General features: G+C 37.4%; 54 protein-coding genes (2 of these 54 only partly in view). 22 read left to right on the top strand and 32 right to left on the bottom strand.

Translation table 11 applies throughout. From position 1 onward, the window contains the following. Positions 1-1683, top strand: the 3' portion of a protein-coding gene (locus tag EG346_RS04975) for a GH92 family glycosyl hydrolase (protein ID WP_123877174.1). 588 nt of this gene lie to the left of the window's left edge; only the last 1683 of its 2271 coding nucleotides appear in the window; its start codon lies beyond the left edge, outside the window; its stop codon occupies positions 1681-1683. Between the two features lie 49 nt (positions 1684-1732). Beyond that, on the top strand, positions 1733-2230 hold the full coding sequence (locus EG346_RS04970) for a cupin domain-containing protein (RefSeq protein WP_123877173.1): 498 nt from the start codon (positions 1733-1735) through the stop codon (positions 2228-2230). Positions 2231-2298: 68 nt separating this feature from the next. Here EG346_RS04970 and EG346_RS04965 read toward each other — a convergent pair whose 3' ends face one another. The 4 genes from EG346_RS04965 to EG346_RS04945 form a co-directional block, all read right to left on the bottom strand. Then, positions 2299-4986 (bottom strand): TonB-dependent receptor domain-containing protein, encoded by a 2688-nt coding sequence (locus EG346_RS04965; RefSeq protein ID WP_123877172.1) that lies wholly within the window; start codon positions 4984-4986, stop codon positions 2299-2301. 449 nt (positions 4987-5435) lie between these two features. After that, positions 5436-6092, bottom strand: coding sequence for a hypothetical protein (locus tag EG346_RS04955; protein ID WP_123877170.1), 657 nt, complete (start codon positions 6090-6092; stop codon positions 5436-5438). 79 nt (positions 6093-6171) lie between these two features. Continuing rightward, on the bottom strand, positions 6172-6858 hold the full coding sequence (locus tag EG346_RS04950; protein ID WP_034700772.1) for a response regulator transcription factor: 687 nt from the start codon (positions 6856-6858) through the stop codon (positions 6172-6174). 162 nt (positions 6859-7020) lie between these two features. Next, entirely contained in the window at positions 7021-8568 is a 1548-nt protein-coding gene (locus EG346_RS04945) for a sensor histidine kinase (protein WP_073330577.1), read from the bottom strand. Positions 8569-8768: 200 nt separating this feature from the next. On the opposite strand from EG346_RS04945, the gene EG346_RS04940 reads away from it, so the two are divergent. Next, on the top strand, positions 8769-9254 hold the full coding sequence (locus EG346_RS04940; RefSeq protein ID WP_123877169.1) for an SRPBCC family protein: 486 nt from the start codon (positions 8769-8771) through the stop codon (positions 9252-9254). Between the two features lie 93 nt (positions 9255-9347). Here the strand turns inward: EG346_RS04940 and EG346_RS04935 are convergent, their stop codons facing one another. From EG346_RS04935 to EG346_RS04915, 5 genes are all read right to left on the bottom strand, one after another. Beyond that, positions 9348-9686, bottom strand: coding sequence for a hypothetical protein (locus EG346_RS04935; RefSeq protein ID WP_073330573.1), 339 nt, complete (start codon positions 9684-9686; stop codon positions 9348-9350). After that, positions 9673-9867, bottom strand: a complete 195-nt coding sequence (locus EG346_RS04930; protein ID WP_123877168.1) for a hypothetical protein — start codon at positions 9865-9867, stop codon at positions 9673-9675. The genes EG346_RS04935 and EG346_RS04930 overlap by 14 nt, the downstream gene beginning before the upstream one ends. Before the next feature lie 34 nt (positions 9868-9901). Continuing rightward, positions 9902-11944, bottom strand: coding sequence for a S9 family peptidase (locus EG346_RS04925; protein WP_073330566.1), 2043 nt, complete (start codon positions 11942-11944; stop codon positions 9902-9904). Positions 11945-12119: 175 nt separating this feature from the next. Further along, positions 12120-12860 carry a uroporphyrinogen-III synthase gene (locus EG346_RS04920; RefSeq protein ID WP_073330563.1) on the bottom strand — a complete coding sequence of 247 codons (741 nt, stop codon included), beginning with the start codon at positions 12858-12860 and terminating at the stop codon, positions 12120-12122. 12 nt (positions 12861-12872) lie between these two features. Beyond that, positions 12873-13541 carry a DUF4271 domain-containing protein gene (locus EG346_RS04915; protein ID WP_123877167.1) on the bottom strand — a complete coding sequence of 223 codons (669 nt, stop codon included), beginning with the start codon at positions 13539-13541 and terminating at the stop codon, positions 12873-12875. A gap of 76 nt (positions 13542-13617) precedes the next feature. On the opposite strand from EG346_RS04915, the gene EG346_RS04910 reads away from it, so the two are divergent. The 4 genes from EG346_RS04910 to EG346_RS04895 all read left to right on the top strand — a co-directional run bounded on the left by EG346_RS04910 (position 13618) and on the right by EG346_RS04895 (position 17023). Beyond that, the gene (locus EG346_RS04910) at positions 13618-14334 is read left to right on the top strand and encodes a polyprenol monophosphomannose synthase (protein WP_123877166.1); all 717 of its coding nucleotides are present in this window, start codon (positions 13618-13620) and stop codon (positions 14332-14334) included. Beyond that, the gene (locus tag EG346_RS04905; RefSeq protein WP_228426602.1) at positions 14307-14699 is read left to right on the top strand and encodes a DUF4296 domain-containing protein; all 393 of its coding nucleotides are present in this window, start codon (positions 14307-14309) and stop codon (positions 14697-14699) included. The genes EG346_RS04910 and EG346_RS04905 overlap by 28 nt, the downstream gene beginning before the upstream one ends. Positions 14700-14767: 68 nt before the next feature. After that, a complete protein-coding gene (gene tgt / locus EG346_RS04900; RefSeq protein WP_073330557.1) occupies positions 14768-15898 on the top strand; it encodes a tRNA guanosine(34) transglycosylase Tgt in 1131 nt (376 codons plus the stop codon). Between the two features lie 15 nt (positions 15899-15913). After that, positions 15914-17023, top strand: coding sequence for an LptF/LptG family permease (locus EG346_RS04895; protein WP_123882570.1), 1110 nt, complete (start codon positions 15914-15916; stop codon positions 17021-17023). On the opposite strand, the gene EG346_RS04890 is transcribed toward EG346_RS04895, so the two are convergent. Continuing rightward, a complete protein-coding gene (locus EG346_RS04890; protein ID WP_123877165.1) occupies positions 17017-17733 on the bottom strand; it encodes a biotin--[acetyl-CoA-carboxylase] ligase in 717 nt (238 codons plus the stop codon). The genes EG346_RS04895 and EG346_RS04890 overlap by 7 nt on opposite strands. A gap of 85 nt (positions 17734-17818) precedes the next feature. On the opposite strand from EG346_RS04890, the gene rsfS reads away from it, so the two are divergent. From rsfS to EG346_RS04845, 9 genes are all read left to right on the top strand, one after another. Next, positions 17819-18181, top strand: a complete 363-nt coding sequence (rsfS, locus tag EG346_RS04885) for a ribosome silencing factor (RefSeq protein ID WP_034700760.1) — start codon at positions 17819-17821, stop codon at positions 18179-18181. A 22-nt stretch (positions 18182-18203) separates the two neighbouring features. Continuing rightward, the gene (ftsH, locus tag EG346_RS04880; RefSeq protein WP_123877164.1) at positions 18204-20219 is read left to right on the top strand and encodes an ATP-dependent zinc metalloprotease FtsH; all 2016 of its coding nucleotides are present in this window, start codon (positions 18204-18206) and stop codon (positions 20217-20219) included. 134 nt (positions 20220-20353) lie between these two features. After that, the gene (locus EG346_RS04875) at positions 20354-20935 is read left to right on the top strand and encodes an LUD domain-containing protein (protein WP_073330548.1); all 582 of its coding nucleotides are present in this window, start codon (positions 20354-20356) and stop codon (positions 20933-20935) included. Positions 20936-20959: 24 nt separating this feature from the next. Further along, positions 20960-21832: a phosphatidate cytidylyltransferase gene (locus tag EG346_RS04870; RefSeq protein WP_123877163.1), complete on the top strand. Its 873-nt coding sequence runs from the start codon at positions 20960-20962 to the stop codon at positions 21830-21832. Between the two features lie 4 nt (positions 21833-21836). After that, complete coding sequence (locus EG346_RS04865; protein WP_073330542.1) at positions 21837-22490, top strand: phosphatidylserine decarboxylase family protein; 654 nt, start codon at positions 21837-21839, stop codon at positions 22488-22490. Positions 22491-23003: 513 nt separating this feature from the next. Beyond that, entirely contained in the window at positions 23004-23996 is a 993-nt protein-coding gene (locus EG346_RS04860) for a helix-turn-helix transcriptional regulator (RefSeq protein WP_073330539.1), read from the top strand. Between the two features lie 91 nt (positions 23997-24087). Beyond that, on the top strand, positions 24088-24489 hold the full coding sequence (locus EG346_RS04855) for a transposase (RefSeq protein WP_317041429.1): 402 nt from the start codon (positions 24088-24090) through the stop codon (positions 24487-24489). A gap of 3 nt (positions 24490-24492) precedes the next feature. Further along, positions 24493-24810: a transposase gene (locus tag EG346_RS04850; protein ID WP_073330533.1), complete on the top strand. Its 318-nt coding sequence runs from the start codon at positions 24493-24495 to the stop codon at positions 24808-24810. 232 nt (positions 24811-25042) lie between these two features. Then, positions 25043-26845, top strand: a complete 1803-nt coding sequence (locus EG346_RS04845) for a phage tail-like protein (RefSeq protein WP_073330531.1) — start codon at positions 25043-25045, stop codon at positions 26843-26845. 53 nt (positions 26846-26898) lie between these two features. Here EG346_RS04845 and EG346_RS04840 read toward each other — a convergent pair whose 3' ends face one another. The 4 genes from EG346_RS04840 to EG346_RS04825 all read right to left on the bottom strand — a co-directional run bounded on the left by EG346_RS04840 (position 26899) and on the right by EG346_RS04825 (position 30857). Continuing rightward, positions 26899-27246 carry a DUF1801 domain-containing protein gene (locus EG346_RS04840; RefSeq protein WP_073330528.1) on the bottom strand — a complete coding sequence of 116 codons (348 nt, stop codon included), beginning with the start codon at positions 27244-27246 and terminating at the stop codon, positions 26899-26901. Between the two features lie 25 nt (positions 27247-27271). After that, on the bottom strand, positions 27272-29104 hold the full coding sequence (locus EG346_RS04835) for an ABC transporter ATP-binding protein (protein WP_123877162.1): 1833 nt from the start codon (positions 29102-29104) through the stop codon (positions 27272-27274). 189 nt (positions 29105-29293) lie between these two features. After that, positions 29294-30214, bottom strand: a complete 921-nt coding sequence (locus EG346_RS04830; protein ID WP_123877161.1) for a M28 family peptidase — start codon at positions 30212-30214, stop codon at positions 29294-29296. 253 nt (positions 30215-30467) lie between these two features. After that, positions 30468-30857, bottom strand: a complete 390-nt coding sequence (locus EG346_RS04825; RefSeq protein ID WP_073171317.1) for a DUF4293 domain-containing protein — start codon at positions 30855-30857, stop codon at positions 30468-30470. Between the two features lie 145 nt (positions 30858-31002). Here EG346_RS04825 and rho point away from each other — a divergent pair, with 145 nt between their 5' ends. Next, complete coding sequence (rho, locus tag EG346_RS04820; protein ID WP_123877160.1) at positions 31003-32868, top strand: transcription termination factor Rho; 1866 nt, start codon at positions 31003-31005, stop codon at positions 32866-32868. Positions 32869-33195: 327 nt separating this feature from the next. Beyond that, entirely contained in the window at positions 33196-33792 is a 597-nt protein-coding gene (locus EG346_RS04815) for a superoxide dismutase (RefSeq protein WP_073330519.1), read from the top strand. 153 nt (positions 33793-33945) lie between these two features. Here the strand turns inward: EG346_RS04815 and EG346_RS04810 are convergent, their stop codons facing one another. After that, a complete protein-coding gene (locus EG346_RS04810; protein ID WP_123877159.1) occupies positions 33946-34365 on the bottom strand; it encodes a DUF6146 family protein in 420 nt (139 codons plus the stop codon). Positions 34366-34420: 55 nt separating this feature from the next. Then, positions 34421-35608: an endonuclease/exonuclease/phosphatase family protein gene (locus EG346_RS04805; RefSeq protein ID WP_073330513.1), complete on the bottom strand. Its 1188-nt coding sequence runs from the start codon at positions 35606-35608 to the stop codon at positions 34421-34423. A 246-nt stretch (positions 35609-35854) separates the two neighbouring features. Here EG346_RS04805 and EG346_RS04800 point away from each other — a divergent pair, with 246 nt between their 5' ends. Together EG346_RS04800 and EG346_RS04795 are read left to right on the top strand one after the other, a co-directional pair. Further along, a complete protein-coding gene (locus EG346_RS04800) occupies positions 35855-38731 on the top strand; it encodes a carboxypeptidase-like regulatory domain-containing protein (RefSeq protein WP_073330507.1) in 2877 nt (958 codons plus the stop codon). Between the two features lie 20 nt (positions 38732-38751). Next, positions 38752-40149, top strand: coding sequence for a M949_1556 family lipoprotein (locus EG346_RS04795; RefSeq protein ID WP_123877158.1), 1398 nt, complete (start codon positions 38752-38754; stop codon positions 40147-40149). Between the two features lie 156 nt (positions 40150-40305). On the opposite strand, the gene EG346_RS04790 is transcribed toward EG346_RS04795, so the two are convergent. The 6 genes from EG346_RS04790 to EG346_RS04765 all read right to left on the bottom strand — a co-directional run bounded on the left by EG346_RS04790 (position 40306) and on the right by EG346_RS04765 (position 44431). Beyond that, on the bottom strand, positions 40306-40743 hold the full coding sequence (locus EG346_RS04790; protein WP_123877157.1) for a hypothetical protein: 438 nt from the start codon (positions 40741-40743) through the stop codon (positions 40306-40308). A 126-nt stretch (positions 40744-40869) separates the two neighbouring features. Continuing rightward, complete coding sequence (locus EG346_RS04785) at positions 40870-41340, bottom strand: DUF6702 family protein (protein ID WP_228426600.1); 471 nt, start codon at positions 41338-41340, stop codon at positions 40870-40872. A gap of 58 nt (positions 41341-41398) precedes the next feature. Beyond that, the gene (locus tag EG346_RS04780; RefSeq protein WP_083563964.1) at positions 41399-42151 is read right to left on the bottom strand and encodes an LOG family protein; all 753 of its coding nucleotides are present in this window, start codon (positions 42149-42151) and stop codon (positions 41399-41401) included. An 8-nt stretch (positions 42152-42159) separates the two neighbouring features. After that, positions 42160-42873, bottom strand: a complete 714-nt coding sequence (locus EG346_RS04775; RefSeq protein ID WP_123877155.1) for a nucleotidyltransferase family protein — start codon at positions 42871-42873, stop codon at positions 42160-42162. Between the two features lie 106 nt (positions 42874-42979). Continuing rightward, on the bottom strand, positions 42980-43387 hold the full coding sequence (locus EG346_RS04770) for a RapZ C-terminal domain-containing protein (protein WP_073330491.1): 408 nt from the start codon (positions 43385-43387) through the stop codon (positions 42980-42982). Between the two features lie 24 nt (positions 43388-43411). Next, positions 43412-44431 carry an aminoglycoside phosphotransferase family protein gene (locus EG346_RS04765; protein ID WP_123877154.1) on the bottom strand — a complete coding sequence of 340 codons (1020 nt, stop codon included), beginning with the start codon at positions 44429-44431 and terminating at the stop codon, positions 43412-43414. A 277-nt stretch (positions 44432-44708) separates the two neighbouring features. On the opposite strand from EG346_RS04765, the gene xrtF reads away from it, so the two are divergent. Then, the gene (gene xrtF / locus EG346_RS04760) at positions 44709-45239 is read left to right on the top strand and encodes an exosortase family protein XrtF (protein ID WP_073330481.1); all 531 of its coding nucleotides are present in this window, start codon (positions 44709-44711) and stop codon (positions 45237-45239) included. Then, positions 45226-45672 carry an exosortase F system-associated membrane protein gene (locus tag EG346_RS04755; RefSeq protein WP_073330479.1) on the top strand — a complete coding sequence of 149 codons (447 nt, stop codon included), beginning with the start codon at positions 45226-45228 and terminating at the stop codon, positions 45670-45672. The genes xrtF and EG346_RS04755 overlap by 14 nt, the downstream gene beginning before the upstream one ends. 24 nt (positions 45673-45696) lie before the next feature. Here EG346_RS04755 and EG346_RS04750 read toward each other — a convergent pair whose 3' ends face one another. The 10 genes from EG346_RS04750 to EG346_RS25045 all read right to left on the bottom strand — a co-directional run. Further along, positions 45697-46698: a cation diffusion facilitator family transporter gene (locus tag EG346_RS04750; RefSeq protein WP_123877153.1), complete on the bottom strand. Its 1002-nt coding sequence runs from the start codon at positions 46696-46698 to the stop codon at positions 45697-45699. Between the two features lie 53 nt (positions 46699-46751). Beyond that, positions 46752-47744: an aspartate-semialdehyde dehydrogenase gene (locus EG346_RS04745; protein WP_073330473.1), complete on the bottom strand. Its 993-nt coding sequence runs from the start codon at positions 47742-47744 to the stop codon at positions 46752-46754. 75 nt (positions 47745-47819) lie between these two features. After that, complete coding sequence (locus EG346_RS04740) at positions 47820-48251, bottom strand: hypothetical protein (RefSeq protein ID WP_123877152.1); 432 nt, start codon at positions 48249-48251, stop codon at positions 47820-47822. A 94-nt stretch (positions 48252-48345) separates the two neighbouring features. After that, positions 48346-50958, bottom strand: a complete 2613-nt coding sequence (locus EG346_RS04735) for a TonB-dependent receptor (RefSeq protein ID WP_073330468.1) — start codon at positions 50956-50958, stop codon at positions 48346-48348. A 209-nt stretch (positions 50959-51167) separates the two neighbouring features. Continuing rightward, positions 51168-52028, bottom strand: coding sequence for a carboxylating nicotinate-nucleotide diphosphorylase (gene nadC, locus EG346_RS04730; RefSeq protein WP_123877151.1), 861 nt, complete (start codon positions 52026-52028; stop codon positions 51168-51170). 10 nt (positions 52029-52038) lie between these two features. After that, positions 52039-52680, bottom strand: a complete 642-nt coding sequence (locus EG346_RS04725) for a hypothetical protein (RefSeq protein ID WP_073330465.1) — start codon at positions 52678-52680, stop codon at positions 52039-52041. 19 nt (positions 52681-52699) lie between these two features. Further along, on the bottom strand, positions 52700-54271 hold the full coding sequence (gene nadB / locus EG346_RS04720; RefSeq protein ID WP_073330463.1) for an L-aspartate oxidase: 1572 nt from the start codon (positions 54269-54271) through the stop codon (positions 52700-52702). Between the two features lie 29 nt (positions 54272-54300). Then, the gene (locus EG346_RS04715) at positions 54301-54927 is read right to left on the bottom strand and encodes an NAD(P)H-dependent oxidoreductase (RefSeq protein ID WP_123877150.1); all 627 of its coding nucleotides are present in this window, start codon (positions 54925-54927) and stop codon (positions 54301-54303) included. A gap of 129 nt (positions 54928-55056) precedes the next feature. Next, positions 55057-57318 (bottom strand): FIDD domain-containing protein, encoded by a 2262-nt coding sequence (locus tag EG346_RS04710; RefSeq protein WP_123877149.1) that lies wholly within the window; start codon positions 57316-57318, stop codon positions 55057-55059. Between the two features lie 248 nt (positions 57319-57566). Further along, positions 57567-57671: the 3' end of a T9SS type B sorting domain-containing protein gene (locus EG346_RS25045; protein WP_228429374.1), read on the bottom strand. It continues 435 nt past the right edge of the window; 105 of the gene's 540 nt are visible here — the last part of the coding sequence; its start codon lies beyond the right edge, outside the window — the gene reads right to left on this strand; it ends in the stop codon at positions 57567-57569.

Raw genomic sequence — 57671 nt, 5'->3', positions numbered from 1 at the left:
TTCAAGAATTATTTTGTCATCCAGTTTGATAAAGATTTTGATTTAACAACGACCTGGAAAGACAGCGTTTTTGTGAAGAATCAGTTAGAAATCACAAGCGATCACGCCGGGGCAATTGTTGGATTTAAACTAAGAAATAAAGAAAGCGTTTATGCAAGAACAGCTTCTTCATTCATCAGTTTCGAACAGGCAGAGCTCAATCTGAAAAGAGAAATTGGAGGCAGGAATTTTGAACAGGTAAAAACAGATGCTAAAAATATCTGGAATAAAACACTGGGAAGAATTGAAGTAAAAGGAGGAACCGATCAGCAGATGAGAACCTTTTATTCCTCTCTGTACAGGACATTGTTTTTCCCTCAGAAATTATACGAAATCGATGCTGATAACAAAGTAAAACACTGGAGTCCTTACAACGGGAAAATTCTGGATGGAAAAATGTTTGCAGGAACAGGTTTCTGGGATACTTTCAGAGCTTTATATCCTTTCCTGAATCTTGTCTATCCAAGCATCAATGTAGAAATGCAGGAAGGTTTGGCCAATTCATTCAAGGAGGGAGGATTTTTGCCGGAGTGGAGCAGTCCGGGGTATTCTGATATTATGATCGGGAATAATTCCGCTTCAGTAGTAGCCGATGCTTATATCAAAGGGCTTCGCGGATATGATGTGGAAACGCTTTGGCAAGCCGTGAAACATGGAGCCAATAATGAAGGCCCGATTGATGCGGTTGGACGTAGAGGAGTAGAATATTACAACACTTTGGGCTACGTTCCTTACGATGTTAAAATCAATGAGAATACCGCCAGAACCCTGGAATATGCGTACGACGATTTCGCCATTTATCAGTTAGGAAAAGCATTGGGAAAACCAGCTTCGGAAATTGATATTTATAAAAAAAGAGCCAGCAATTATAAAAATGTATTCGATCCGGAAACAGGTCTGATGCGGGGTAAAAACAAAGACGGAAAATTTCAGTCGCCATTCAATCCTTTTAAATGGGGCGATGCCTTTACAGAAGGGAACAGCTGGCATTATACCTGGTCTGTTTTCCAGGATATCGATGGTTTGTCTAAATTAATGGGTGGCAAAAAGAAATTCGAAGCCAAACTGGATGAGGTGTTCGCACTTCCTCCGGTTTTTGACGACAGCTATTATGGAAGTGTGATCCACGAGATAAGAGAAATGCAGATCATGAATATGGGACAGTATGCCCACGGAAACCAGCCTATTCAGCATATGATCTATTTGTATAATTATGCAGGAGCACCTTACAAAACGCAATATTGGACAAGACACGTAATGGATAAGCTGTATTATGCAACTCCGGACGGTTATTGCGGGGATGAAGATAACGGGCAAACTTCCGCCTGGTATGTATTCTCGGCTTTAGGCTTTTATCCGGTGACATCAGCCACAGACCAATATGTTTTGGGAGCACCGCTTTTCAAAGAAGCAGTCATTCATCTTGAAAACGGGAAGAATATTGAAATAAAAGCACCGGCTAACAGTGCTGATAATTTATATGTTAAATCATTAAACGTAAACCTTCGGTCTTATTCAAAAAACTGGCTTAGCCACAAAGAATTGATGAATGGAGCCGTGTTGGAATTCCAGATGGACAATAAGCCAAACAAAGAAAGAGGCTCGCAGGAAAAAGATTTTCCGTATTCGATGTCCAAGGAATAGTCATTAACAAACTTTATATTTGAAAATAATTTTAGAACACGAATAAATTATGAGTGCAGAGAAAACAGAAATATTCGATAAGGTAGCAAAAATGCTGGAAAATCAGGGTTTTACTATTGCGGCAAAAGATGAGACAAGACCTTGGGGTGGCTTTTTCGTGATCGATGAAAATCAAGCTCAGGATTTTGCCAATCAATATTTTGACGGAATTGATGTAGAAAGTCTAAAAATAGGCGGAAAGCTGAGTCCTAAGATCCTTGTGGTTGCCCCGGATGCCCGTTTAAGCTGGCAATACCATCACCGCAGAGCAGAAATCTGGCAGGTAGTGGAAGGAATTGTTGGGATCAAAACAAGCAATACGGATGAAGAAGGAGAATTGAAAGAATACCATCCAACAGACCAGATCAAACTTCAGCAGGGCGAAAGACACAGGCTGATTGGACTTGACGGGTGGGGTGTAGTAGCTGAAATCTGGCAGCACACCGATGCTTCCAACCCTTCGGACGAAGATGATATTGTAAGAGTACAGGACGATTTCGGAAGATAATCATCCCTGATATAAAAAGTAAAAACAGCATCGATTTGATGCTGTTTTTGTTTTATGTAGAATATTATTTAAAAAGTTACGTCAAGCCCCACATAGAAATTAGCCTTCATAATAGGTGCATACACCATCCCGCCATCAAAATAATTTCCGAAAGGATTCCTGAAATCAACAATGGCATTTTTCTGATAATAAGACGTAAGATTTTCACCGCCTACATATGCTCTGAGCTTTTTATTGAAATTTCTTGAGATCTGTGCATTCAGCACCGCATAAGAATCAGAATATACAGGCAACTGAAATTCAGCGGGGTTGCCTGAGGTATCAGGAAGTCTTTGCTTTCCGACCCAATTTATCGTTGTGTCAAAACTCCAGAATCCTCCTTTATCATTTTTATTGGTTGCATAAGCCAGATTCACAAAGCCTCTGTGCTTGGCCATGAAAGGAATTTCTCTTCTGCCGTCAAAATAATCAGCCTGAACATCATAATATTTATAAGCCAATCTCACATCAAAATTCTTAAAAGGGGTAAAATCCCACTGCGTCTGAAAAGAGTTTGCAAAAGATTTTCCTTCTAAATTATAAAAAGTAAGCTGCTGTGGAGATCGGTCAAGATCAACAAGAACCTGATCCTGGAAATCTGTTCTGAAAAAATCAGCGACAATTGAAGATTTTCTTCCGAAAAGTTTGAATTCCTGTTGTAAGCTGACCCCATAGTTCCATGCGATTTCAGGTTTTAATCCGTAGATATTTCCCCCGTTTTGCAGGATCTGTATACTTCTGTTCGAAGCGAAATACTGTTGGTTTTCTGCAAAAACATTAGCCGTTCTGAATCCTCTGCCTGCAGAAAGTCTTACAATCGTCTGAGGCGTAAAATCATACTTAAAATTAACTCTCGGAGTGAACTGGGTTCCTGCAAGGTTATGGAAATCGGCTCTGGCTCCCGCTACCAAAGTATATTTTAATCCCGTCAACGTATATTCTGCAAAAATTCCCGGAACGATTTCATTTCTCTTCATGTCGTCCTTTAAATACGTTTCCTCGTAGCCATCATACAAAAAGCTCGCTCCGGCCTTATACTTATGATTCGTATTCCCGATGATGCTTTCAAAGATTAAATTGGAATAATACGTATGCTGTTTCCCAGAATAATTTCTCAGTCCAAAGAAGCTGTCCTGCTGATGATACACATATTGGTTCATCCATCCTAAACTCTGGTAAGGTTTTCCTTTAAAAACATATCCCGTTTTATTCCAAACCTGGAATCTTGAAATATCAATTCCTACACCATAAGCGCCCTGTTTGTCCTGACCTAAATTTTTGTCAAAACCGATCTGGCCGGCTGTTCTTTCATCTCTTAGAAAATTGATGCCGAAATGAGAACCGAATCCGGATTTTTCCAGATCATTATAATTAAGGAGATAAGCTGCATTGATTTGTGTTCCTTTCGGTCTGTCCAGAAAAGTATCATCATTCATATCCGTATCTCCAAAAGTTCCGTTTCCATGGAGTAGAAAGGTCTGAGACCATTTCTCATTGATAGAAGAGACGCTGGTAATATTGGCTTCCGCTCTTCCATTGAAATCAGCGAAAATGTTTAATGAAGTTTCAGGTTCTTTAGCATTTTTCAAAAGTTCAGTATTGATCTGCCCTGTGATACTTTCATAGCCATTCGTTACCGTACTTCCGCCTTTCGTCAGCTGAATACTTTCGATCCATCTTCCGGGGATGAAATTTAATCCATACGCTGAAGCGAGACCTCTGATTTCAGGAAGAAGTTCCTTGGTTAAACTGGTGTATTTTTGATCCAGACCGAGCATTTTCAGTTGTTTGGTTCCTGTAACTGCATTGCTGAAAGAAACGTCTACTGTTGCATTGGTTTCAAAACTTTCCGAAAGGTTACAGCAAGCGGCTTTTAATAATTCCTTCTTATCAATATTAAAAACAAGGCCTGCTTCCTTTTTGCTTAATGCTGTCGCTGCTTTTGAGCCTGTAATCAATACTCCTTCAATCTTTTTTTCGGAAGATTCGTGGCTTTCGGGAGAGGCAGATGCCTGGTGATCTTTATGGTCTACTGCTATTGTTCCCTCCTCGAAATGAACATTTGGATTGGCTTCCCCGAAAGGAATATCCCTGTCATACAGACAACATCCCGGAAGATTTTTGTATACTGAATCAGACGTTTTATATTGTTCATTGTCATGACCGGCATCGGCAATAGCTTTCAATACCTTATCTGATGAGGTTTTTGAAGCGTCAAACTTTAAGATTACCGTTTGCTTTTCTGCACTCCATTCTGCTGAATCTGCGCCGGCTGCTCTGGCTGCTTTTTCGATTCTGGCTTTGCATGAGGCACAATTGCCTTTTACGTAAAACTCATTTTCTTTTTTAGCTTGATGCTGATGAGCTTCAGCAGGAGCAGATTGAAGGTCTCTTTCATAATGACAACATCCCGGAAGGCCGTTATAAGCAGCCTCAGAAGATTTGAATTTTTCGTTGTCGTGCCCGGCATCAGCTACTTTTTGTAAGATGTCATCTGTAGAAACTTTGTGGTCGGTTTCCAGCGTTAAAGTCTGAAGGTCGGTAGAATACACGGCAGTTTTAGCACCTGCTTTCTTAGCTGCAGTTTCTATTCTGGATTTACACATATCACAGTTTCCTTTAACTTGAAACTGGCTTTTTGAAAGATTTTGAGCTGATATCAATTGTACAGACAGGATCATTAGACCAAGAATGAACTTGGAAATATATAATTTCATTTGTTTAAAAGTTTAGATTAATTAAAAACGGTCCATTAACATACTTAACGGACGATCAATGTTGGAATTAACCTAATTTAGGCGGTTGCCAGATTTCTTTTAAACGGTCTGATAAATGAGGCGGTGTATATTGGAACTGAGGATTCTTACTCGCTTTGTAGTAAGACAGTTCAAAATGTAAATTTTTAGAAAAAGGAGTTTCTATATAAGTATAGCATGCAACACATGTTGAACAGCAGTCATCAGTGCATGAAGACTTTGTTTTGTCATGTTTGCTGTCTTTTGAAGTGTGATTTTTACAGCAGTCGCTTTTTTCAGTCTTGGCTTTGTTGCAGCATGTATCCTGCATAGATTGAGAGTAGAAGCTGCCTTTAGGAACTAAAAAAACTCCTAGACAAAAAATAACTGCAAGAATGTGAAACAGCTTCATCTCTGCAAAAATACAAAAATTATGACAAAGGATCACCAACTTTTAAAGCACAGTTGTGCCAAGGTTCTCCGTGTGCCGGATTCAGTTTGGGTTTTGGACCCGTTGGAGCTGGTCCTGTTACCGGACCGGGAACGTTTTGTGCACTTTGAACAGGTTGTGGTGCAGGGGTAGCGGAGGGAACCGGTGCAGGTGCAGGTTTGCTGTTTAAAGGCTGACCTACGGGAATATCACATCTGTGACCAGGTTGTCCATGTGGAGGATTCATACCGGGAGCTGTTTTTACTTGCTTTCCATTGTTATCGATCACCACTTTTCCAGGCGACATGGAGTTAGGATCTATTTTAATGGCATTGTTGGCATTGACTGCAACATTTTGCGGAGCTGCCTGTCCTGGTGCCGGACTTCCATTCAAAGGCTGTCCTACCGGAATGTCGCATCTGTGGCCTGGCTGCCCGTGGGGAGGATTCATTGCTCCTGCTGGCGCTGCTACAGCGGTAAGGTTAGGCTTGGATTGAATGCCTGCCTGTTCCATTAGAGAAGCTTTCGGAGCTGAGTTAACTGCCACATTAGGCTGCTGAACCCCTGCTTCTTCTTTTAAATAAGTAGCTCTTTCGTCTTTATTGCATGAAACGGCTAATAAGGAAATGGCGATAACGCCTAAGAATGTATTTTTCATATCCAATCGGTATGAAACAAAATTAGCAAAACATTTTTAATTGTTTTGCTAATTTTATATTTATACTATAGTTTTAGAACTAATTTTTAACTAAAAGTCTAAATCCTTCTCCGTGAACGTTGATAATTTCCAATCCTTCGTCATCTTTTAAAAGCTTACGAAGTTTCGCGATATACACGTCCATACTTCTTGCTGTAAAGTAATTTTCTTTCTTCCATATCTTTCTTAAAGCAAGATCTCTCGGCATGAAATCATTTCTGTGGATGCAAAGAAGTTTTAATAATTCATTTTCTTTTGGAGAAAGTTTATATTCTTTATCACCTACTTTTAATTGTCTCAGCATAGAGTCGAAGAAAATATTACTGATCTTGAACTGCTCCTGCTCTTCATTTTCTAAAGTAGAACTTCTCTGCAGGATGGCTTTGATCTTATACAAAAGAAGTTCCGTATCAAATGGCTTTGTAATATAGTCGTCTGCTCCCAGTTGGTATCCTTTAAGGATATCTTCCCTCATATTTCTTGCGGTAAGGAATATGATAGGGGTATTTTTATCGATTTTTTTTACGTCTTCAGCTAATGAAAACCCATCTTTTTTGGGCATCATTACATCGAAAATACAGATATCAAATTCATTTTCTGTAAATTCTTTCAAACCCTGTTCTCCATCTGTAGCAAGGTTTACTTCAAAGTTATTGATTGTCAAATAATCCTTCAGCACCGCCCCGAAACTCTGATCGTCTTCTACTAATAATATTCTGTTGCTCATGATTTTAATAATTAAAATTAATGATTAAAAATTAAGAATGAACGTTCTCACTCTATCTTCTATATTTTGTTATTGGTTTTATATTTTATCATTGATCAATGATAAACGATGAATGATTCTTTGCTATAATCTGATCATCATTGATCTCTTATCCCTTATCATTTAGCTCATCGGCAGTTTGATCGTAAATGTACTTCCCTTGTCTTTGTGGGAATCTACGATGATCTGTCCTTTGTGCAGTTCTGCAATTTTCTTTACGTAAGAAAGTCCCAGTCCCTGTCCTTTTACATTGTGGATGTTTCCGGTTTCCTCCCTAAAGAATTTTTCAAATATTTTGGTCTTGTTTTCTGTTTCCATTCCCATTCCCTTGTCCGAAATTTCGATGACATACCAGTTTCCTTCATTTCTTGTCTTCACATGGATCTCAGGTGCATCAGGCGAATATTTGTTGGCGTTATCCAATAAATTCACCAGCATATTTGAGATATGGAATTCATCTATTTTGAATGTATAATTCGTTGCATTGAATTCCTGCGTAAGCGACCCGTTTCTCTGTTTTACAATCAGATTAAAAGATTCTGTTGTTCTTTTGATCAGTTCACGTACGTTAGTTTCCTTTAAGAATAGCTCTACCTCATTTCTTTCAAGCTTGGACATATTCAGTACATTTTCCACCTGCTTTTTCATCCTTAAATTTTCCTGCTTGATCAGTTCCGAGTAGTATTTTACTTTTTCAGGATTGGTAGCAATTTTATCATTGGCTAAAGAATCTGTCGCAACAGAAATGGTGGCCAGTGGCGTTTTAAACTCATGAGACATATTATTGATGAAATCTGTCTTTACCTCCGCCAGTTTTTTCTGCCTCATCATATAATTAATGGAAATAATATAAATTCCAAGAATAGTCAATAATGAGAGGAAGGTTCCTAAAAGCATTGGCCAGTTGTTCATAGCAAGCGAATATTCTTTTTTAGGAAACACCAAAGCCAGACTGTACAAAGTCCGGTTTTTAACATCTGTAAAAAGAGGGTAGCTATAGGTATTGTTATCTTTTTTCTCTTTGTATGCTTTATTGACGACTCCTGTGAGTTTATTATTTTTATCAATAACTCCATATCCGAATTTCGCTGTAATTCCTTTTATTTTCAGCTCTCTTGCGATGACGGAATCAAGAATATTGGCATCTACTCTTTTAGCAATCGGAAGATTGGTGCTGAGTACTTTTACAAATTCTTTTACAGCATAATCACCATTTTCAATATCGTTGTTGATCTCTGTGGTAAGGAGTTCGCGGTTTGTTGTGTCTTTTTTTACCTTGTAAGCTGCGTTATCAGTATATAAAGTAGTCAGTTTGATAGAGTCTCCTTTTGGAGAGATGGGAAGCTGTGTTTTTGATATAATATTTTTGGAATAGATGATCTGGCGTTGGGTACCGGAATCTTCTACCTGCTGAATCGTTGTTAAAGAAGGCTGGTCTTTATTGGCAAGAATGCTGCTTCTCAGGTTTTTATAATTTTGATTCAGGTATTTATCTGCCTCAATTTCTTCAATATTTTTAGCTGTGTTTTCTAAAGCAGAATATACTTTATTCGAAAATTCCTGCTCGAGAGCTCCATAATAACCTTTCAGCCAATAAAATTGGAGCGTAACAAAGACAATCAGTGAGATCGTCATAAACACTGAAATTATTGGGATGAATTTGTTATTCATTACTTGATTTTATAGGTATTAAAAAAATGAATGTTAAAATTAATTATTTTAAGACTTGATAAACAAAAAACGAGCCAAAAAATTGTTTAATTTCTCTTAAAAGGGAGTTTTTTAACATTTATTTATGAATTATAAATTACTTGTCCTATGGAAAGTCCTGTGAACTGATAAAATAGCTAGCTTTGTTAAAAATAACTGCTATGGAATCTACAATCGTTTTTAACAAAGATTTTGATTTGAACAGTGTCTATGTCATGAAAATTTATGAAGCTGAAGCTTCAAAAGTATGGGATTATTTTACCCAATCCGAATTATTGGATCAGTGGTGGGCTCCAAAACCGTGGAAATGCGAAACGGTCCAACAGAATTTCAAAGAGGACGGAATCTGGCATTACGCGATGGTAGGACCGGAAGGTGAAAGAATGTATGGACAGGTAAAATACGGTGAAATTACTGAGCACAGAAGCTTTGACGGAACTGATGCCTTCTGTGATGAAAAAGGAAACATCAATGAAAATTTTGCACAATCGAAATGGTTGTTTGGGTTTACAGGGATAGAAGAAGGAACAAAAGTAACGATCAATATTCATTTTCCTTCACCGGAAGCCATGAAACAACAGCTGGAAATGGGTTTTGAGGAAGGATTTAAGATGGGGCTGACCCAGCTGGAGGATATTCTCAAATAGTCGGAAATTTTAAAAGACTGTCATTATTCCCTTTTCGTTGTAGAATAAAAGACGGGCAAAGGCCCGTCTTTATTGAATCTTATGTTGTGTGTATCAAATCAGTTCTTCTTCCTGAAAATACTGTATAATCGCTTTTTTCATTAGAAGAGACTGTTCATTGGGTCTTAGTTCCGGAAGAGCCTCCAATGTGTCATACTGCGGCCACCCGTCTTCATAATGGGTAAACTTATAATACCCGAATGGTTCCAATAATCTGCATACCGCAATATGGATCAAATTTACCTTGTCTTCTTTGGTGTATTTTTGCTGGCCGCTTCCAAGTTCCTGCAGTCCGATCAGAAACAAAAGGGTTTCAATCGGAGGATTTTTTTCAGTATCAAAATTGTCTGTAAAAAATTGTTCTATCTTTTGCCAATATTCAGATTCGTTCATAGTATTCGTCATTTATTTTCTTCAGCTTTTTTTGCATCTTCTTCTCTTGCTTTTTCAAGAAGCTGTTGTAGTTTTTTTCTTGTTTTTCTTTAAAAATGTCTCGCTTTTCTGCCTTTCGGATTTTATCCTTTTGTATGAGGTAATAAACAATGGCTATGGCGAGGAATGCTAGTAATAACATAATTTTGTTTTTAAAGTTGAAGAAAAAATTAAAGTTATTTTTTGTCAATCTTTAAGAGAAATGCATATTCCAGTGCGTCTTCCTTCAGTGATTCAAATCTTCCGCTCGCTCCACCGTGGCCTGAGCTCATGTCGGTCTTGAATAATAAGAGATTGTCGTCTGTTTTAAGTTCTCTCAATTTTGCCGTCCATTTTGCCGGTTCCCAATACTGTACCTGTGAATCGTGGAGTCCAGTTGTGATCAGCATATGTGGATACTCTTTCGCTTCAATATTATCGTAAGGCGAATATTCCTTCATGTACTGATAATATTCTTTGTCATTTGGATTTCCCCACTCATCATATTCTCCTGTTGTCAAGGGAATAGTTTCATCGAGCATTGTGGTGACTACATCTACAAAGGGAACCTGTGCAACGATTCCGTTAAAAAGTTTAGGTTCATAATTGACAACTGCTCCTACCAAGAGTCCGCCGGCGCTTCCTCCCATGGCATACATATGTTGAGATGAAGTATAGTTTTCCTGAATCAAATGCTTTCCTGCATCGATGAAATCGAAGAACGTATTTTTTTTGAAGAGCATTTTACCATCTTCATACCATTCTCTTCCCAGATATTCTCCTCCACGAATATGAGCGATAGCGTAAATAAATCCTCTGTCTAAGATAGAAAGTCTGACATTGGAAAAACTCGCATCTACCGTATGTCCGTAGCTTCCATATCCATATAAAAGCAATGGGGTATCTGCAGATTTTTGGGTGTCTTTATGATAAACCAGTGAAATAGGAATTCTTGTTTCTCCATCTCTGGATTCTGCCCAGATTCTTTCTGAAATATAATTTTCAGGAATAAATTTTCCGCCAAGAACTTCCTGTTGCTTCAGAAGGTGAGTGGTTTTCTCTTTTAGATTGTATTCATACGTTGAACTTGGTTGAGTCAGTGAAGTATAACCATAACGGAGGACTTCAGTGTCAAATTCCATATTGATCCCGATGTAAGCAGTATAGGTGGGATCAGAAAAAGGAAGATAATAAGATTCTTTAGTTTTCTCGTCAATAATTTTGATCTGTAATAATCCTTCTTCTCTCTCCTCCAGCACCAGATAATCTCTGAAAATTTCAAAACCTTCCAGCAAAACTTCAGCACGGTGTGGAATAACGTCCACCCAGTTTTCCATTCCGCAGTTATTGATTTTGGTTTTTACAATCTTGAAATTGATAGCGTCGTCTGCATTCGTAATGATGTAAAATTCATCTTCATAATGTTCTACCGAATATTCAAGATCGTCTATTCTTGGCTGGATAATCTTCCATTCTGCAAAAACATTGTCTGAAGGAATGAACCGGTGTTCATCAGAAATTGTGCTTGAGCTTGCAATGAAAATATATTCCATCGACTTTGTTTTGAAAACATTCACATCAAAAGTATCATCCTCTTCATGGAAGATCAAAATGTCTTCTGAAGAATCTGTACCCAATTTGTGTCTGTACACCTGAAAAGCACGCAGACTTTCATCTTTTCTGATGTAGAAAACATGTTCGTTGTCATTCGCCCATACCGCTTTTCCGGTCGTATTAAGAATCTGATCCGAGAAAATTTCTCCGGTGATGAGATTTTTGAAATTGATGGTATAAATCCTGCGGCTTACATTGTCTGATGAAAAAGAAACCAGCTTATTATTGGGAGAAACAGCTACACTTCCTACTTCAAAATAAGTTTCACCTTCTGCTAATATATTGACATCAACAATAATTTCTTCCTCGTTGTCAAGGCTTTTGTGCTTTCTGCAAAAGATAGGATACTCTTTTCCTTCTTCGTAGCGTACAATATACCAGTAGCCGTTAAAGAAATAAGGGAGAGACTCGTCGTCTTTCTTGTACCGGGCTTTCATTTCTTCGAAAAGTTCTTCCTGAAAAGCTTCTGTGTCTTTCATCATCAGCTCTTCGTAAGCATTTTCCTCTTCAAGGTATTTAATGACTTCAGGGTTTTCCCTTTCGTTAAGCCAGAAGTAGTGGTCTGTTCTTCTGTCGCCGTGTATTTCCAGTATTTTTTCTATTTTTTTTGCCTGTGGAGCTTTCATCCGAATATTTTAAGTTTTTATTGAGGCGGATGGAACGTACTTATATCTGTTCTCTTTTCTGAGAATCGTTTTTATAGGGACGTTTCATTCAATATTAATTTTCGTTCAAATTTAGTTAAAAAAAAGCCATCTTTCCTGATCGAAAAGACGGCTGTTTTATCTTAAGTGTTAAAGGCTATTTGTGAAGCGCTTTAATATATTTTTCAAGGGCCATAGTCATGGACGGTGTTTCCTTTGTAGGAGCCATCAGATCTACCTTCAGGCCTGCTTCTTCTGCAGCTGCCATAGTAGTGTTTCCGAAAACACCAATCTTTGTTTCCTCCTGTTTGAAATCCGGGAAGTTCTGCTGTAAAGATTTGATTCCCTGCGGGCTGAAAAAGATCAGCATATCGTAATCCTTAGCATTGATATCCGTAAGATCACTGCATACCGTTCTGTACATGATTGCTCTTGTCCAGTCTACATTGGATGCTTCCATCGTTTTCACGATATCCGGACTCAAGACATCTGAAGACGGCAGAAGATACTTTTCAGTTGGGAATTTTTTGAATAGAGGGAGAAGATCTGAGAAGTTTTTCTCCCCAAAACTGATCTTTCTCTTTCTGTAAACAATATGTTTCTGAAGATAGTTGGCAATTGCCTCAGACTGGCAGATGTATCTCATCGTATCCGGAACTGCAAAACGCAGCTCTTCAGCAAGTCTGAAGTAATGGTCTATCGCGTTTTTACTGGTAAAAATAATCCCGGTAAACTGCGTCAGATCGATCTTCTGTGTTCTTAGTTCTTTGTTGTCAGCTCCTTCGACGTGGATGAAAGGACGGAAATCAATCTTTATTTTTTCCTTCTTTGCTATATCCAGATATGGAGAAGACTCACTAGGCGCTGGTTGAGAAACCAATATAGACTTTATTCTCATCATTGACTTTTATTAAAAAAATAACAACTTCCATAGCAACAATAAAGGTGCGATTTGGAGGGTGCAAATATACAAAAATTTATAATACCATTTTTCGGGAAGTATGTTGTTTTTGTGAAACAAATAGAAGAAAATCTTGAAAACCGCGACAAATGCGAAGAAGCAGAAATAATAGAAAAATATTTTATTTCTGTCTACAGGGAAATAATAGTGGGTAATACACAGAATTATTAGTAAAAATGAAAGAATGAAGTAGAATTTTGTGGAGGTAAAATAAAAAATTGACCATTTTCTGCCATCACCTATACTTTGGTAAAATAAAAATCCCAAAGCAGATTTTGATACATAAAAAAACAAAACTGCCATAAAGGTGTAGCCAAATTTATTCAGCTGGTAACCCATAAGCTGTAGATCTGCGATATATTTCGGGACAATAGGAATGTATTGTGAAAGCAGCACAGACAAAGTAAGGGCCGTTACACAGGAAGTAATGATCCAGCTTGGAAGGTTATTGCTTGCATCGAAATATTTCTGAAGGAGAAAGTCTTTCAGGCTGGCATCTCTTTCTATGATATTCATCATAAAAACATACAGGAATACGCATCCTATCAGGATAAAAATGACCCAGTCATTATTCTCAGGTATTCTTACGTGGTTGATAAAGTTTTGTGATAACGGCAAAGGATTATTTTTTGCAAAATTATAGATTATTTTGTATAAAATAAAAAGGTTAAATAAACTATCTTTGCAAACTGAAATGAAAAAACTCGTCATCATCCCTACTTATAACGAAAAGGAAAATATTGAAAATATTATTTCCGCGGTTTTTGCATTGGAGGATGACTTTCATATTTTAGTTGTGGATGACTCTTCTCCGGACGGAACGGCAGAGATTGTTAGAAGACTGCAAAAAACCTTTCCTCATCATTTACATCTGTCAGTAAGGCATGTAAAAGACGGTTTGGGAAAGGCATATATTCATGGATTTAGATGGGCTATTGAAAATCAGTATGACTATATTTTTGAAATGGATGCCGATTTTTCACACAATCCGAATGATCTGCCAAAACTTTTTGAAGCCTGTCTGAATGCCGATATGGCCATAGGATCAAGGTATTCTAAAGGGGTCAATGTAGTCAACTGGCCGATGGGCAGAGTATTGCTTTCTTATTTTGCTTCTAAATATGTAAGATTTATTTTAGGTCTTCCTATTCATGACACGACCGCAGGGTTTGTCTGTTTCTCCAGAAAAGTGCTTGAAGAGATAGGATTGAATAATGTGAAATTAAAAGGATATGGCTTCCAGATCGAAATGAAGTTCAGAGCTTTTAAAAAAGGTTTCAAAATTGTAGAAGTTCCTATTATATTTACCAACAGGATTTTAGGAGAAAGCAAAATGAATGGAGGAATTATTCATGAAGCGGTATTTGGAGTTTTAAATTTAAAATGGAAATCAATAATCAACAGATTATGAGAAAGCTGGTCTTCATTTTCGTTATGCTTTGCATGTTCTCATGCGGCGACTATATCGACAAACCTAAGAATTTGATCGAGCCGGACGCTATGGCTGAAATCCTGGCTGATCTTACCATTACAGATCAGGCTGTCGTTATCTATCAGAACAGAAACTTAGAAGCAGGAACAAGATTTGTTCTTAAAAACCACAATGTCAAATCTGAAGACTTTATCAATAGCTTTCAATATTATGTCATCAAAGATAAGATGAAAGATATTGCAGAAGACGCACAGAAAATTGTATTAAAGAAAGACCCGAAAGCAGAGAAATATGTCCAGGACAAGTTGAAAAACGCTGGAAGTACTCCTGTTTTAGACAAATAATGATGAAGCAGAAACGTTTCTGTGAAGCAGCAGAATCGTTAATTGCGGTGAATTAAAAGAATATACGAATGAAATTTTTTAATATAGAAAAAACCTCTGAAGGAAAAGCGAGAGCGGGAGAGATCACCACAGACCACGGTAAGATCCAAACGCCCATCTTTATGCCTGTGGGAACAGTAGCAAGTGTAAAAACAGTTCACCAGAGAGAATTAAAAGAAGACATTAAAGCTCAGATCATTCTGGGTAATACCTATCATCTGTACCTTCGTCCTACCATGGATATTATGCAGAAAGCAGGAGGCCTGCATCAGTTTATGAACTGGGATCTTCCTATCCTTACCGATTCAGGAGGTTTTCAGGTGTTTTCACTTTCCAAAAGCAGGAAAATGTCTGAAGAAGGAGTGAAGTTCAAATCCCATATTGATGGAAGTTATCATATGTTTACCCCTGAGAAATCAATGGAAATTCAGAGACAGATCGGAGCAGATATTTTTATGGCTTTTGATGAATGTACTCCTTATCCTTGCGAATACAATCAGGCTAAAACATCTATGGAGCTTACGCACAGATGGTTAAAAAGATGTATCGACTGGACAGAAGAAAATAAAGAGATTTACGGACATAAACAGAGACTTTTCCCAATCGTTCAGGGTTCTACCTATTCAGATTTAAGAAAGATTTCAGCTGAAGTCATTGCTGAAGCAGGGGCAGAAGGAAATGCAATCGGTGGACTTTCTGTAGGAGAGCCGGAAGAGGAAATGTACAGAATCACAGATGAAGTGACGGATATTCTTCCAAAAGATAAACCAAGATACCTGATGGGTGTGGGAACACCTTGGAATATTCTGGAATCTATTGGTCTGGGTATCGATATGATGGACTGTGTAATGCCTACCAGAAATGCAAGAAATGCGATGCTTTTCACATGGCAGGGGGTGATGAATATGAAAAATGAAAAATGGAAAAGTGATTTTTCTCCTCTTGATGAATTTGGAACAAGTTTCGTAGACAGAGAATATTCAAAAGCATATTTACGCCACTTATTTGTTTCCAAAGAATATTTAGCCAAGCAAATTGCGTCTGTCCATAACCTTGCCTTTTATTTAGATTTGGTGAAAGTGGCCAGAGAACATATTGTAGCAGGGGATTTCTACGAGTGGAAAAAAACTGTGGTACCGGTTCTTAGACAGAGACTTTAAAATACAAAGATCATGATCAAAATTATAGACAGGTATATCATTAAAAAATATCTTGGAACCTTCAGTTTCATGCTGATATTGCTGTCTATAGTTGTACTGGTGATTGATGTTCAGCAGAAAATCCCAAGGATAGAAAATGCAAAAGCATTGGATCCGAAGCTGGATCTGATGTATTTTTTAATCCATTTTTATCCGTTCTGGATCATCAACCTTGTGGTAACATTCCTTGCGATCCTGGTTTTTATTTCCGTGATTTATTTCACCTCCAGAATGGCCAATAATACTGAAATTGTTGCCGTAATCAGCAGTGGAGCCAGTTTTCACAGATTTGCAAAACCTTACTTATACACCTCTGTTTTAATTGCATCGATATCCCTTGTGGTCACCCATATGGTACTTCCTTGGGCCAATATTAAAAAGAATGAACTGGAAGCTTATACCTATAACGCAGCCAACAAGGAAAAGATTCTGGGAACAGGTCCCGCATCTGCCCAGTTCAGTAAAACAGAGTATATCTTCGTCAATTCATGGAATAAAAGAGAAACCAGAGGTTCCGGGTTTGTCTATCAGAAATTTGATAAAGACAGAAAGATGACCTATGAGCTGAAAGCATCTGAAGTATATTGGGATAAAGCTAAAAAACAGTTTATCCTGACCAATTATCTGGAAAAGACGATCAATAAAGATAACACAGAAAAACTGGGGAATGGGATTGAGTTGAGGAAGAGCTATGGGCATTCTCCTCAAGAACTTTTTCCGAACGAACTTCTTGGACAGAATAAAACCACTCCGGAACTTATCAAATTTATCGACAGAGAAAAAGAAAAAGGAAACAGTAACCTGAATTCCTATCTTAATGAGTTTCATCAGAGGACTTCAATGCCTGTCGCTATTATTATTCTGACCTTCCTTGCGCTGTCTCTCGCTTCTCAGAAGAAAAGAGGAGGTCTGGGAGTTAATCTTGCCATAGGGATTTCTCTTGCATTTGTTTTCGTTTTCTCTTTTGAAGCGTTAAAAGTGGTGTCTGAGAACAAAAGTTTGTCACCAGCTGTAGCTATGTGGTTGCCCAATATGGTTTTCTTCCCGCTTACATTATATCTATATCTTAAAAGAGCGAATCAGTAAAGGAGTTTGATCTCTTTATGGTAGAAAGGCTTGAAGCCGTCTTTTTCAAGTTCTATCCAGAGTTCTCCCTTTTCGTCAGCATTTCTGATAATGCCATTTTGTCTCTCTTTTCCAATTTCAAAGACAGATATTTCATCCTTTCGGAATAAATGAAGGTTAAAATGATCAATGATGTCCTGTTCAGAAGGAATCGTTTTTAGTTTTTCGGACAGATATTCATGCAGGTTGAATACAAAATCCTCAAGATCAAAAACCTGTCCGGTCTGCGTCAGAAGTGATCCGGCGTGTGATATTTCCTCAAATTGATCCTGCAGGATATTAAAGCCTGCTCCGATGATGAAATAATTATTTTGATTAATTTTTTTCTTTTCAATTAAGATCCCGACGATTTTTTTATTTTTAAGGATCATATCATTCGGCCACTTTATTTTTACGTCTTTATCAGTCAAATTGGCCAGATAATCCCGGATAACAACTGCGGTATAGTAATTGAATATAAAGTCTGTAAGCAGAATGTTTTTAGCCTTGACCGCCAAAGTATAGGCGACGTTTTTTCCGGCGGCAGCTGCCCATGTATTTCCATATTGTCCGCGGCCCTTAGTTTGATTGAATGTAGAGACTCCAATAAAATCTGAATTTTCATAAAGTAAAAACTTTGAAACTTCGTCATTAGTAGAAGAGCACTCTTTTAAATAAAATAATTGATCCATTTAAGAAAACTTTAAGACTTTAAAGGGCTAAAAATAAGGCTAAAGTAAAAGAAAAACAATAAATTTGCAGATTATAGATATTTTAATGAATAAAACAGCAGAAAAGCAGGCACTAATAGATAAAATTGTTGAAGCCATCCAGGATGTAAAGGGGGAAGATATTATGATTTTCGATCTTTCGAAGATTGAAAACTCTGTAGCGGAAACTTTTATAATTTGTAGCGGAAACTCAAATACACAGGTTTCTGCATTGGCAGGAAGTGTAGAAAAGAAGGTAAGAAACGATCTTAAAGATAGGCCTTGGCATGTAGAAGGTACCGAAAACTCAATGTGGGTTTTGGTAGATTACGTAACCGTAGTAGTGCATATTTTCCAAAAAGAAGTACGTGAGTACTACGATATTGAAGAACTTTGGGGAGATGCAGCTATTACCAAAATTGAAAATTAATTTTAAATTTTAAAAAGTATAAATGAACAATAAAGGATTCAACTGGTTTTTTCCAATTGCAATCGTGGCTCTTTTGTTATTTTTCGGTTCCAATTTTTTAGGAGGCGACAGTGCAAAATCTATTGATGAGGATGCTTTCTTTAGGGAAATGCAGGCAGGAAAGGTCCAAAACGTTATAATATACAAAGATACAGAGAAAGCTGATGTTTTCCTGACAAAAGCAGCAAAGACAGCCATGGTCAGTAAAACGGCCAATCAGAGCAATCCTCTTTCTGCGTTCGATATGGCTCCAAAAGCAGATTTTTCTGTAAAATATGGAGATCTTCAGCTTTTCCTTCAAAAATTTGATCAGGTAAAAGCCGCAGACGCTAATATCAAAACGACAAAAGATTACGGAGCAGGTAAAAACCCGTTCATGGATATCTTGGTGTCAGCTTTGATATGGATCGCGATCTTAGGACTTTTCTACTTCCTTCTTTTCAGAAAGATGGGCGGTGGCGGAGGGCCTGGCGGACAGATTTTCTCAATCGGGAAATCCAAAGCCAAGCTTTTTGACGAAAAAGAAAGAATTCAGGTGACATTTAAAGATGTTGCAGGTCTTGAAGGCGCTAAAGAAGAAGTACAGGAAGTGGTAGATTTCCTTAAAAACTCTGAAAAATATACCAAACTGGGAGGTAAGATTCCTAAAGGGGTGCTCTTGGTAGGCCCTCCGGGAACCGGTAAAACGTTATTGGCTAAAGCTGTTGCAGGGGAAGCCAAAGTACCGTTCTTCTCCCTTTCAGGTTCGGATTTCGTAGAAATGTTCGTTGGGGTAGGTGCTTCAAGAGTAAGAGACCTTTTTGCTCAGGCAAAAGCAAAATCTCCGGCAATCATCTTTATCGATGAGATTGATGCTATCGGACGTGCAAGAGGAAAGAATAACTTCTCAGGCGGAAACGACGAAAGAGAAAATACGCTTAACCAGCTTCTGACAGAAATGGATGGTTTCGGAACAGACGTTAACGTAATCGTAATGGCCGCTACCAACAGAGCTGATATCCTTGATAAAGCTTTAATGAGAGCAGGACGTTTTGACCGTTCAATTTATGTAGACCTTCCGGAATTACATGAAAGAAGAGAGATTTTTGATGTTCACTTGCTGAAAATCAAATTAGATGATACGGTAGACAGAGACTTCTTAGCGAAACAAACTCCTGGATTCAGTGGAGCTGATATCGCTAATGTATGTAACGAAGCAGCATTGATTGCAGCCAGAAATAGCCATACTTCAGTAACGAAACAGGATTTCCTTGATGCGGTAGACAGAATCATCGGAGGTCTTGAGAAAAAGAATATGGCCATCAAACCTTCTGAGAAAAGAAGAGTTGCTTATCATGAAGCAGGTCACGCTACGATCTCATGGTTGGTAGAACATGCAGCACCACTTTTAAAAGTGACGATCGTTCCAAGAGGACGCTCTCTGGGTGCAGCCTGGTATCTTCCGGAAGAAAGACAGTTAACTACTACGGAACAGATGCTGGACGAATTGTGTGCAACTCTGGGAGGTAGAGCAGCAGAGCAGGTGATTTTTAATAATATTTCAACAGGAGCATTGTCTGACCTAGAATCTGTAACGAAAAGAGCGCAGGCTATGGTTACTGTTTATGGTTTAAGTCCTACTATAGGTAATATCTCTTATTATGACAGCTCGGGACAGTCTGAATATAATTTCGGAAAACCGTATTCTGAGGAAACTGCCAATAAGATTGATGTTGAGATTAAATCCATTATTGAAAATCAGTATGAGAGAGCAGTTCAGATTCTTACTGAAAATAAAGATAAGCTTGATGCTTTAGCAAATAAGCTTTTAGAAAAAGAAGTGATTTTCCGTGAAGATCTTGAAGACATATTTGGTAAAAGAGCATGGGATCCTGAGTTAACAGAAAGACCTGTGACCAGTACGATTTCTACCGCGAAAGAACCGGATGAGCAGATCCTTATTAAAGACAAGGAAGAAGAAAGTGAAATTCAGGCTCCGGAAAGCCCGACTCAACTTTAAAATACTTCCAAAACATACTAAAAAAAACCTGACAGTCTTAGAATTGTCAGGTTTTTTCATATTTAAACACACATTTTTAGAATCTATTGTATTTATTTTCTATTTTTGTATAACGTGACTAAAAATAGATTAAGTTGAATTTATTCAAGAGGATTGTAAGCAAACTTACCAACCAGCCTGAGGAAGAAGAAAAACAGAGCCTGGAAAAACTCGGGGACTCGCTGAAAAATGCGGATCTTGACTATAAGTTTGCGCAATTGTTTACGCATTCAGGGGGATTTTTTAATTATTGTGCAGATGAAGCGGAGGCTCTACAGACCTTAAATCAAATTGTCAAAATAGAAGGAATCGGTAATGTATTTTGCTGGGACAAGGAGCTTCAGAGCTTTTTGAATGTAGTGAAAGTACCTTATACTTCAGAAATGGAGCATGCCAGTGATGCTGCCTTTATTACCTGTGAATATCTTATTGCCTATGACGGAAGGATTATGCTTTCGCATAACAATATTCTTCATTACCATTCTTCAAGACTGCCTGGTAAAATCATTATCATGGCCAATGTTTCACAGATAGTGAACAACCTTAATGATGCGATGGGAAAAATAAAAAGAAACGGGAATATCAAAAATCTCACTTCCATTAGCGGAGGCCAGTCAAGTTTAGACTCTGCTTCTCATACGAATACAAAACTCTTTTTATTGCTGCTTGAAGATTAAGCATCCACTTATAAATTTTACATTTTGGACAAAAACCTCATTCAAAGAACCATTTCAGGACTTGTTTACGTTGCCGTTATCATTCTTTGCACCACACCGCTGGGAGCCCAGCTGATCAACAGGATCCATCCGGACCTTATCAGGCAGGAATATCTTTATTTCGCGCTGATAAGCCTTCTGCTACTGGTAGGTACATGGGAATGTATCAAGATCATGAAATTCGGGAATGGCTATGAAAAATGGATCGTCCTCCCACTGGTTATTTTTATTTATTACGTTTTCTCCAAAAGATATTTCCACCACGACTTCTTTTTCGACTTCAGACTGAATGAAATACTCGCTATTTCTCTGATCGCGATTGCCGTGGTTACTTTATTCAAATATCCCAACGAATTATATTACGACAGCGGAAAGCTGATTTTTACGGTTATTTACGTTGCATTGCCTTTCAGCTTTGCATTAGGCTTACCTAAGTTTTCCAGTTTTGAAGGAACATTCTCACTGGAAGTACTTTTCCTGTTTATCCTGATCTGGAGCAGTGATACCTTTGCGTATCTTACCGGCAAGTTTTTCGGAAAACATAAAATGGCGCCTAAAATCTCTCCAAAAAAGACCTGGGAGGGATATGCCGGGGGTGTTGTCTTGACATTGGTTTTATCTTACTTTATAGAACATTACCAGCCTGAACTTCGCGGGAACTGGATGGTGGTAGGTTTTCTGGTAGCAGCATTTGCTCCGCTGGGAGATCTTGTAGAGAGTCAACTTAAAAGAAATTTCGGCGTAAAAGACAGCGGAAACATTATTCCGGGGCATGGAGGAGTATTGGACAGACTGGACAGTTTTTTAATTTGCGTTCCTGTCGTATATTTGTACTTTATTTTAGAAAAATTTATTTAATCTCATGAAACTACATAAGGAGTCAAAAGGAACGATTACCGTAGCAACGATACTGTTTATTATCATCAGTGTGCTGGCTATTTATTTTCTTAAAATGTGGTCGTTACTGATCATTATGCCATTATTGGTTATTTACAGTTTAGTGTTTTGGTTCTTCAGGGTTCCTTTACGTGATATTTTGGAACACAGAGAAAACGTTATTGCTCCTGTAGACGGGAAAGTAGTAATGATCAAAGAAGTGGATGAAACTGAATTTCTGAAAGGAAAAGCCATTCAGGTTTCGATCTTCATGTCTCCCCTGAATGTTCACATCTGCAGATATCCGGTTTCCGGAAATGTGATCTACAAAAAGTATCATCCGGGTAAGTATCTGGTAGCATGGCATGAAAAATCATCTACAGAGAATGAGAGAACGACCGTAGCCATTAAAACACCTACCAATCATGAAGTGGTATTCAGACAGATTGCAGGATATGTGGCCAGAAGGATTGTTTTCTACTGTAATGAAGGGGATCAGGCTAAAGCGGGACATGAATTCGGATTTATTAAATTTGGCTCGAGAATGGACGTTTTCCTGCCTTTGGATACAGAGATCATTTGTAAAATCGGAGATATTACAAAAGGAGGTCTGGATGTGATTGCCAAAATGAAAGAGTAATACCAATACAATTAAAATATAAAAAGGAGAAATTAAGTTTTCTCCTTTTTTTTGTTTTAATCATTTCAGAAAACCCTGATAGGCAGTTATTGCGGTTTTATTTTTTATTGCTAAAGGATATGGTTTTTTATGAAATACTATGTATTAAGAATAGTTGAGATTTCTGGTTTATAATAATTGCAGTACTTCGTGGAAAATTATTAAATTACATTTTTGCAATTTAATATTCTGTGCATAATATTTTTTTAAATTATTAACATTATCTGACAGTTAACATAAATTTTTTTGCGTAATTATGCTGAAAAATTATACGAGTTATCAGTCTTTTTAAAGACTGACTATACGATCAAAAAACACACCTCTTCACGATTTTTATTCACAATAGTTAACAGGCGAATTCCCACGTTCTGAAACCATCTGTTTAATTTGATGTGCATTAATATGAATTCAGAATACTTTGCTTGTACGTAAAGCAACCTGAGCATTATCTAAAAAAACATAAAATAGAATACGATGATTTTTAAATTTTTCTTTCGGATGATAGGGGATGAGGCAGAAAAAATGCACGATAAGGATGAACGCAATTATCTGAACCTTATCAATAAATATCTTCTTTTTCTCTTTCTGTTATTTTTATTTTACTCCATATTTATCGTGATTTTTTTTGGAGATGCTTTAATCTCAACATTTCTTACGATCATTACGCTTTTTTGGCTTTATTTAATGGCTGTAGAGGGAAAGACCAACAGGTTTAAAAAGACACTTAAAACAAGTGTTATATTCGTTTTTGTCCTCTTAATATTTATTGTCAGTTTTTTTCACATCTATACTTATAAGAATGCAGGGGTAGAATATTTTTATTTTTCACTTTTGTTTGCTATTCCTTTCTTTTTCAATTATAAAGAAGATTTCTATTCAATTCTTTTTCTGGCTTTGATTATTAGTGTCAACTTTATTACCTGTTTATATTTTGATTTCGATTTTCTGCCTAAAAGCAAATTTTTCCGGCAGGAAGACTTTATAACAGTGAAACTCCTGAATATATTGTTTTCCATTATATCGTTTGTGATGGACATTTCATTTGTCACTCAGAAAGATGACCTGATTTACGGACTTATTGAAGATACCAGAATGAAGGATTCTACCATAGAAGATCTGCAGAAAACCAATACAGAACTTCTCAAACAACAAATGCTCATTCATCATCTTACAGAAGAAAACATACGCGAAATCTATCATCTCGCAGAAACCAATTCTCCACTGTTTTTTGATAAGTTTCAGGTCTTTTTCCCGCATTTTATTCCGGCCATATTAGCCAATAATCCAAATCTTATTGATTCAGAATTGTACTTCTGTGCCCTCATGAAAATTGATTTTGACACAAAGAAAATTGCCCAGTGTACAAACAGCAGTATAAGAGCGGTTGAAAGTAAAAAGTACAGAATCCGGAAGAAACTGAATATTCCTTCTGACACAAATATCAACAGTTTTATCCTTAAAATATAAATTTTTTACATAGGTGAGTAGTATTACGTATATAGACGCACATTAGTTTTGTGACGTTGTTGTTACTTTTGCTGCACGTATGAATTTAAAAGTGATACATATAGGAAGTTTAGTGAAGGCAAAAGCAGAAGAGCTCAGGATATCTCCTGAAAGAATCACTAATTTTTTAAACTGTACTGAAGATGAAATAGAAGCGATGTATGAGCAGGAATACATGGATACTGATAAACTCTTGAGATGGAGTAAACTTCTTCGGTATGATTTTTTTAGAATTTACACTGGTCATCTTATTTTGTACGCACCTCCGTCCAAAACTGACAGAGTGATTAAGATAAGAGATTCCCATCTTGAATTTAGAAAAAGTATTTATACAGAGGAAGTTAAGATTTTCATACTTGATAAGATTATTACAGGGCAAATGACGGTCGCTGAAGTGATTACAAAATATAAAATTCCTAAAACAACCCTTTATAAATGGATTAAGAAAGCATAGGTGATGCCAGATTTTAAAATGATTTATACAGATATCATCACCGAAAAATTTCCGGAAAAAATGGATAGTCCCGTGATCCGGAATAAACTGGATGCTTTGCATACAGCGGTTGATGTGTTGAAGTTCAATATATTGATCTTTGGCGAGCCGGAATATACTGTTTTATCTAAAAGTCAAAAACTTCGTTCCTATGATGAACCGTCAATCCTTGAGATTCTGGATTATCAAAGCAAAAATAAACTTACCAATACTGAAACTGGCAATCATTTCAAAATCAGCAGAAATACCATTGCAAGATGGAAGACTCTGTTTAAATCATAATCCTTTTCTTTTATTCTTTTTTAATAGTTTTTAATTTTAAATCTGAAAAAATTAAATTCAGATGATCTCCTATTATTTTACATGAATGTTTTAAAGTGTTGATTTAAAGTGAGTTTTACTACTCACGCGTAATATTGCGTAGTTTTTTTTAAACGGAAAAATAATTTGGTATAGTAATTTTGCACTGGATGAAAAATCCATTCAAAACATAACAAACATAATTATTTCGAAAATGATGAACACAAATTTTACAACAGAAAAAATCAAGGTTTTGCTTCTGGCTTTGCTTTTGGTTTTTGGACAGTTCTATTCACAAACTAATAATGGTGCAGTAGGGATTAATACCTCTTTACCCAATACCAATTCTGTTTTAGATGTAGTTTCAGGGGGTAATAATAAAGGAATACTTATTCCCCGCCTTACTGAAGCCCAAAGAGATGCAATAGTTATTAATAAGCCTAAAGACGATGGTCTTACCATTTACAATACTACTGAAGACTGCTTTAACTACTGGAGTTTTGCTGATGATGAATGGAAAAGTGTCTGCGGACAATTGGGAAAAGCCGTGTTTACCGTTGACTGTTCCAATACCAAAGCTATGGGGGCCTATGTAAAAGGCAGGGAATTAACCACCTCAAACTACCTTAGTATTTCTGTAAACGTAACTAAAGCAGGGAATTATACCATCTCGGGAACGACTCCCAACGGATATAATTTCTATGGAACAGGCACTTTCCTGAATACAGGAGTGCAAACCATCCAGATCGCAGGTCAGGGTACCCCTGTCAATATTCAGACGGATAACGTATCCCTTAATGCCAACGGAATTGATGTGACCTGTACACCAGCAGTATCGATAACTATTCTCAGTCCGGCAGGAACTTATACGATGAGTTGTGGGAGTGCGGTACCTAATGGAGTATATAAAGTGGGAACAGCTCTTAACTCTTCCAATACGATTACATTGCCGGTCAATGTTTCTTCATTGGGAAGTTATACCATGACAACCAATACGGTAGATGGAATTTCATTCAGTGGCTCCGGAACATTTACTGCGACGGGAAATCAGAATGTAACTTTAAATGGTACAGGAACACCATCTTCCACAGCTGTAAAAACATTAACCATTACTTCTGATAGTCAGGGAGGCGTTTCTACAACATGTAATGTAAGCATCATTGTTGTGATTCCCAGGAAAACAGTGCTTCATATAGGATTGGAAACGGCTTATGGATACAGTGCTTTTACAGGACCTTCAAGAAGCCTGATGGATTCTCCTGCCAATTTTGGAACTACAGCCTCAAGCATCGTAAAATATGAAGGTTTTACCCATACCTCTTTAGGGAGCTCACCTTCTTCGGCTGCACTGCAGACAGCTCTGAATAATAAGCCGGATATTGTCATCATTGGATATAATTATACTCCTAATGCTACTGACGCCGGATATATTGCTTCTTATCTTAATAAAAAAGGGATCGTCATTGCTTTGACTGATGATACAGGAACTGCACAGAACTTATTCAGAGGAATATTTTCAGATCCTACCATTTCAGCTTCCTATGGAGGAGGGGCAGGATCAGTATATGCTCTTGCGAATACGGATGATCCGATTCTTAACGGTCCTTTTGGAGATGTAAGAGGAAAAAACTGGGGTGAAGATGCTTCTACAACAGTTGGAATGTCAGGTCTTACAAGCGGATTTATTCCTTACAGTTATGCGCAGCCTATTAACAGTACAACAGCAAGAACCGGTCTTTCCGGATTGAGAAGCAGCAATCTGAACTTTATTTGGTTTGGTGACGGTGGCTTCTTAAGTAATGAAAATGCGAATGGTAGTCCTTATCCAAGCAACACGATAGAGCCTTTCGTAGCACCAAGTTCAGGAGGATTTTTTCCTGTGCAGAAAGCAGCGTATGGATATGCAGGAAACGGGTTTGCTATAGGAGGAATGCAGGTACAGAATTCTATATTATTCGCGAATATGATTGCGTGGGCCGTAAAGCAGGCAGAATTCAGCGGAATTAACACACAATAATGAAAAATAGTTTTTAAAGATGACTGCGGCATGGTGAAACCATGCCGCAGTTTTTATTTTATATGCTTCTTAACCTCTTCTGTAAGGTTTAAAATTATCTCAACAGGAAGATCTTCTTCCATATCGATCAGAAGTATTTTAAACTTCTTTCTGCCATCCTGAATCAATAGAGGGTGATCAAGTCTGTCCCCATGATAAAAACTTACATAATGCTGTTTATATTTTTTACTGTAATAGAGGTAGCACAGCATTTTCTTTTTATACTTAAAAAAAGGAAGTCCGAAACTTAATGTTTCAGTAATATACTCTGTATCGGATTCCAGGATCTTTTGGCGTAAAAACAAAAGAGTACTTCTTTCAGGCTCGTCGATTCTGTAGAAGTACTCTTGTATGGGATTCATTGAATTGAATTTAATTCATCAATGATTAGTCAAAGTTCTGAAGTTCCACAAGTTTGTGGTACATTCCTTTCTTAGCGATAAGGTCGTGATGGGTTCCTTGTTCCACTACGATTCCTTTTTCCATGACCACAATCCAGTCTGCTTTCTGGATCGTTGACAATCTGTGGGCAATAACAAGAGAAGTTCTGTTTTCCATCATTTTATCCAAAGCATCCTGTACAAATCTTTCAGATTCCGTATCCAGGGCAGAAGTAGCTTCATCCAGGATCATTACTGGTGGATTTTTCAATACAGCTCGTGCAATAGAAACTCTCTGCTTCTGGCCTCCTGAAAGCTTATTCCCGTCATCACCGATATTAGAATCATACCCTTCCGGAAGATTGGTGATGAAAGAATCGGCATTGGCGATTTTGGCCGCTTCAACTACTTCCTCTTTCGTAGCCTCAGGCTTACCCATCAGAATGTTATTGTATATTGAATCATTGAATAATACAGATTCCTGAGTTACCATTCCAAGAAGCTGGCGGTATTCTTTTAATTTTAGATGTTTGATATCTACGCCGTCAATTAAGATTTGGCCCTCATTTACGTCATAGAATCTAGCCAGAAGGTTGGCGATAGTCGTTTTTCCACTTCCACTCTGTCCTACAAGGGCAATCGTCTTTCCTTTCGGAATGATCAGTGAGAAATTCTTAAGGATAACATTGTCTTTATCATAATAGAATCCAATGTTTTTGAATTCAATCTGGTTGCTCAATGTAGAGATAGAAACCGGCTCTGCGATTTCTTCTACTTTTAAATCATAATCAAGAACTTCCGCTACTCTTTCCAAACTTGCCATACCTCCCTGGATAGAAGAGATCGCACTGGAAAGTTTTTTAGCAGGATCAAGAATCTGGAAGAACATCCCGATGAACACCAGGAAAGCCTGAGGTTTCATCGTCTGGTCCTCTAAGATCTGGGTTCCTGCATACCACGTAATGATAAGAATGGTAATAGAACCAAGGAATTCGCTCATAGGAGAGGCCAATTCTCTTTTTCGGCTCATATCTATGGCGAAGTTCTGCCAGTTGGTCGTTGTTTCGTTGAATCTGTTCTTAAGAATCTTATCTGCATTAAAGATCTTGATCACTTTAGACGATTTTAAAGTTTCGTCTACCAGCGAAAAAAGATTTCCAAGCTCTGCCTGAGCATAATGAGCCTGTTTTTTTAAGCTTTTTCCTGTCCATGAGATCAGCAAGCCCATCACCGGGAAAACGACCAGTGAAAATAGGGTCAGCTGAGGAGACAGTAAAAATAATGCGATCAGTGAAGAGATGATCATGAACGGAGCATTGATGATATCTACCAATACACCCATGATGCCGCCTTCCACACCTCCGATATCATTGGAAATTCTGGACATCATATCTCCCTTTCTCTGTTCTGTAAAGAAAGAAACAGGAAGCTGAAGAAATTTATTATACATTGCAGTACGCAGATCTTTGGTAATCCCCACACGGTAGTTCACCAATAAAAAAGACCCGATATATCTGAAAATATTTCTCAGTAAAAATGAAACCCCTGTGATTGCACATAGCACTGCAAGTACCTGAACAGCACCATGCTGATCAATTTGTATCTGTACAAAGTAATACGCTTTATCTTTTATATAATTAAAATAGGTACCCAGTTCGCCATTCCATACCGGCTCTCTTCCCTGTTTTTCAATGGTTCCGAACATCAGTCCCAAAATAGGAAGCATGGTTCCCACAGACAGGATGTTGAGTAAGGAGTAGAGTATGTTGAAAAACATACTTCCGAAAAGGTATTTTTGGTGCGGTTTCGCGAAATAAAGTATTCTTTGTAATGGTTTCATTCAATGAAAAATTGGATAGCAAAATTACGTAAAATTAAAGGAATAGACGTTCTTAATCCTGTTTTACTTTAATTAATATGTTTCAATTTGATCGGTTTTGTTACAAACACTTGCTTGATTTTTCATAGTTACAAATAGAATACATATGAAAAAAACCGTCATTTCGACGGTTTTTATGATGGAAATTATTTAAAATTTTACTTTGTCATTATATTGGGGTGCAAAATTCTGAGGATTTAATTTCTCAAGAGTTTTTCCAACATTATTGATGATTCCTGTCAAATTATCAAAATCTACAACACTTACATCGTCACTTTCGTTATGGTAATGAGAAGCTTTCGTCATATCAACGGTCGAAAATGAGTGAGCGATGATCTTTTTCTTTACAAAACTTACATTATCTGATCTGTAGAATAATTTTTGAGTTGCGTAAGGATCAGGATTTATCTTTAGACCGTTCGCTGCATATTTATTGAAAAGTTCATCAAAATCAGAAAACTCGTCACCGGTCATAAAAAGGGCATTTTTGCCAAACTGAGATTCGGTAGCCACCATTTCAAAATTGAAAAGTGCCGTCATATTATTATATACCTTATCTAAACTGGCATCTGTAGAAATAGCCCTTGAACCAAGCATTCCTTTTTCTTCCCCATTGAAAGCGATGAAAACCATGGAAAAGTCAGGTTTTTTATTTTTGAAATAATCCGCAATACCTGCTAAAGTGGCAATTCCACTTGCATCATCATCTGCGCCGTTGTAGATATTATCTCCGGTTTTGTCGCTCATACCAATATGGTCGAAGTGTCCTGAGAACCCAAGATACTTATCCGTTTTCCCTTTTTTTATACCACATACATTGTACACCTTTTTACCTTCATAGTCAAAAGGAATCAGGTAAGAGTTTCCTGTGCAGTATTCAAGATTGTTTTCCTTAAATAGCTTTGCGATGTATTCGGCTGCTTTGTCATTTTCAGGTGTTCCAATTTCACGGCCTTTCATTTCGTCTGAAGCCAGTGTTGAAAGGATCGTCTTTACTCTGTCCTTTGAAACTTCCTGTGCAAACGTACATACAGAGAAGAACGATAAGGCAAGGTAGGTTAGTTTTTTCATTTTTTTAAATTTAGTAAGATCAGTCGTAGGGTTAATGGAAATGTTGCATAAACTTATATAAATTAATGTATATAATAACCATTCATAAGCTTTACACTGTTGAACGAAATTAAGAAAAATCATTTTAATATCCTTAAAAACTTATTCAGCTCTAGGGGGTTAAGGATCTGCTGAGATGTCTTCTTAAATCATTATCGCAAAAAAAAACAGTCCCTTTCGGAACTGTTCTCACTCAAAAAAAATCGTTGTAAGGCTATCGAAGTCGGTCTACAGATTTTACGAGCCTCTCATCTCTGCGGATCAATACGTTTGCTATAAGCAGACAAATGACCGCGATCAATGGGAAAACCGGCTCAATACCCTTCTCAGGAATCTGAATTCCTCCGGATAAGTTGAGTAACCAGTACGCCAATACACCAATCAACAAAACGTTTATAATGATGCTGAATGTATTCAGCAAAATTTGTCTTTTTCTGTTTTTAAAGCTGAAAATACTTAATGCACCTGCCAAAACAAGGGCAATACAGCTTATATCTATCACCGGAATATTGCCAAAAACGTCAACATCCTGTCCTGTAACGAAAAGGGAAACGGCGGCTAAAACGGCCAGCAGAGTCCATATAGTCTGTATTCTCTGTAACATTGATTATTAAATACCTGGCAAAAATAACATAAATTTTGCACAATTCAAAAATTAGTGTAGATTTGCATTATACATATGTACTTGAAAATACAAGTCACCGGACTTACTTTTCTTACTCACAATTAATTACATTTTTACATTAAGTATGTTTAACATAGAAACGTTAAGGTCAAAATCCGTAACGGAACTGACTAAAATCTTAAAAGATTTAGGCGTTAAAGTTGCTAGAAACAGCAATGATAATGATAAGATCTTTGCCGTTCTTGACTTTCAGGCTTCTAACCCTAAAGTTGCAAAAGATTATTTCAACGCCACAGAAACCAGCATGGATACTGAAGAAAAACCGGCAGATAAACCTGCTAAGGCTCCTGTAAAAAAAGCAGCGCCTAAAAGACAACCTGCCAAGCCGAAAGCAGAAGTAAAAGCACCGGCAGAAGCTAAACCCCAGGCTGAAGAAACAAAAGTAGAGGAAAAGGTACCAGTCGCTGAAGAAATAAAGCAGGAAGAACCCAAAACTGAAACAGTTTCCGCTCCTGAAGAAAACAACTCAGCACAGGCTAAGAAAAAAAGAAAAAGAGTCGTTGCCAACACCGGTAATACAGAAACTCCACAAGAAAGAGCTGAAGCTCCTAAAAATGCAGAACCTCAGGAATCTGCTCCATCAGAAGAAAAGCCTGCTACTTCCCAACCTCAGGCCAGATCCCAACAAAAAGGACACAACAATCCGCAAAACAGCGGAAACCAAAATAAGAACCCTAATCAGCATCAAAACCAAAATCAGGGTCAGAGCCAAAATCCTAATCAACATCAGAATCAGAACCCTAATCAAAATCAGCACAGACAACATGCTGACAGAAATGAGGAGCATCATTCTGAACACAGAAAAGAATTCAGTTTTGACGGGATGGTAAGCATTGAAGGGGTTTTGGAAATCCTTCCGGATAACTACGGATTCCTTCGTTCATCCGATTTCAGCTATATCTCTTCTCCTGATGATGTCTATGTATCTACAGCACAGATCAGAAATTTTGGTTTGAAAACCGGAGATACGGTAAAAGGAATTGTAAGACTACCGAAAGAAGGTGAAAAATATTTTTCATTACTGAAACCTACGGAAGTAAACGGACGTGATCTTGCGTTCATTAAAGACCGTGTCGCCTTTGAATATTTAACTCCGCTTTTCCCTGAAGAGAAATTCAATCTTACCGGAAACGGATCTACCCTTTCAACAAGAATTGTAGATCTTTTCGCTCCAATCGGGAAAGGACAGAGAGCCATGATCGTTGCCCAGCCTAAAACAGGTAAAACGATGTTGCTTAAAGATATTGCCAACTCTATTGCAGCCAATCATCCTGAAGTATATATGATGGTCCTTCTGATCGACGAACGTCCTGAAGAAGTTACCGATATGGAAAGAAGTGTAAATGCAGAAGTTATTGCCTCTACATTTGATGAAGCAGCAGATAAGCACGTAAAAGTGGCTAACCTTGTTTTAGCAAAAGCTCAGAGAATGGTGGAATGCGGACATGATGTAGTGATCCTTCTGGATTCTATTACAAGATTGGCCAGAGCATACAACACCGTTACTCCGGCATCAGGAAAAGTGCTGTCCGGTGGGGTAGATGCCAATGCCCTTCACAAACCGAAAAGATTTTTTGGGGCTGCCAGAAAGATTGAAGGGGGTGGATCACTAACTATTATTGCTACAGCACTTATCGATACGGGTTCTAAAATGGACGAAGTAATCTTTGAGGAATTCAAAGGAACGGGTAACATGGAACTTCAGTTGGACAGAAAAATTGCCAACAGAAGAATTTATCCTGCGATTGACCTTGTATCTTCAAGCACCCGTAGAGATGATCTTCTTTTAGATGAAGTAACTTCTCAGAGAATGTGGATCTTCAGAAAATATCTTTCTGAAATGAATCCTGTGGAAGCTATGGAATTTGTCAATAAAAACATCAGAGGAACTTTGAATAATGAAGAATTCCTGATGTCTATGAATAAATAGATTAAATTTAATTGTTAATAAAAAAGCACGGTGATCTGATCTCCGTGTTTTTTTGTGGTCTTTTCTAAGGGTTTGGATATTGAAATATTTGGGTTGCATTGTGATAGTGTTAAGTATTATGAGATTATATTCTTTTTTTTTAAATTGACTTTCAGAAGTGTTTTATACCGTGATAGCTGTCTTCTTCCCGGTCCCATCCTTTCCCTGTGAAAGTTTAATTCATTCTAAATCAGGATATCAATGTTAAAGATTTATTAAAGTAATCCCCAATATTTGATATTAGCTTAAATATTGGTTAAATTTGAATATAACATTAAAAATAAAATTATGTCATTTGAATTACCAAAATTAGGATATGCATATGATGCATTAGAGCCGACTATCGATGCAAAAACTATGGAAATCCATTATACAAAACATCACCAGGCTTATATTGACAATTTAAATAAAGCAATCGAAGGAACTGAATTAGCAGGAAAAACCATCGAAGAGATCTGCCAGACAGGAACTGACAAACCAGCAGTAAGAAATAATGGAGGAGGACACTTCAACCACTCTTTATTCTGGGAAATTTTAACTCCGGGCGGAAGCAATGAGCCTGTAGGAAATGTAAAAGCGGCTATCGACGCTTACGGTGGTCTTGAAAAATTCAAAACAGATTTTTCTGATGCTGCCAAAACAAGATTCGGTTCAGGATGGGCTTGGTTGGTTAAAAACGCAGACGGATCTGTATCTGTTTCTTCTACACCAAACCAGGATAACCCATTAATGCCTGTTGCAGACGTTAAGGGAACTCCGGTTCTAGGATTAGACGTTTGGGAGCATGCTTACTATTTAAACTACCAAAACAGAAGACCTGACTATGTTTCAGCTTTCTTTAGTGTAGTCAACTGGGATAAAGTAGAGGAATTATTCAACAAATAATTTTCAGCTGTTATAAAAGTAAAAGGTTCAGAAGAAATTCTGAACCTTTTTTATTGCTATTTTAGTGTATAATAAGTTTTCATAACATAAGAAACAATGGCTTAAAATCGAATGATTATCCTGAAATTTTCAGTTTTCTAATAGCTTCTTAGGTTATCTCATAGCATCACTTGCAGAAAGTCCGTTCATTTTCAGTCCATATTTCCAGCTTACATAAGCAAAAACCTGGTAGAGCTTGTATTCAAATTTGATCCCGTAGTTTTCTCGTGGGTTGTAATCTATTCCTGATTCTATGATATTCCTGTATTTGCCTGAATTGTAATAAGAATTCCATTCAGTGACCAGAAATGTATTTTTTGTTTTCAGATAGGATTCTGAGTACTGGCTCATGGGTTTGGCTACAGCATTTAAAAAATAATCGAACTGGGTATCAATCACGGTGAGATCCCATTCGCCGTCATCATTTTTAGAAGGTTTCATTTCGGACTTTTCCTCATCTTTCTCAGGCGTATTTTGAGAAAAACAGCTGAAAGGAAGAAATGCGAGGATGAGGATAACGATGAGATTTTTCATGATAAAATAGTGATATAAAAAATAAGCACTCAAAATGAGTGCCTAAGTTGATTTTTTATGGTTCTTTCTGAAGAATAACAAATGCCGGGAAGTGGTCACTGTATCCTCCTGTAAACTGATCTCCGTTCCAGGATCTGAAAGGATAGCCTTTGTAATTTCCTTCTTTATTCACCAAATAGGCCGGAGCAAATATTTCTGCTTTGTATACTGAGTATTCTTTGGTAACCTGATCAGATACAAGATTTTTAGAAACAATGATCTGGTCAAAAAGGTTAGGGGCATCCTGGTAAGCCAGTGAAGCAATACCTTTCTTATATAAAGGATACATTAAATTGAGATAAGGAGTCGTTTCGCTTAAATCCTTAGGACTTGCTACTGCTTTTAAATGGTTTTTTAAACTAGAACTTACGGGATCATCATTAAAGTCACCCATTGCAAAAAGTTTTGTGGAAGGATCTGCTGTTCTGATGCTGTCCATTTGCTGTTTCAATAACGCTGCTGCAGCATTTCTTTTAGGTAATGAAACGGCTTCACCTCCTCTTCTTGAAGGCCAGTGGTTCATAAAGAAAGCTACTTTTTCATTGTCAAGGAAACCTGTTACGACAAGGATATCTCTGGTGTATTCTCTTTTTCCGTCATCACCGAAAACTTTCAGTTCTTTCTTTAAAGAATTGGTTACTGTAAATCTTCTTTTCTGATAAATCAGAGCCACATCAATACCTCTGTAATCATAAGAATTATAATGAACGATTCCGTAATCATATTTGGCAAGCGCAGGTTGTTTTACAAGGTCTTCGATTACCTGTCTGTTTTCTACTTCTATAAGTCCTACTACTGCAGGAGCTGTTTTGGTATATTGTGCCCCAAGTTCAGCAATTACTTTTGCTTCATTGGCAAGCTTGGCTTTATAAATTTTAGTATTATAATTTTTGCCGCTTTTTGGGGTGAATTCTTCAGAACCACTTTGGTATCTTACTGCTTTTTTACCCTTTAAAGCGCCGTCACTCCATTGTCCGTCATATTTTTCAGCTTCTAAAAACTGGATAGAATCAATCGGGATGCTTCTGTGAAAAGCGGGATTACGGATGTCTTTGGTACCATCAATATAATCAGCAGAACGTATAGTATCCCAAAGGTTTTCCACATTCAAAAAACCAACAGCAGCCACTTTTCGCAGTTTTCCCTGTTGTGCAAAAGCCATGATCGAAAAAACGATGGCCATAAAACTCATAAATCTCTTCATCCTCTAGAGTATTAAAATTATTTAAACGACAAATTTACTTTTTTTTAATTCAACCCATTTTAAATATTTGTAAATTTAAAACAATATAAAATAATTCTCTTATATAATGAATCATAAAAGGTTGCCATGTTAAGAAAAAATAATGTTAAAAAAGTTGGAAATTCCAAATTTTGACTAAATTTGTGCCCCCAACTTTTAAACTGTTGAAAACTAATAAGAAAAGTATTAAAAAAAATAAATATACTCATGATTAAAAAACTATCATTAGTCTCTTTATTTACTTTACTTCCAGCTTCATTCTATTTTGCGCAGACTACTGTATTTGCGTATCTTAAGGATGCTGACGGAAAGCCTGTTGAAAGGGCAGAAGTAGATCTTAAAGGGAGTGAAAATGATGTAACGGCTGATAAAATTGGATACTTCCAGTTTGTAGATCTGCAGCCGGGCCATTATCAAATTATGATTACGAAACCAAACTTCGAAACGAAAGTGATGGAGTTTGACGTAGCGGATGAGAAAAGAAAGGATCTGGGAATTGTTACCCTGTATTCCAATCTTACAAGCGCAGATCAAGGTTTGGCGATTATAGACAACGATGATGATGACAGCAACAGCAGTGGACAAGCTTCTACGGTAGGATTGCTACAATCATCAATGGATGTATTCAGCAGAATTGCTGCGTTTGATTTAGGATTTTACTGGTTCCGCCCGAGAGGGATCGACGGAAGAACCGGAGAGTCTATGCTGAACGGTGTTTCTATGGTGAAATCTGATAATGGTAATGTTGACTTCAGCAACTGGGGTGGACTCAACGAGATCACGAGATATCCGGAGATCGCATCTAACCATTCTCCGTCTGAATATGCTTTCGGTGGAAACAGCTCTGTTGTTTACAAAAACACGAAAGCAAGTGAGTATAGAAAAGGATTCCAGTTTACACAATCCTTAACCAACAGAAACTACAGAAACAGAACCTCTTTACGTTATACCTCAGGAATGAGCAAGAAAGGATGGGCATTTACTGTAATGGGAGCAAGAAGATGGGCAGAAGAAGGAATTCAGGAAGGAACTTTCTACGATGCTTACGGTGCTTATCTTGGTATAGAAAAGAAATTCAGTGACAGCCATACGATTACGTTCAATGCGATCGGTGCGCCATACAGAAGATCTACAGCCAGTCCAAGTACTCAGGAAGTCTATGATTACAGAGGAGTGCATTACAACTCTTACTGGGGATGGCAGGATGGAGAAAAGAGAAGCGAAAGAGTTCGAAGAGGATTCCAGCCGCTTTTCCAGGTTCAGGATTTCTGGAAAATCAATAAAAATTCTAGCCTTTGGACGACTGCATCTTACCAGTTTGGAAAAGATAAAGGTTCCCGTTTAGACTGGAATGGGGTGACTAATCCTTCTCCTACGTATTACAGAAACCTACCAAGTTATTCTATCAACAGTATTATTTATAATGCTACCAACAATACTCAATCTGATCCATTACAGTACGCAACTCTAATAGATGCTTACAATACAAGTTTGGCAAGCTGGCAGAATGGGGATCCTAATGTTACTCAGATCAACTGGGGACAGATCTATGCCAACAACCAAAAGAACGATGCAGCAGATCAGGCTGAAATGGCCCGTCTGTACGGGATATCCGGAAAGCGTTCTAAAATATATCTGGTAGATGATGTAAGCGACGATAAAATTTTCAACGCTGGTACACACTACACGTACAACTTTAATGACCGTACGAAGTTTATCATGAACGTATCTTATCAGAACTATAAATCTGAGCTTTACCGTGAAATGAAAGATCTTTTAGGAGGTGATTATGCGATCGGTGTAGATCCATTTAAAGAATCGGCTAAGCCTGGTTCTTCTGGATTATATAATACGTTGGATCCTAACGTTCAGTTGAGAGTAGGAGACCGTATGACGTACAACTATATCCTGAGAAGACAGGAGGCAAAGGTAAATCCGGGATTGAAATTCTCTACAGGTAATTTTGATGTATTTGTTTCTGCTATGGCGGGATATTCTTCTTCAAACAGAGAAGGTCTTTTCAAGCATTATTTATATGAGAACTCTTACGGGAAAAGCAAAGATTACAATTTCTGGAACTTCGGTCTGAAAGGACAGGTTGTTTACCGTATCAACGGGCGTAACTTCTTAGTGTATAACGGAGCAATGTACAACCAGGCACCATTCCTGGAAGATTTATTTATCAATCCTAGAATTAATGCACTTGTAAATCCTAACATCAGAAGTACAGTATATACGGCCAATGATTTAAGTTATGTGATCAATACTCCTTTCCTTAAATTAAGAGCATCCGGATATCTTGTTGATACCCAGAATGAGACGAATGTACAGAGATTCTTTGCAGACGGAATTCAATTGAGCAGTACAAATCCTGACGGATCTGTTTCTCAGGTACAGAGTGCTTTCGTTACTCAGGTAATGTCCAATGTTGAGAAAAGAAATATGGGGGTTGAACTAGGGGTTGATCTGAAAGTTCTACCTACTTTATCTTTACAGGGACTTGCGAGTTTAGGAGAGTATACGTACAGAAATAATCCTGAAGTATACCTTGTTTCAGATGCCTCAGGAAGCAGTGTGACTTCTTTCGGAAAAGCTTATCTGAAGGATTACAAACAAGGAGGAACTCCTCAGCGTGCTTTCTCTTTAGGGTTCCGTTACAACAACCCGAAATACTGGTGGGTAGGTGCCAACTGGAATTATTTTGACAACAATTATCTGGATCCGGCTCCGGCTTTAAGAACGAATAACTTTATTCAGAACCCGTATTCAAGTACACCTTACCTGGGTCTTACCGATGGTCAAGTACGTGATATGCTGAAGCCTGTACAACTTCCTTCTGCATTTTTCTTAAATGCCAATGCAGGGAAATCATTCATGATTGGAAAGTATTACATCTTATTGACTGCTTCTGTGAATAACATCTTAAACAACAAGAGATTCATTACAGGAGGTTTTGAGCAAACGAGAGAAACGAAAGCGAAAGATTTTGCGGCAGACTATTACAGCCCTACACCTTCTTTCGGACCGAAATACTGGTACACTCAGGGACGTTCTTACTTTGTTAACTTACAATTCAGATTCTAATAAAAAATAAAAAAATAACAATGAATAATTTCACTAACTTTTTCAAAACGACATTCGTAGCAGTAGGTGTACTGTCTGCCGTGTCTTCTTGTGTAAAGAATGATGATTGGGAAACTCCCCCTATCGCCTGTTCAAATAAATTCGAAGCGCCTACCATTTCAATGGCAGATTTCGCAGCGCAGGCTCCTGCTACAGGATATAAATTAATTACTACAGATCAGATCTTCGACGGATATATTGTTTCTTCTGATGCTCAGGGAAATTTCTATAAAACCATCTCTTTCCAGGATAAAACAGTTAATCCTACAGTAGGTCTTCAGATCGAAGTAGACAAAGCAAGTAACTTTGCTGATTATCCGGTAGGAGCACACATCAGAATTAATGCTAAAGGATTACGTCTAGGTCTTGACAGAGGATCTATTAAACTTGGTTCTGAAGATCCGAACTTTGCGATCGGGAGAATTCCTCAGGCCCTTGTTGGAAGATATGTTTCAGGAGTTTGTGGTGGAAACGGTTTGGATGTCCAGACTCTTGTTCCTACAAAACTTAATTCATTAAATGATGCGAAACAAGCTAATTTGATCAACACTTTAGTAACGGTATCTGATGTACAGTTCGGTATCGGTGAGATCTTCCCTGTTCAGAAAAAATATCTTGATTATGATGCCGGAAACCAGGGATTGGATACCGACAGAAATATTGAAGATAAATTGGGAGGTACTGCAGTGATCAGAAACTCTGGATTCTTCAAGAGTGGAGGTGAGCTTGTACCAAAAGGAAATGGTACTATTACTTTCGTAGTAAGCAGATACAATACTACATGGCAGATGCTGATCAGAAGCTTATCTGATATTAACTTCACTGGAACAAGAGTAGATGCAACGCCGCCAAAAGGAGGTACTGAAATCGCTTATTCTGGTTCATTCCTTGAAAACTTTGAAAGTTATTCACTGACGCCCACTAACCTTGAAGTGTATCCTAAATATGTAAATGATGCCGTATTAGGAAACAGATACTGGCAGTTAAAGACTTTTAGCAGCAATAAGTATATCCAGTTGGGAGCGAATTCAGGTTCTGGAAACTATTTGACTTATTTTGCGGTACCTGTTGATTTTACAGCAGCCAATACCGTAAAATTTGACGTTAACGTTGGATTCTGGAATGGTAATGCTTTAAAAGTATACTATACCACCAACTATACTCCGCTTGGAGATATTACAACGGCCACTAAAACAGATATTACCTCTGCATTTACAATTCCACAGGCTCCAGCTGTTAATTACGGCACATTAGCTCCTGCGGGAACTTATACACTGCCTGCCGGATTAACGGGGAACGGATTTATCCTGTTTGAATATACCGGAGCATCTACGGGTGTCACCACTACGATTCAGTTAGATAATATTCAGGTTCAATAATCAATCTGATATTTTAAATACAGGCCGTCTTTCAGGAGACGGCCTTTTTTGTTTTAAGTGATAAACCTACAATGACTGGTGGCTGCGATATGTGTATTGTAAATCAGAGATTTCAAACTTTAAAGGATTATTTTTCGTGGTTTTTTGAATATGAAGCTATTCACTTCTGAGATTCACTTTTACCTCATATTCAATATCACTTTTGTCATATTTGAAAGGGATGTTGGGTAACGACCATCCCACATCATAATAATCGTAATTTTTATGGACATGATATTTTTCCAAAGAATCTGTAATGTCAAATTTATCTAATATTAGATAGCCGTTCCTGATATCTGTAGAATCATATACTACAAGATATTTTCTCCCGTTAATAAATTCTCCATTCTGATGTCCTTTTCTAATGGTACCTCCGCTATATCTGAATGTGTAATCATTACCTTTTGTATATCTCCTGTCCCCATAATCATCGGAAGTAATCTCTCCTACAGTATATTTAGAATTTTTAAGAATTACTTCTGTCGGCTGCCTTGTTGCTTTATATTTAAGAAAATAGGCAGTGCAGCCGATTGAACAAATTATGATTATTGGCATTACAAATTTTCTGTTCATTGCATATTTACTTTATTAACAGCGGATAAAATAAGTAATTTAATTGAAAATGGGATACAAAAAAACCACCGCATCCGCAGTGGTTTTTTTATTTTTAAACTATTCCGATTAGAAAGAAACCTCGTTTACTTCTTTTCCTCTCTGGAAATTCATTACTTTCTGGCTTCCTTTGTAAGCAATACTAACAATGTTGATCTGCTTAGGAAAAGCACTTAAAAGGATCGTGTTCTTAATTTTCAGGGCACTGATATCGGACACGCCGCCGGTCTCAAAATATACCCATACAGTTTCTCCGCTTACCTGACTTCCGGTGAAGGTTATAGTTTTCGGAGAGCCATTGACATACACATCAAAATTATTGTTCACATATTTTTTTACCTCTGCTTCAAATCCTGCTGTATTAGGATTGATTTTAATAGCATCAGAAATATGGTTGGTATTCATTTTTGTGGTGAACTTCAATGTTTTACTTCCATCTATATAATCCACTTTTGTCATTGAAGAGAAAAAGTCTGCATACATAAAACTCATTAACACAAAAAATGTTAAAATTCCTGATATATATAAAAGTTTTTTCATCTTAATTAATAGATTTACAATCATTCTTGCTATTTATAGGTCACAAATAATATGCCAATTAAAAATTTACATTCACAGAATATTTATCATAAAAAGCCTTGATGTGCGCTACGGCTTCATCAGCGGTGTCTACTACTCTGTATAAATCCAGATCATCTTCAGCAATCATGCCTTCTTTTAACAGAGTTGCTTTGAACCAATCCAGTAATCCTCCCCAGAATTCGCTTCCTACAAGGACGATGGGGAATTTCCCTATTTTGTTGGTCTGGATCAGCGTCATTGCTTCTGTGAGCTCGTCTAATGTACCGAAACCTCCGGGCATTACAACAAAACCCTGAGAATATTTTACAAACATTACTTTTCTTACAAAAAAGTAATCGAAGTTCATAGAATAAGATTTATTGATATAAGGATTAAAATGCTGTTCAAATGGCAAATCAATATTAAGTCCTATTGATCTTCCCTGAGCGTTAAAAGCTCCCTTATTTCCCGCTTCCATGATTCCCGGCCCGCCTCCGGTAATGATTCCGAAACCCAGTTTGGTGATCTTTTCTGCAATTTCCACCGCCATTTCGTAATATTTACTTTCAGGCTTTAGTCTTGCAGAACCGAATATAGATACACAAGGGCCTATCTTGGCCAGCTTTTCGTACCCATCCACAAATTCAGCCATAACCTTGAACACCATCCAGCTGTCCTTGGTAATGGTTTCATCCCAGGTCTTCTGTCTGAGACTGTTGTGAAGTTTTGTTTCATTAATATCAAGGGCCGGATTTACTAAACTTTCATCCCTGGTTCCATCCATTTCCATTGCAAAAATTATTTAAAATGTTTTTCGGCTTCTATTACGGATTCTGGTCTTCCTACATCAATCAGAATGCTGTCGTGCACAAATCCGTGGATATGTTCCGTCTGCATCAGATCCAGATATTCCTCCATAACAGAAAATTTGCCGGTTCTCTTTATTTTTTCAAAGATAGCAGGGTTGATACAGTGAACGCCGCTGAAAGCAAGAGCTTTAAATCCTTTATTGAATTCCGCGAGCCTCTGTTCTCCCGATTGTACATTAAGCCATCCCCGTAATACCAAATCGTCATTAAAAAGCAATTTTCTTGAGCTATCTCTATCGGAAACCGCTAAAGTAGCAAAATCTTTTATCTTTTTGTGGTATTCAACGAGAGCATTGATGTTGATCTCCGTTAATATATCAGCGTTCATGATCAGAAAATCTTCCCCGTGATCGAGAAACTTTCTAGCAAAAATCAAGCCGCCACCGGTTTCCAGCAGTTCATTAGTCTCATCAGAGATTTCAATGTTGCATCCGAAATTACTGTTTTTATTCAAAAATTCAACAATCTGATTTCCAAAATGATGGATATTGATCACAAAATCTTTTATTCCGAAGCTTTTAAGATAATTGATATTTCTTTCCAAAAGGGGGACGCCATTTACCTGGGCCAGTGCTTTTGGATGATGATCCGTAAAAGGTTTCAGCCTTGTGCCTTTCCCGGCAGCGAAAATTAAAGCTTTCATTTTTTATTTATAATGGATGAATGATGATTGATGAATGACCCCAATGAATAAGTGATGATAATGGATGTTTAAATACGCTAATCATTTATCGTTTATCCATGATCATTTATGAATTCAGTTGGTGCTGTTCGTCGTGGTGAAGGCTTATTTCTATGCCGTCAGGATATTTTTCTTTAATGAATTCAGCGATCTTGATGGCAGAATAGACGGACCTGTGTTGTCCTCCTGTACATCCAAAACTGATCTGCAGATCTTCAAAACCTCTTTCCAGATAGTTATCGATATTAATAGAAATGATAGATTTTACCAATTCGAGAAACTTAGGCATTTCTGTTTTGGTTTCAAGATATTCCTGAACTCCGATGTCATTTCCGGTCTGGATTTTATATTCTTCAATTCTTCCGGGATTTAAAATTCCTCTGCAATCAAAGGTAAAGCCTCCGCCGTTTCCTGAATTGTCTTTTGGGATTCCTCCTTTTTTGTATGAAAAACTGTGGATGTCGATGTGTAACATTCTTTTTTTATTTTATTTGAACCATTAAGATTCTTTTAAGTATTTAATTTTTAATTTTACTTCGTCAGCAGAAAGCTTTTCTATTACTTTTTTCAGCTCAGGATAATCTTTCATTTCTTCCCAGGATGCAGCAAAATGGGTGATATTTTGAATCCCTTTTTCCAGGCTTGCCATAAAATGATGCTTCCTTTGGATTAATCCTCTAAAACCGTAAGCTCCCAATACCTGTAGGAATCTCATCATTTGAATAGGTTTTACCGAATTTCTTAGTTGAATTTTAGTTTGTTCATTTTCAGATTGTTCGATGTAATAACTGAGCATTTCGTTTTTGAAATCTTCCGGAAAGTCGGCTTTAGCCTGAAATAGAAAAGAGATGACGTCGTACATCAATGGTCCTTCCATAGCAGATTGGTAGTCGATAAACGAAACTTTACTTTCTTCGTTGACCATAATATTTCTGGCCTGAAAATCACGGATCATAATTCCTTTTGGAGCAAGGCTTTCAATACGGGTAGCAATCTGTTTAAATTCTTTTAGCAGTGTAGATTTACGGTATTCCAGTTCAAGAACGTCAGCTACAAAGTTTTTAAAATAATAAAGATCATGGATCACGGGAAGTTCATCATACTTTTCATATTCAAAAGTTTTTGAGAAATCGATTTTTCCCTGAGTCCCGATCTGAAGCTCAAAAAGTTTTCCCAGCGTTTGTTTTACCAGTGCTTTGACATGAGGAGAAAGTCCTTCTTTTGAAATAATTTCGGAAAGAGTCTGTTCACCAAGAAATTCCTGTATATATATTTTTCTGTCGTCCGAAACGGCAAAAATAGCAGGGGTATTGAGATTCAGTTCGGAAAAAACTTCAGAATAATAGAGGAAGCTTTCATTTTCGGCAATATTTTCATTGCGGGTAACAATGTATTTTTTGTTGTCTGATTTAGCCAGAAAATTCACCCTCGCAGATCCGCTTTGAGCCAGTGTGACAAACTCGGAAGATGGGCTACCCAGATACTTTTCAAAAAATTGTTTTGTGTTTTCGGACGTCATAATATGGAAACAAATATACTAATTTAATGGGAGTTTGGAATTTGTTAAGTTGAAGAGTTACCAGGTTCGGGATTCGCGATCCAGGATGCTGGGATTGGATTTAAGAGTTATAATGATTAAAGTATTTAAACTATATGAAATCTGGTGGAGAATAGGGTAGAGATGGGATCGTTTGGGATTCAGTTATAAAGACATAAAATAGTAATTTCATTCTCAAATCTTTATTTTCTTATCTCAAACACGGGTGAATTTACATCCTAATTTTTATCTTTGCATTATGCTAAAGGATTTTAAACCAGTTTTAAACATTTTGCTGAGGTTCATCGTTATCTATCTGGTACTGCTTTTTGCGTATCAGTTTTATCTGAATGTGAGTAAGGCAGGAGGACTTGATCCTTTTTCGAGAATCATTGCCGATCAGGTTGCGTCTATTCAGAAGGCTTTGGGATTTCCGACCTTGCTTTATGATGATATAAAAAATGAGCAGGTCTGGTTTTATGTGAAGAAAAACTATGTGACAAGGATGGTGGAAGGCTGTAATGCAATTTCGGTTATGATTCTTTTCATGGCATTTGTATTTGCATTTTATAAAGGACTGAAAACTTTTATTTATGCACTGGCAGGAATTGTTATGCTCTATATCATGAACCTTCTCCGGATCGTTGGACTCAATATTGTGATGTCGGACTACGAGGAATACGGAAAAATGTTTCACGACTTTATTTTCCCTGCAGTTATTTACGGGACCGTGGTGGTTCTGTGGTTGGTATGGATTAAATTCTTTGCTTTAAAAAATGAAAATTCTTAACGGGCTTCTGGTTATAGCAGGAATCTGCGGTCTTATAGGGATACGTGTTATTGAAGATAGCATCTTTTATGATCCATTTCTTGCGTATTTTCATGAAGCTAATAAAAATATTGAATTTCCTCAGTTTGAGTGGGGGAGATTAATTATTGGGCATCTCTTCAGATTTGTTCTTAATCTTCTATTTTCGTGCCTGATCATTCAGTGTCTTTTTAAAAATAAACAGTGGACGGTACAGGGGGCATTGCTGATTACGATCATCTTTGCCATTACTTTCCCGATCTATCTTTACTGTATCTCTGACAGATTTGACATTGGCTACCTTTTTTCGTTTTATATGAGAAGGTTTGTTATTCAGCCGCTGGCGCTGCTATTGATTGTTCCGATGTTTTATTACAGAAAGCAATTAATAAAAGACAGGCTAATCAACCAGTAGTCGGTCAGCCTGTGTGTTGATCAGCTAATCTACAGTGTGTTTTTCTACACTTGTTACATTTTCCGGGGTCCATTGTACGCGTTTAACAAAATTTTTTTCGCGGACAGGGCAGTCTTTGATCTGGCATACAGGACATGATATGGTCTTGCAGTCATCCATATGGAAATTAAATTCTATGTTTCTTTTGATATTTTTGGCCAGGACGATAATCATTTTTTCCATTTCATCATGAGCTTCACGAAGACTGTAATACCAGGGCAGGGTGATATGCGCATCAATGTGGAGATTGGCTCCGAATTGCTGGATCTTCATGTTGTGAACATCGATCCACTCTATTCTTCTGTTTTCTTCCAGCACTTTGATAATCTGGTTCAGAAGATCCGGATCCTGCTCATCCATAATCCCACTTAAAGACTTTCTAACAATTTTATAGCCTACATAGATAATATAAAAACCGAAAATAAGAGCTACCACCGAATCCAGCCAATAGATCTTGGTAAAGTAGACTACAATTAAACTGAGGACCACTCCAAATGTGGTCACGGTATCGGACTGTAAATGTTTTCCGGAGGAAATCAACACCAGAGAGTTTTCTGCCTTACCTCTTTTAATGGAAACATAACCCAGTAAATAGTTGACTACAGCAGTTGCTGCAATGATCCATATTCCCAGATCAATCTTGGCCAGTGTTTTTCCAACGACTAAGCTGTTGACACCTTCGTAGATGATCATAATGCCCGCAATAGCTATTAAAGCCCCTTCAATGCCGGATGTTACAAATTCTACTTTTCCATGGCCGTAAGGGTGGTCTTCGTCCTTGGGTTTTGCAGCCAGGTGAAGGGAGTAGAGTCCCATAAATGCACTGATGACATTTACAACGCTTTCCATGGCATCAGAGAATACTGCATCGGAATTCGTAAGCTTCCATGCGATGATCTTTCCTATGAATAAGATGACGCCGAAAACGGCAATAAGCTTTTGAAATCCTATTTTGTCTTTGTTGCTGATGGTTTTTTTATTTTCCATAGTTTGATAAAAAAAAGAATCTCAATTTTGAGACTCTTTTTTATTTTGTTAGTTTAAACTAAGTTGTTGGCTGCTAAGTATTCTGCAATCTGTACAGCGTTTGTTGCTGCTCCTTTTCGCAGATTGTCTGCTACGATCCAGAGGTTCAGCGTTTTGGGCTGTGACAGATCCCGTCTTATCCTGCCGACGAATACATCGTCTTTACCTTCTGAGTACAGCGGCATTGGATATTCGTTGTTTTTCACATTGTCCATGACTACCACACCCGGTGTTTCAGATAAGATCTTTCTTACTTCGTCAAGGTCAAATTCATTTTCAAATTCAATATTCACACTTTCCGAGTGTCCTCCCTGAACAGGAACTCTCACTGCAGTTGCGGTAAGATTGAATGTATCATCCCCTAAGATTTTCTTAGGTTCTTTCATTAATTTGATCTCTTCTTTAGTATAATCATCATCACTGAACACGTCACAGTGAGGAAGAGCATTTTTGAAGATCTGGTAAGGATACACTTTGGCAACGTTGTCATCTCCGCTGATTTCAGCATTGAGCTGATCTACGGCAGCTTTTCCTGTTCCTGTTACAGATTGGTACGTAGAAACGACCACTCTTTTCAGATCATATTTTTTATTCAATGGCCCCAAAACCATTACTAACTGAATGGTAGAGCAGTTGGGATTGGCAATAATTTTATCTTCTTTGGTTAAAACATGGGCATTGATCTCCGGAACCACCAGTTTTTTGGTAGGATCCATTCTCCATGCAGAAGAATTATCAATCACTGTGGTGCCGGCTTCTGCAAAAAGAGGCGCAAATTCAAGAGAAGTATCTCCTCCGGCAGAAAAAATAGCAATATCCGGTTTGGCAGCTATAGCGTCTTTCATGCTTACAATCGTAAATTCTTCCTGTTTATACTTCACCTTCTTTCCTACAGATCTTTCGGATGCTACCGGAATTAATTCTGTTACAGGGAAGTTTCTCTCCTCCAAAACTTTAAGCATAACTTGTCCAACCATTCCTGTTGAACCGACTACAGCTACTTTCATTGATTTAATTAAAAATTTAAGGTTAAACTATTACAACGGTATCAACGCATCATTAATACCGTTGTATTTTATTTTTTAAGCCCCAAAGACTCTCATCCAAGGGAACGCGAATGCAAATAAACCTACTGCAATAAGACCCATGATTACAATTCCCAGTGAAATGGTATCATTAGATTTTACTTTCTTATTAATGATGGTCATTAATACAGCTGCAATTAGCATAGAAAATGGGTGTTCTACATACTGGAATCTTAAGTCAGCGTTTTTCATTACTGATCCCATATCCAATCCTTTTGTAAAATTAATCACCAACATGATAACTCCTATCAGGAATTGAACATGGAAGAAGATCATCGTAAAAAGAGTCGTCTTCTTTAAAAATTTGTTCACTTTGCCACTGAAGCCAAACATCGTAGCTAAAAGGGCAATAATAAATAATGAGGTCAAAAGAAGTTCAAGATACCCGAATCCTTTGTGTGCATTAAGCAAAATCTTGTAAAAATCCATATTCAGTTTTTTCTATTTTTCTAGACACAAATATAACAAAAATCCCGGCGAAAAGCCGGGATAGATATTTATAAAATCTAATATGATGATCTTATTAGAAGTTGAATGACAATGTTGCTGCCCAAGTTCTTCCAAATCCGAAGAATACTCTGTTGGTTGTATCAATTCCTTTATAGAAGTTATTTGGATTATTGATATAAGCGCTATACTGCTGTTGAGCTGTTGCTCCACTTGGTATATCTTTAAAGTCTCCTGCTCCTTTAACGAAATTATTTGTTGCACCATCCTGGATGTAAGTAGTATCAAATAAGTTGTAAACGTTAGCTCCAATAGTGAAAAATTGGTTAGCGTCTCTCAATCTGATTTTATATGAAACACCTACATCTGTAAGATTGTAGTCAGGCAGTTTTAATACTCCTCTGTCTTGATTAGCTATGTTTGAGAAAGTAGCAATGTCAATAGAAGAATAAAGCTTACCTACAAATCTCCATCCTGCATAGATGCTTAAGTCTTTTACCGGCTTAACAGTAGCTCCTAATGATGCGGTCATTTGTGGAATACTGTTGCTGCTTGTTCCTCCTACTTTTACTTTATCAATATAAAGCGTAGTTGTGTTTGAATCTCCAGCTACCGTTAGAGGGTTGTTATTTCCGTCAAATGTTGTACCTGTTGCATTTCCTTTATAGTAATAGTCTCCCCAAGAGAACATTCCATTAATTTCCAAAAATTTGTTCAGTTTGTAAGTTGCATCGAACTCAACTCCCTGGTGAATTTCTGTAATACCATTCATCTCTGCGTATGCATCTGTTACGTCAGGAACCTGAATATTTCTTCTCAGAGCTCTATCTTTCCACTGTGTTCTGTAAATGTTAACATTTGCACTGAATTTTGCAGATCTGAAACCATAACCAACTTCAGCAGAGAAAATTTTCTCATTAGTTAACTGAGGGTTAACAACTTGCTGGTTACTTGGATATACAGTGTTCATGAATGGCTGCTTGCTGTAATAACCAATATTGGCAAAAACGTTATTGTTTTCATTGATATTATAGTTAGCACCCCCTTTAATGTTGTATCCGAAGATGTTTTTGAAACCTGTTTTTCTGTTTACAGTTTGGTTTCTTTGTACAGTAATACCATCTTGAACAAACTCATCAATTCTTTGATATCCTTGATTTGAAACTGATCCTTGTAAAAATGCAGATAAGTTATCTTTTGTATATTCTACTTGACCAAATCCGCTATACCAGATTACTTCACCATCATTACTAAAACCAACTCTTTCGTTAAGAGGAACCTGGCTTCCTCCAAAAGGATTCCATGATAATTTTTTATAGTCAGAAGTTTGAGTAACAAGGTTTGGAGCGATGTTCTTATTATTAGCATCTTTGTATCCTTGTGCACCATATAGATCTGAAATAACCTGATAGTGATATCCATAGTAGTATCTGTCATCAGTACCTACAGAGAAGTTCCAGTTATCATTGATCTTATGCTGGAAATTAGCTAATATACCATACCAGTTATGTGAATTAATACTTGCTCTACGCACTAATGTTGATCCTGCATTTGCAGTACTCGCATTTACTGCAGCATTTTCAGCAAAAACTTTGTCATAATTGTAAAGTCCCTGCGCATCTCTAAAGTAGGGTTGTCCGTTAACTAAAGTTGTAAGACCTCTACCGTTAACTCTTCCTAGATCTGCAGTACCACCACCTCTACCATTAGACATGTATGCTACTGTGCTTAACTTGGATTTATCATTGATAGTCCAGTCCCAGTTTAACATGATAACGGGTTTATTATAATAGTTTGATCTGTTGGAAAGAGCAACTCTTTTTCCTTCAGAATTCGTGTAATATCCCCAATCTGAATTATAAGTTCTGTCAGGAGTTCCGTCATTATCCGGATTGTATCTCACGTAATCACTAATAGAAGGAGCGTATGATCTTTGATCATGCCATTGTGGAGCTCCAGTAATAGTAAATTGGAAATTGTGTTTTTTATTTGGTTCCCATCCTAATGCGAAATAGTAAGCATAAGATTCGTAGTCTGTGTTTTGAATGTATGTTGCTCCGGTTTGTCTGCTCATTAAGAATGAAGAAGACCATCCCTTGTCAGACTTTCCTGTATTGTAAGCGAATGATGTTTTCAGAAAGTCATTGTTACCAACGCCTAACCTTACAATACCACCTTTTTTCATATCTGCTGACTTAGTGATGAAGTTCATTGTACCTCCAACAGAAGCGATCGCTAATTTAGAAGAACCAAGTCCTCTCTGTACCTGCATAAAACTCGTTACGTCAGATAATCCAGTCCAGTTTGAGAAATAAACAGTACCACCCTCCATGTCATTAACAGGCATACCGTTTACCATTACTGCAATGTTTCTTGATTCAAACCCACGCATAACAATCTGAGAGTCTCCGAAACCACCGCCACCTTTTGTAGCATATACAGATGGTGTTACATTTAAAAGTTCAACAAGTTCCTGATTTCCTTGTCTTTCAAGAATTTGTGCTGCTTTTACTGTAGAAACTGCTACTGGTGTTTTTCTATCTTTAGCGATATCGGTAACACCTCTTAAAATTACCTCATCAATATCTTTGGACTTTGATACCGTATCCTGAACCTGTTGAGCGTAATAAACACTAGCTGTAGATAGGGTGATAGCTACAGTCAGTATCGATTTGTTGATTAATTTCATAATCGTTAGTAATAGTTAGATTTAATTTTCTGCAAAATTCGCGAAATAAAATTTAACTAATATTAACTGTATGTTAATTTTTACTTAATCTTAATAATGTGTAAGCTGTTGAAATTCAGGTTTATATATAAAAATTGAATTTTGGCATGAAAAAAATCATATTATTGAATTTTTAACAAATGGGGGCTGTTTTTATTAAAAATACAACGCTATTTCACCGCTTTGAGACTCAAATCAATATTTTCAGCCGAATGGGTAAGGGCTCCCGCAGAGATATACGTTACTCCTGTTGATGCAATTTCTTTTAACATATCACGGGTAATTCCGCCTGATGCTTCAGACTCACATGAGCCGTTGATCATTTCTACGGCCTGTTTCATCATGTTTACATTCATGTTGTCCAGCATGATTCGGTCTACTTTTGCTTTAATGGCTTTTTGTACTTCTTCCAGATTTCTTGTTTCAACTTCAATTTTTAATTTTTTCTTATTAGTTTTAACGTAGTCTTTTGCCATTTTTACGGCATTGGTAATACTTCCGTTATAGTCGATATGGTTGTCTTTTAACATGATCATATCATAAAGACCATATCTGTGATTGGTACCGCCACCTATCGCGACAGCCCATTTTTCACATACCCTGAAATTCGGGGTCGTTTTTCTGGTGTCTAAAAGCTTTGTTTTGGTTCCTACTAATCTGGAATCCCAGTCATGGGTAAGGGTTGCGATTCCGCTCATTCTCTGCATACAGTTCAGAATAAGTCTTTCCGTAGAAAGAATGGACCGGGCACTTCCGGTTACTGTTAAAGCAACATCTCCTACCTTGGCAGAATCTCCGTCTTTAATCAATACCTCAACTTTTAAGTCTTTATCAAAAGTTTTAAAAATAATTTCTGCCAGTTCCACTCCGGCTAAAATACAGTCCTGCTTGACCAGAAGTTTGGCACTTTGTTCCAGGTCCTTTGGAATTGTGGAAAGGGTAGAGTGATCCCCATCCTGAATGTCTTCTTCCAGAGCGTTTTTGATGAATTGTTTTAAAACTTTATCTGTAACGTATGCTGGTCTTTTCATATTTTTAATTTTAATAATAGTATGATGCTTTTGTTCCGAATAATAAATCATGGATCACAAAAAGCAAAATTACTTCATTTTCATCAGCTTTTATTTTTTCAAACTCAATTTTATTTTTTATTCGGATATTGTTTTGGTTTGAAGCATAAAATTCTATTAAATATTTACCTTGAGGTCTATATGCATTAGGGTTTTCGGAATAAAAAAAATATTTCCAATTGAAGTTTTTCCAATGGTATTCCCTACTGTGAAAAAGAATTTTCTCTTTATTAAATTGTAGAATCGGATGTTGGTGATTATTGATATAGTACAATGTTAATTGAAGTTGGTTGTCATGAATAATTTCATCCAGATCAAATTGATCTTTTCCAAAATAATAAGGCTTTCCCAATTCCAGTATATTACACAATAAATTTAAAGGGAGTGGATATTTTGCTCTTGCAATAATGATCCTCTTTAAGTAATCGAAAAAGTTTCTTCCCAGAAGTGCAGCAACAATTCCCAGTATCCAGAAAACAAGATCACTTGAGTTATTCAATTTAACAACAAAAATAAGAAGTCCGAAAATTCCTAAAATCATTCCTATAATTAATACTTTTAGAATATATAAAAGTTTAATAATGGTAAGAATTTTCAAACTGAATATTTCCATTGATTTGCTTTAATTGCTATTAAGCTAAATCTTTATTATAAAAAGCACCCTTATTTTCAGTCATCTCAATAGACTGGGTAATAATAAGGTGAGCAACGGTGGTCAGGTTTCTTAATTCGGATAACTGTGGTGAAAGAATAGAGTAGTGGTAAATTTCGTCTACTGCTGCTGCGATCTCCTGGTGTTTTTGAAGAGCCATTGCCAGGCGCTTGTTACTTCTCACAATTCCCACAAGATCACTCATCATTTCCTGAAGCTGTTTTCTCAGGTAGCTGACGATGACCATTTCATCCATGATGTTCATTCCTTCTTCATTCCATTCCGGAACAGCTTTCAGATCGTCAAAATTAAAATTGTTTTCCTTGAGTAGCGCAACCGTCTTTATCGCGGCATTATGTCCAAAAACTAAACCTTCCAGTAATGAATTGGACGCAAGCCTGTTAGCGCCATGAAGTCCTGAGTTGGTGCATTCTCCTACAGCAAAAAGGTTTCTGATAGAAGACTGTCCGTCACGATCTACTTCAATTCCCCCCATCAGATAATGGCAGGCTGGTACCACAGGGATTAATTGAGTAAAAGGATCAATTCCTTCTTCTCTGCATTTTTTATAAATATTCGGGAAATGTTCCAGGAATCTTTCGTGATCCATGTCACGGCAGTCGAGGCCGGCATATTCATCTCCTGAAATTTTCATTTCGTTGTCGATAGCTCTGGCCACAATATCTCTTGAGGCTAATTCTTCACGCTCATCATATTTGTGCATGAATTTTTCACCTTTCTTGGTTCTTAATTTGGCGCCATCCCCTCTTACTGCTTCAGAAATGAGGAAAAGCATTCCGTTAATCTTGCTGTATAATGCTGTAGGATGAAACTGATAATATTGCATATTGGAAACTTTACCTTTTGCTCGGGCAACAAAAGCGATTCCGTCTCCGGTAGCAATGGTGGGATTCGTGGTGTTTTTGTAAACATGTCCCGCACCTCCGGTAGCTGCCAGTGTTATTTTGGAAGTGATTTTTTTGATTTTTCTTGATTTTTCATCAAGGATATACGCACCATAGCAGTTGATATCGCCCTGGCTCACTTCTTTTCCGGGAACGTGATGTTGCGTGATGATGTCAATAACATAATGATGGTCGAGGATTTCAATATTCGGACTGTTTTTAGCCGTTTCAAGAAGAGCTCTTTCAATCTCAAATCCTGTAATGTCTTTGTGGTGAACGATTCTGTTTTCTGTATGGCCACCTTCTCTTCCGAGAGCAAATTCTCCATTTTTCATGTCGAAATTCGCACCCCATTCCACGATCTCGTTGAATCTTGCAGGAGCTTCTCTTACAACCATTTCTACAACATCGCGTTTGTTTTCGCCATCTCCGGCACGCATGGTATCTTCGATGTGTTTTTCGAAATTATCATTTTTAAAGTCGGTGACTACAGCCAGCCCGCCTTGTGCATATTTAGTATTGCTTTCGTCTTCGTCAGATTTTGTTACAATGATGATCTTGGCATCAGGGAACTGTTCAGAAACTTTAATGGCATAGGAAAGTCCCGAGATGCCGGAACCTATTACTAATACATCCGCTTTTATCATATGCTTGCTTTAGGTACAATCGTTTAATATTAAATAAATTTAAACAATTTTTCGTTTGGTTTTCTTACTTTTTTCATGTGCTGGAAATGATCTTCCTCAGAACGGTAGCCTAAAGCGAGGGTGACGGTTACTTTTTCTGTATCTGGATTGATGTTGAGAATTTCTTCTATCACGTCCTGCCGGAAGCCTTCCATAGGGCACGAATCTATGTTTTCAATAGCAGCAGCGTACATCAGATTGGCCAGAACTATATAGGATTGTTTTTCTGCCCAGTTGAAAATTTCATCCTGTGTTTTTTGGATAATATATTGGTTGATGCTTTTTCTGAACAGATCAAGTTTCTCAACAGGTGTTTCCCTTACTTCAGAAATATGATTAAAATATCCATGAATATAGCTTTCCTCAATTGTTTTCTTTGAAATAATGACGATGAGATGGGAGCATGTAGAAATCTGTGAAGGATTATAGAAAGCTGGAATTAATTTCTGTTTCATCTCATTACTTTCTACCACCAATACCCTGTAGGGCTGAAGTCCAAGCGAACTTGCAGACAACTTTCCTGACTCGAGAATATTGTACAGGGTATCCTGAGGAATGATCTCATGATTAAATTTCTTCACAGAATATCTTCTGCTTAAAGCTTCCAAATAATTCATAGGACAAATTTAAGAATTGAATACGAATAAAATGACTTTAAAATGAAATATATACCTGCAGAAAGACAAAAAAAGGATCACTCCAAATTTAGAGTGATCCAGGGGTATTTAAAAATAATCAATTTAAATTTATTCTCTGTTTTTTACCATAATCCAACCGGAGAATTTGATTGGAGTATTCTTGCTGTTGTTCTCATTCCATGTGATAGAATACCAGTAGTTTCCGGTAGGAACTTTCTTACTGCCATTCGTAGTTCCGTCCCATGTGTATCTGTTGGATTTATCCGCCTGGAAAAGCTTGTAGCCATATCTGTCGAAGATTCCGATCTGCAGATTTTTTTTGTTTGAAAGTGCAGAATAATCAATTGCGTCATTCACACCATCTCCATTCGGGGTGATGACATTAATCAGATTCGGAACAGTAATATTGATTTCTATAGGTTCACAATCATAGCTGTCCTTTACAAAAATCTTAGTTTCACCTCTGGCAACATTGTTGAATACATTAGAATCCTGCCAGTTGATATTATCCATTGAATATTGGTAAGGCGGAGTTCCTCCGTTAGCGAAAACTGTGACCGTATTTGCTGAGATATCAATGGTTGTTACCACGGGTTGCTCAGAAGCATAGACTTTTACGGTCTGTAATGCGGTACAATCTCCTGTTTTTAGTTTTACCCAGTAGGTTCCTACTCCTACATTGGAAATTGTCTGTGTAGTAGCACCTGTACTCCATAGATATGAAGTGAATCCAGGTCCTGCATCCAATGTGGTTTTATCTTCAATACAGATGATCTTGTCTTTTAATACACTGGATAAAACCGGCGCCAAAACGGTTAGGGTCACTTTTGCAATAGTGTAGCAGCCCTGAGCATTGAAGACCTTGATGTAGATTACACCTGAAGGTGCTGTATAGGTTAAGAAATTTAAGATTTCATTGGTTCCGTTTACCGCGTCTGCCAGAGACGGATAATATTTTTTCGTTGCTCCTGTTACTGTTGTTACGGTAGCATTGCTTAAATTGAATGTTCCCAGTGAAGGATTGGTTTCAAGGAAGCATGTTCTCAGCGAAGCATCAGTTACAACGACAACCGGATTAAGATTCAGCGTAACTTTTGCAGTACTTACACATCCCTGGGGCGTCGTCACTTTTGCGAATATCACCGCTGCTCCTGATGCATACGCAGTAGGATTCGGAATCTGGTTAATTCCTGCATTAAGGTCGTACATAGTATTATAGAACTGCATCGTACATCCCGGAACCGTTGTTAAAGCTGCTGTGGTAAGATCAAATGTCGCTGTACCTGCATTGTTATTGTTACATCCGGTAAGGGTAGCATCAGTTGCCGCGAACGGTGTTGGATTTAGCTGTATAACTCCGTCTCCATTGTCGCATAGGGTAGAGCTTGGATCTTTAATGACGACTTTAATGGTTGTGTTGCCTGAATAAGCGAAACTAGTTGGATTGGTAATAGGAGTTGAACTTCCTAAAACATAGTAAGTGAACAGGTAATTACCGGGATTATTGACAAATTGTGCATTAAACGACGTAAGATCCACAGTTCCGGTTCCGGTTGCAGGATTTGTACATACAAATGGACTGACTGTAGCATTCAGGATGGGTACTTTATCTACAAAAACTTTCACATTCTTGATAGAGTGTCTTGCACTGGCACCACCCGTAGCTGCTGAAAAACCGAAGTAGCCTTGTGACATTCCTATGGCTGCTCCTGAAGGGGCAAATGACTGGTCTACAATAAGTACTCCATCAAGTTTAATTTTTATAATCCAGTTTGTCGGATTGGTAAGATCTGTTTCACCGTTTACTTCCACGTGTTTATAGACTGGTCCTACGAAAGGCTGGGTTGCTATAAGATCGGGAGAATGGAATGTACTGCCCGGAGTATTGTTGTATTCAATATTATTTCCTGCGGTGTCATTGGTTCCATAAAGCAGATGTATTTTACTCATCTGACCTTCTGTACTGTTATTGAAGATGTCAAATCCTACCATCAGTCCTGAAGCATTTCCCGGAATTCCAAGCCCACCTCCGGATACGAATCCTGTAGGGGGATTGACAAGGTACCAGAATGTGAAACCGTCTCCTCTTCCAAACTGGGTGGTTCCGTTTCCGTCGATCCTAAAATCAAATTCCACTTTCCATTTGTCACAATAGCTTAAAGTAATAGGAGTGGCAAGCTTTATAGCGCCATATAAACTGGTATTATCTGTGGTAAGACGGATAAAATCATTGTCAACAGCTGCATTGGAAACAAGGTCCCAGCCTGTGGTGTTAACAGGATTTCCTGCAAGCTGATAGGTTTGTGAAAACACTTGCCCGGAAAAGCCTAATAAAATGATTAAATAATAAATAAGTAGTTTTCTTTTCATGTGAAGCGATGGGTTTGAGGTTATTGATATAAATATATTTATTTTGATTGGATGGATATAATGAATAATTGTCAATTGTTTGGTTTAAATTGTCAATTTCAGGTTTATTTTGATTAATTGATAATATAATTAAAATAATATTGTGTTTTTGTTGTTCGGCGGTAAAAAGAAAGCTAATATGCTTTGTTTGGTTTATATTGATTAAAAAAATCACTCTTGAAAAAGAGTGATTTTTTTGAGATATAGTTTTATTCTCTGTTTTTTACCAGTACCCAGCCTGAATATTTTGTAGCTGTATTGTTTTTGTCATTTTCGTTCCATGAGATAGAATACCAATACGTTCCTGTGAGGAT

Origin of the sequence: Chryseobacterium carnipullorum, assembly GCF_003815695.1 — a bacterium.
In the GTDB taxonomy this organism is placed as follows: domain Bacteria; phylum Bacteroidota; class Bacteroidia; order Flavobacteriales; family Weeksellaceae; genus Chryseobacterium; species Chryseobacterium carnipullorum.
This window is presented reverse-complemented; position numbering and strand designations above follow the sequence as displayed.

Bases quoted from the DNA above. Each gene is read 5' to 3' on its own strand.
- EG346_RS04970 (WP_123877173.1), top strand. From the start codon at position 1,733: ATGAGTGCAGAGAAAACAGAAATATTCGATAAGGTAGCAAAAATGCTG.
- EG346_RS04965 (WP_123877172.1), bottom strand. From the start codon at position 4,986: ATGAAATTATATATTTCCAAGTTCATTCTTGGTCTAATGATCCTGTCT.
- EG346_RS04955 (WP_123877170.1), bottom strand. From the start codon at position 6,092: ATGAAAAATACATTCTTAGGCGTTATCGCCATTTCCTTATTAGCCGTT.
- EG346_RS04950 (WP_034700772.1), bottom strand. From the start codon at position 6,858: ATGAGCAACAGAATATTATTAGTAGAAGACGATCAGAGTTTCGGGGCG.
- EG346_RS04945 (WP_073330577.1), bottom strand. From the start codon at position 8,568: ATGAATAACAAATTCATCCCAATAATTTCAGTGTTTATGACGATCTCA.
- EG346_RS04940 (WP_123877169.1), top strand. From the start codon at position 8,769: ATGGAATCTACAATCGTTTTTAACAAAGATTTTGATTTGAACAGTGTC.
- EG346_RS04935 (WP_073330573.1), bottom strand. From the start codon at position 9,686: ATGAACGAATCTGAATATTGGCAAAAGATAGAACAATTTTTTACAGAC.
- EG346_RS04930 (WP_123877168.1), bottom strand. From the start codon at position 9,867: ATGTTATTACTAGCATTCCTCGCCATAGCCATTGTTTATTACCTCATA.
- EG346_RS04925 (WP_073330566.1), bottom strand. From the start codon at position 11,944: ATGAAAGCTCCACAGGCAAAAAAAATAGAAAAAATACTGGAAATACAC.
- EG346_RS04920 (WP_073330563.1), bottom strand. From the start codon at position 12,860: ATGAGAATAAAGTCTATATTGGTTTCTCAACCAGCGCCTAGTGAGTCT.
- EG346_RS04910 (WP_123877166.1), top strand. From the start codon at position 13,618: ATGAAAAAACTCGTCATCATCCCTACTTATAACGAAAAGGAAAATATT.
- EG346_RS04905 (WP_228426602.1), top strand. From the start codon at position 14,307: ATGGAAATCAATAATCAACAGATTATGAGAAAGCTGGTCTTCATTTTC.
- tgt (WP_073330557.1), top strand. From the start codon at position 14,768: ATGAAATTTTTTAATATAGAAAAAACCTCTGAAGGAAAAGCGAGAGCG.
- EG346_RS04890 (WP_123877165.1), bottom strand. From the start codon at position 17,733: ATGGATCAATTATTTTATTTAAAAGAGTGCTCTTCTACTAATGACGAA.
- rsfS (WP_034700760.1), top strand. From the start codon at position 17,819: ATGAATAAAACAGCAGAAAAGCAGGCACTAATAGATAAAATTGTTGAA.
- ftsH (WP_123877164.1), top strand. From the start codon at position 18,204: ATGAACAATAAAGGATTCAACTGGTTTTTTCCAATTGCAATCGTGGCT.
- EG346_RS04865 (WP_073330542.1), top strand. From the start codon at position 21,837: ATGAAACTACATAAGGAGTCAAAAGGAACGATTACCGTAGCAACGATA.
- EG346_RS04860 (WP_073330539.1), top strand. From the start codon at position 23,004: ATGATTTTTAAATTTTTCTTTCGGATGATAGGGGATGAGGCAGAAAAA.
- EG346_RS04850 (WP_073330533.1), top strand. From the start codon at position 24,493: ATGCCAGATTTTAAAATGATTTATACAGATATCATCACCGAAAAATTT.
- EG346_RS04845 (WP_073330531.1), top strand. From the start codon at position 25,043: ATGATGAACACAAATTTTACAACAGAAAAAATCAAGGTTTTGCTTCTG.
- EG346_RS04840 (WP_073330528.1), bottom strand. From the start codon at position 27,246: ATGAATCCCATACAAGAGTACTTCTACAGAATCGACGAGCCTGAAAGA.
- EG346_RS04835 (WP_123877162.1), bottom strand. From the start codon at position 29,104: ATGAAACCATTACAAAGAATACTTTATTTCGCGAAACCGCACCAAAAA.
- EG346_RS04830 (WP_123877161.1), bottom strand. From the start codon at position 30,214: ATGAAAAAACTAACCTACCTTGCCTTATCGTTCTTCTCTGTATGTACG.
- EG346_RS04825 (WP_073171317.1), bottom strand. From the start codon at position 30,857: ATGTTACAGAGAATACAGACTATATGGACTCTGCTGGCCGTTTTAGCC.
- rho (WP_123877160.1), top strand. From the start codon at position 31,003: ATGTTTAACATAGAAACGTTAAGGTCAAAATCCGTAACGGAACTGACT.
- EG346_RS04815 (WP_073330519.1), top strand. From the start codon at position 33,196: ATGTCATTTGAATTACCAAAATTAGGATATGCATATGATGCATTAGAG.
- EG346_RS04810 (WP_123877159.1), bottom strand. From the start codon at position 34,365: ATGAAAAATCTCATCGTTATCCTCATCCTCGCATTTCTTCCTTTCAGC.
- EG346_RS04805 (WP_073330513.1), bottom strand. From the start codon at position 35,608: ATGAAGAGATTTATGAGTTTTATGGCCATCGTTTTTTCGATCATGGCT.
- EG346_RS04800 (WP_073330507.1), top strand. From the start codon at position 35,855: ATGATTAAAAAACTATCATTAGTCTCTTTATTTACTTTACTTCCAGCT.
- EG346_RS04795 (WP_123877158.1), top strand. From the start codon at position 38,752: ATGAATAATTTCACTAACTTTTTCAAAACGACATTCGTAGCAGTAGGT.
- EG346_RS04790 (WP_123877157.1), bottom strand. From the start codon at position 40,743: ATGCCAATAATCATAATTTGTTCAATCGGCTGCACTGCCTATTTTCTT.
- EG346_RS04785 (WP_228426600.1), bottom strand. From the start codon at position 41,340: ATGAAAAAACTTTTATATATATCAGGAATTTTAACATTTTTTGTGTTA.
- EG346_RS04780 (WP_083563964.1), bottom strand. From the start codon at position 42,151: ATGGAAATGGATGGAACCAGGGATGAAAGTTTAGTAAATCCGGCCCTT.
- EG346_RS04775 (WP_123877155.1), bottom strand. From the start codon at position 42,873: ATGAAAGCTTTAATTTTCGCTGCCGGGAAAGGCACAAGGCTGAAACCT.
- EG346_RS04770 (WP_073330491.1), bottom strand. From the start codon at position 43,387: ATGTTACACATCGACATCCACAGTTTTTCATACAAAAAAGGAGGAATC.
- EG346_RS04765 (WP_123877154.1), bottom strand. From the start codon at position 44,431: ATGACGTCCGAAAACACAAAACAATTTTTTGAAAAGTATCTGGGTAGC.
- xrtF (WP_073330481.1), top strand. From the start codon at position 44,709: ATGCTAAAGGATTTTAAACCAGTTTTAAACATTTTGCTGAGGTTCATC.
- EG346_RS04755 (WP_073330479.1), top strand. From the start codon at position 45,226: ATGAAAATTCTTAACGGGCTTCTGGTTATAGCAGGAATCTGCGGTCTT.
- EG346_RS04750 (WP_123877153.1), bottom strand. From the start codon at position 46,698: ATGGAAAATAAAAAAACCATCAGCAACAAAGACAAAATAGGATTTCAA.
- EG346_RS04745 (WP_073330473.1), bottom strand. From the start codon at position 47,744: ATGAAAGTAGCTGTAGTCGGTTCAACAGGAATGGTTGGACAAGTTATG.
- EG346_RS04740 (WP_123877152.1), bottom strand. From the start codon at position 48,251: ATGGATTTTTACAAGATTTTGCTTAATGCACACAAAGGATTCGGGTAT.
- EG346_RS04735 (WP_073330468.1), bottom strand. From the start codon at position 50,958: ATGAAATTAATCAACAAATCGATACTGACTGTAGCTATCACCCTATCT.
- nadC (WP_123877151.1), bottom strand. From the start codon at position 52,028: ATGAAAAGACCAGCATACGTTACAGATAAAGTTTTAAAACAATTCATC.
- EG346_RS04725 (WP_073330465.1), bottom strand. From the start codon at position 52,680: ATGGAAATATTCAGTTTGAAAATTCTTACCATTATTAAACTTTTATAT.
- nadB (WP_073330463.1), bottom strand. From the start codon at position 54,271: ATGATAAAAGCGGATGTATTAGTAATAGGTTCCGGCATCTCGGGACTT.
- EG346_RS04715 (WP_123877150.1), bottom strand. From the start codon at position 54,927: ATGAATTATTTGGAAGCTTTAAGCAGAAGATATTCTGTGAAGAAATTT.
- EG346_RS04710 (WP_123877149.1), bottom strand. From the start codon at position 57,318: ATGAAAAGAAAACTACTTATTTATTATTTAATCATTTTATTAGGCTTT.